This window comes from Pseudomonas sp. Je.1.5.c (genome assembly GCF_051129895.1).
In the GTDB taxonomy this organism is placed as follows: domain Bacteria; phylum Pseudomonadota; class Gammaproteobacteria; order Pseudomonadales; family Pseudomonadaceae; genus Aquipseudomonas; species Aquipseudomonas urmiensis.
Window position 1 is genome coordinate 1 of record NZ_JBCPSP010000031.1, and the last position, 57671, is coordinate 57671.

Genomic DNA, 57671 nt, shown 5'->3' on the forward strand with positions numbered 1-57671 from the left:
CGCCGGGTTGAGTCGTTGGCGTGGGAGCGGGCTTGCCCCGCGATGAAGTCAACGGTGGTTTATGGCAGGGCGTAAGAAATCACGTAGTCGCCACGGTCGGTCGACTGACGGGCGCCGCCGGCAGTGATCACCACGTACTGCTTGCCAGTTTTCGGCGAAACATAGGTCATCGGGCCGCCCTGGCTGCCGACTGGCAGACGGGCTTTCCAGACTTCTTCACCATTGGCGCTGTTGTAGGCGCGCAGGTAGAAGTCCTGGGTGCCGGCGATGAACACCAGGCCGCCTTGGGTGGACAGGGTGCCGCCCAGGGTTGGCAGGCCGATCTTGATCGGCAGGTGCATGCGGATGCCGAGCGGGCCGGTGTCTTCCACGGTGCCGACCGGAACCTGCCAGGCTACCTGGCGGGTCTTCATGTCGATGGCGGTCAGGGTGCCGAAGGGCGGGGCCTGGCACGGAATACCGGCAACCGACAGGAAGCGGTTCTTGTTCACCGCATACGGCGTGCCTTTCAGAGGTACAGCGCCCATGCCGGTGTTCAGTGCTTCACCACCGCCGGCAGCCGCACCTTTGTTCTGCGACGGAATCATCTGAATCCACAGGCCCAGGCGCATGTCGTTGACGAAGATGAAGCCATGCACCGGGTCGGTGGAAATGCTGCCCCAGTTCATGCCACCGAGCGAGCCTGGGAAGCTCAGCGAGAGGTCAGTGCCGGGCGCTGTGTACAGGCCGTCGTAGCGCATCTTCTTGAAGTCGATACGGCACAGCAGCTGGTCATACGGGGTAGCGCCCCACATGTCCGACTCGGTCAGGGTCTGCGCGCCGATCTGCGGCATGCCGACCGATTTTGGCTGGGTAGGCGAATACGGCTCGTTAGGGATGTTGCTCGGCTTGACCGGTACTTCGTCGACCTGGGTCAGCGGTTGGCCGGTGGCGCGGTCGAGCACGTAGATCTGCCCGGCCTTGGTACCGATGACGACCGCAGGGACGGTCTTGCCGTCGTCCTTGGTGAAGTCGATCAGGCTTGGCTGCATGGGCAGGTCGAAGTCCCACAGATCGTTGTGCACGGTCTGGTAGACCCACTTCTGGTTACCGGTGGTGGCGTCCAGGGCCAGCACCGAGGCGCCGTAGGTGTGGTCCAGCTTGCTGCGCTCGACACCATAGATGTCGGTGGACGAGGAGCCCATCGGCAGGAACACGGTGTTCATCGCCGGATCGTAGGACATCGGCGCCCAGCTGTTGGGCGTGCTGCGTACATAGCTGCTGCCGTCGGCTGGCGCGTTGCGATCTTCAGGGTTGCCCGGGTCGAAGGCCCAGCGCATTTGCCCGGTGATCACGTCGAAGCCACGGATCACGCCGCCTGGCATGTCGGTTTGGACGTTGTCGGCGACGCGCCCGCCAACCACCACGGTGGTGCCGGCCATCAGCGGCGCGGAGGACAGCTGGTAGTACGAATCCGGAACATCGCCCAGGCCGGCCATCAGGTTGACCTGGCCATTGTTGCCAAAGCCCTGGCAGAACTCGCCGGTGTCGGCATCGACGGCGATCAAGCGGCCGTCGATGGTATTGGTCAGCAGTCGACGCTGGCAGTTGGCGCCAGGCGCCACGCTGGCCACGGTGATAGGCGAGCTGTTCGGTTGGGTCGGCTGCGCCAGCGGCGCGCTAGCGTCGAAGTAGGCCATGCCACGGCAACGCTGCCAGACCTTGGACTGGGCATTGATGGCGTTCTTCCACAGCTCTTTACCGGTGTCGGCATCGAGGGCGATCAGGTTGTTGTGCGGGGTGCAGATGAACACCTTGTTGCCAACCTGCAGCGGCGTCAGCTGGTCCTCGGCGCCGTTACCGTCGCTGATGGCCACGTCACCGGTGTGATAGGTCCAGGCCACTTGCAGCTTGTCGACGTTGTCGCGGTTGATCTGATCGAGCGCAGCGAAGCGGCTGCCACCTTCGGTGTTGCCGTAGTGAGCCCAATCTTTCTGGGCTTTTTCCGGCTCGACCGGGGTCATGCCCGGGCCGTTGCCGGTAGGTGCCACGCTTGGGTGGGCGACGAACATGTTGCCCGCAGCGATCACCAGGCCAACGGCCATGACCGCTGCCAGACCATAAGCGCCACGACCGGCGCTGCGACCATTGGCGCGCGCCAGCATCGGGTAGACCAGGGCGACCACCATGCCGATGGCGGCGAACATGAACAGGCGCGAGAACAGCGGCCAGAACACCAGGCCGGTATCGGCCACGGCCCAGATGGCAGTGCCTACCAGGAACGCAGCGAACAGCCAGGCGCCAGCGGTTTTGCGCCGGGCGATGAGGATACCGGCGATGGCCATGGCCAGGCCGCCGATCAGGAAGTACCAGGAACCGCCCAGGCCGGCCAGCTTGACGCCGCCAGCAGCCAGGAGCAAGCCGAGCAGGGCGATGACAACGCCCAAGCCGACCATGATGAATGTCGAGGCGCCAGAGGCGCGCGGTGTTTCGTTCATGCCAGGGATCTCGCAGGTGGAATGTGCGCAGTTTAAGCCCTTAGCAAGCTAATTAACAAGTTAGTACATTTCGATGTGAGGCTGATTGTCGCAGGCGTTTGCAAGCTAAGATGCACCGAAAAGCATAGAACAGGAGGTGAATTTGTCACTAAACGGCGTGTTTTTTCACTTGTGAAAATTTCGCAATTGCGACGTTGGTCGTAGGGTGCACTCGCAACAGCAAATCGTACTCAACGTGCGGGCTTGCCCCGCGATGGCGTCTAAATCCACCCAGTTGATCAAGCGCAATAGAACACCGCCAGCCACACGGTAATCACTCCAGCCTCGGTCCACTCCACGCGATGCCGGCAATGAGCGGGGATATCCAGATAATCCCCAACCCGCAACACCCGCACCTGGGCCTCATGCTCCAGGCGCAATCCGGCGCTGCCACTGAGCACGACCAGCCACTCCCCCTCAGCCTGGTCGTACCAGAATCCCGCAGGGCTGGCCTGGCCACTGGAAACGATGCGTTCGATGCGCAGGCCCGGACGGGTCAACAGCTCGTCGAACTGCTCGGCAGCATGCACGTCAGGCAGGGGCAGGGCAGCAAACAGATTGTCTGGCATGGGTGGCTCGCGCTAAGTTGATTCCCAACCCTGATTGTAGGAAGGTTCCAGGATTTGGCGGACAGAAACAGCCGATGGACAAGTTGCTGGCGATCAAGACGTTCATGGCCACGGTCGAGGCCCGCGGGTTTTCCGCCGCCGCGCGCAAGCTGGGCGTTGCCACCTCCTCGGTAACGCGCCTGGTCGATGCGTTGGAGAGCGAGCTGGGGGCCACCTTGCTCAACCGCTCGACCCGTCAGGTCAGCTTGACCGAGGCCGGGGTCGGTTACTACCAGCGCTCGCGGGAGATCGTTCAAGCCTTGGCCGAGGCCGATGCCAGTGTCGCCGATCGCGGCGAGGAGCCGGTCGGCGTACTGCGCCTGTGTTTACCGGTGGAGTTCGGTCGACGGGTGATTGCTCCGCACCTGGGACGATTCTTGGCCGCGCACCCGGGGTTGGAGTTGGACATCGACTTGAGTGACCGCTTCGATGATCTGCTCGATGGTCGCTACGACGTGTCGATCCGCTTGGGCGAAGCTGCGCCGAACGACGAATTGGTCTGCAAGCGCCTGGGATGCTTTGAGCGCTGGTTGGTCGCCAGCCCCGCCTATCTTTGCGCTAGTGCACCCTTGGTGCATCCGCAGCAGTTACTCGAGCAGGCCTGCCTGCGTTTTCGCTATGGTCAGTCCGGCCGGCCGTGGCGGCTGCGCCAGGGCGAACAAGCGCTGGAGCTGGACGTCAGCGGACCTTTGCGCAGCGCCAATGCCGACCTGCTGCGTGAAGCTGCGCTGGCCGGCAGCGGGATTGCCCTGCTGGCCGATTGGCTGGTGCGCGAAGATGTCCAGGCCGGGCGCTTGCAGCGGCTGTTCGCCGACTGGCAGATCAGCCCGGGGACTGCCAGCAGCGCCATCAACGCGCTGTACCTGCCCAACCATCGCGGCTCGCGGCGGGTACAGGTTTTCGTCGATTTTTGCCAGGCACTGCTCAGCCGTTGAAACCCCAGCGTTGCGCCTGACGCAAAAGCGCGTTGCGCAGGCGCTGGATTCTCCCGCTCCTCGCGCCTGGGTAAGGTGCGCGGCATATCCCGTCATTTGCCGAGGCACCTGCAATGAACCCTTCCATCGCTGTTAGCCAGTCGTCTGCCGCGGGCCTGAGCCGGGCCCTGGTGACCCTGCTGGCGTTCTGCTGCGGCGCGATTGTCGCCAACATCTACTATGCCCAACCCATCGTCGGCTTGATCGCGCCAGACTTGGGCCTGTCTGGCGAGCGGGCCAGCCTGATCGTCTCGCTGACCCAACTCGGCTACGCCTTGGGCCTTTTGTTACTGGTGCCGCTGGCCGACCTGGTGGAAAACCGCCGCTTGATGATCGCCACAGCGGTACTGGCCTGCATCAGCCTGCTGTTGGCCGGTAGCAGCGGCCATGGCCAAGGGGTGTTGTTCCTTGGCTATGCCTTGCTGATCGGCTTCAGCTCGGTGGCGGTGCAGATGCTTATCCCGCTGGCCGCGCACCTGGCACCTGAGCAGCAGCGCGGGCGGGTGGTGGGCAACATCATGGGCGGCTTGCTGCTGGGCATTCTGCTGGCGCGACCGCTGTCGAGCCTGGTGGCCGATCACTTTGGCTGGCGTGCGGTGTTCATCGGCGCGGCAGGGGTGATGTTGGCGATCATCCTGTTGCTAGCCCTGACCCTGCCGCGGCGGCTGCCGGATCACCAGGCCAGCTATGCCGGGCTGATGGCTTCGCTGGTCAGCCTGCTGCGTCGCTATCCGCTGTTGCGCCAACGCTCGCTGTACCAGGCGTTGATGTTCGCTGCGTTCAGCTTGTACTGGACCGCTGTGCCGATGGCGCTGGCGGGCCCGCATGGCTTGAGCCAAAGCCAGATCGCGTTGTTTGCCCTGGTCGGGGCGGTGGGGGCGATTGCCGCGCCCATCGCGGGCCGCCTGGCCGATGCCGGGCATGCTCGGCGCGCTTCACTGTTGGCCTTGTTGCTGGCGCCACTGGCGTTGTTGCTGGGCTTGAGTGCACCGGGCTTGAGCGTGATTGGCTTGGGCTTGACCGGGGTGCTGCTGGATTTTGCCGTGCAGATGAACATGGTGATCGGCCAGCGTGAAGTGTATGCACTGGATCCGGCTAGCCGGGGGCGGCTCAATGCGCTGTATATGACCAGTATCTTCCTCGGCGGGGCGCTGGGGTCGGCCGTGGCCAGCCCGTTGTACACGCAGTTTGGCTGGCATGGCGTGGTGTTGGTAGGCGCCGGGTTGCCGCTGCTGGCGCTGGTGGTTTTCCTGTTGATTTCGCGGCGTGCTTCTTAGGAGGGGCGCTTCAGGCCCCTTCGCGGGCAAGCCCACACGGAACGCGCGAGGATCAAGGGCAGCCTGCGATGAGCCCGGCTTTGGCAAAGCCTGGCTCATCGGCCGAGTGGCAAGGCGATCCCGATCAACGCAAACAGGCTGCCACAGCAGCGGTTAAACCCCGTTCCGCCCTTGGCCAGCCAAGGCCGAACCCGAAACGCCAGGCGCGCCAGCAGGTATTCGACAACAAATTCGACACTGGCAAAAGTCGCCGCCATGACCACGAACTGCACCAGCAAACCACGTTGCGGATCGATGAACTGGGGCAAGAAAGCCCCATAGAACAGCAGCACCTTGGGGTTGGCCATGGCTGAAAGAAAACCCTGGCGCATCATCCCCGCATTGCTCAAGCGCGTAGCCCCCTCGGTCAACTCCAGGCGCATCGCCGGGCTGCGCCACAGCTGGATGCCGAGCCACACCAGATAAGCCCCACCCACCCACTTGAGCACCTGCAGCACCGAGCCCGAGGTTTGCAGCAGCGCGCTCAGGCCGAACATGGTCAGGGCGATCAGCGCGCTGAAGCCGACCACCCCGCCGACGATGGTCAACAGTGTGCGCCGTGCGCCATACAACGCGCCGTGGGTCAGCGCCAGCAGGCTGTTCGGACCAGGGGTCAGTGACAGGCCAATGCTGGCGAGCAGGTAGATAAGCCAGGTATCCAGTGCCATGGGGGTATGCCTTGCAGTGTCAGAGGGCGCCAGTCTAGGCCAAATACGGCTAAACCCAGGGTATGATCTGGACATCTGAGGGTTATTTCTGGACTGCTGCATGACGCCTGATATCCGCTTGCTGATCCTGCCGCTGCCGGAATTCGCCTTGCTGGCGTTTGGCGCGTTCCTCGACAAGCTCCGCTTCAGCGCCGATGACGAGGATTACAGCCAGCAGCGCTATTGCAGTTGGACGCTGCTGGGCCTGAGCAATGAACCGGTGCCCTCCAGCAGCGGGGCGGTGGTGCAAGTGGAAGTCACGCCGCAGGCGCTGGACTTTGCCGGCTACGACTATCTGGTGCTGTTCGGCGGGCGCAATGCCGCGGCCACTGCTGCCTTGGCACCTGACTACCGGGCGCTGCTCAAACGCGCCGCCAGGGCAGGGGTGAAGCTGGTGTGTGTCGACAACGCCGCGTTTCTGCTGGCTGCCTGCGGCCTGTTGGAAGGGCACAAGGTGGTGGTGCACTGGCGCCACGAAGCCGAGTTTCGGGCGTCCTTTCCGCATTTACAGCTACTGACCGGGCAGTTGTATTGCTTCGATGGGGCGCGCATTTCCTGCGCCGGCGGCAGTGCCGCGATCGACCTGGCGGTGGAGCTGTTGTCGCGCAACTGCGGCCGAGCGCGGGCGCTCAAGGGGCTGGCCGATATGCTGGTCGATGAAACCCGTGACAGTCGCCATGCCTTGCGTTCGTTGGAAGTTGGGGCAGGGCAGGTGCAGCGTGCGGCGGCATTGATGCGTCACCACCTGAGCGCGTCGATGACCGTCGAGCAACTGGCGGCGCAGTTGGGTATCAGCCGGCGCCAGCTGGATCGACAGTTTCTCGCCAGCCATGGCATGAGCGCCAAGGCCTGGTGGCTGGAGATGCGCCTGCAGCAAGTACGCTGGCGCTTGCTCAACTCAAGCCACGGCCTGGCGCAGATTGCCGATGAGGTGGGCTTGGGCGATGCGGGGTATCTGGGCAAGTGCGTGCGGCGGCGCTTTGGGTGTACCGCAATGGCTTTGCGTAAGGGCGTTTGACGCTATCGCGGGGCAAGCCCGCTCCCACGCGAGGTATTCAGGGGCCTGATCCGTGCCCCGCGATAGCGTTACTGCGGCGCGCCGAACAACCCAGTCCAGTAGATGCCCGCATCGCTCTTGGGGTCGACCGCGTAAGCGGCGCCCAACTCGGTGAAATCAGGGTTCATCAGCGTCGCGCAATGCCCAGGGCTGGCCAGCCAGCCATCGACCACCTTGCGCGGGGTGTCACGCCCGGCGGCAATGTTCTCGCCAATCTGCCGGTACAGGTAGCCGGCCAGCTCGGCGCGATCGCCTGGGGTGCGGCCATCGCGGTCGATATGGTCGAAGAAGTTCTGGTTGGCCATGGCTCGGGTATGGTTGGCGGCAACGCCCGCCAAGGTCGTGTTCCAGGCTAGAGCCGGCGCTGCGGCGAACGGCTGGCCAGCGCATTGGCGCGGCAGCTTGCGCGCGGCGTTGATCTCTTGCAGCAGTTTCTGCCCCTCGGCCTGCCAATCACCCAGCCGCCCACTGAGCAAGGGGCGGGCGAGCACGATACGCCAGTCGCGGCCTTCCTGGCTGACGCCGATGTCGACGAACTGCGGATCGAGTACCACCTGGCAGAAGCTTTCGGAGATGGCGTGCATCGCCGCTTTCGCATCGCGCGGGCCGGACAGGCTGATGGCCTGGACGTTGACCATCGGGTAGGCCGCGCGGGTCATCGCCTGTTGCAAGTCGCGGGTGCCCTCTGGCGACAGCGCCAGGCGAGTATCGCTACTGAGCGGTGGCAGCTCCAGCGAGCCTGCATCGCCGCAGCGCTGGGCCTGGCTGCGGTAAGCGTTGATCGACTCGATCAGTTGCCCTTCTTCGCCAGTGAAGGCCTGGGCGCTGGTGGCGGCGAGCAGGCCCATCGACAGCATGGCAATGCAGGCAACGGATGGCAGGACGCGCATGTATATCTCCCTATCTGGCAGCGCCTTGGTTTGCGCTGCTCATCCTACACAAGCACGGGGCTTTTGGCCCTCTGCCGTGCAGTTCGAATAAACGGCCGGCTATGACATAGAAGCGGCAAAAGAGGCAGTAGACCGCTGGTCGCGTCGAAAGTGCGATGATTTGGTAATAATTCGTAACCTCGTCTAGAAACAATACTCAGTTGTTCTCCATTTCTCATCTGCCAGGAAGGCGTCCCTCTACCGCTTGCGGAGCTTTCCATGGCGCGACCTTGCCCTGTTCGTCCGACCTTGCTGGCCCTGTGCTGTTCCCTCGCCGTCAACGCCCAGGCGGCCGACGGCCCTATCGAACTCGATGCCACCGCGGTCAACGCCGAGGCAGCCAAGCCATCACCCAGCCAATTGCCCGAGGCATTTGCCGGCGGCCAAGTGGCGCGCGGTGGGCAGATGGGCATCCTGGGCAACCAGGACATGATGGACGTGCCCTTTACCATGACCAGCTACACCGCGCAGCTGATCGAGGATCAACAGGCCGAAGACATCGGCGACGTGCTGCTCAACGATCCCTCGGTGCGCCAGTCGTTCGGCTTCGGCAACCAATCGCAGGTCTTCGTCATTCGCGGCCTGCCGCTCAATGGCGATGACGTCGCCTTCAACGGGCTGTACGGCGTGCTGCCGCGGCAGATGATCTCGCCTGATGCCGTCGAGCGCGTCGAGGTGTTCAAAGGCCCCAACGCCTTTCTCAATGGCGCCAGCCCCACCGGCACCGGCTTGGGCGGCAACGTCAACCTGCAACCCAAGCGCGCCGGCGACACGCCAACGCGTCGCTACACCCAGGACATCAGCAGCGATGGGCGCCTGGGCGAGCACTTGGACCTCGGTCAGCGATTTGGCGCGGACAACCGCTTGGGCGTGCGCCTGAACCTGTCTCAGCGCGAGGGTGAAACCGCGGTGGATGATCAGGACCAGCGCAGCAAGCTGTTCATGATCGGCCTGGATTACCGTGGCGACAACTTCAAGCTCTCGACCGACTTCGGCTATCAGAAACAGCGGGTCAACCACATGCGCAACTCGGTGCGCCTGGGCGGCGGCCTGACGGATATTCCACGCGCCCCCGACGCCGATCACAACTACGGCCAGGAGTGGGCCTGGACCGAAACCGAGGACACCTTCGGCATGGTCCGCGGCGACTATGATTTCAACGACAACTGGAGCGGCTACCTGGCCGGTGGTGCCAAGCACACCCACGAGAATGGCTTCTACGGTACGCCGATCCTTACCGACAGCAGCGGCGCGGCGACTATCGGTGGCTCCAAGATCCCCCATAACGAGGACAACACGACCCTCATGGGCGGCATCAACGGCCGCTTCCAGACCGGGCCGCTGAGCCATCAGCTGAATATCGGCGCGGCAAGTATCTGGACCCAACAGGAGAACGCCTTCGTCTTCTATAACTCGCAAGACACCAACATCTACCACACCGACCCGCTACCCAAACCGACCACGCCGACCTTCGTCGGCGGCAAGCTGGACGACCCGGGCGTGACCGGCAAAACCCGCAACCGCAGTATTGCCATCTCCGATACCGTGGGCCTGTTCGACGACACCCTGCTGCTGACCGCAGGGGTGCGCCGCCAGCAACTGCGGGTCGAGGGCTATGCCTATGACGGCGAGGGCGCGGATGCTGGGCGCAATGCCTTCTACGATGAAGCGGTCACCACGCCCGTGTATGGCATCGTCTACAAGCTCAATCCGTCGATCTCGCTGTACGCCAACCGCATCGAAGGCCTGGCCCAGGGCGCAACGGCTTCAGGGCAGGTGATCAATGCCGGCGAGGTATTTGCGCCCGCCGAGACCAAGCAGGTCGAAGCCGGGGTCAAGTTCGACTATCAGCGCTTTGGCGCCAACCTCGCGGTTTATCGCATCGAGCGGCCCACTGATGGCTTTGTCCAGGGCAACGTGTTCGTCCAGGATGGTGAGCAGATCAACAAGGGCGTGGAGCTGAGTGTGTTCGGCGAACCGATTGCCGGCTTGCGGCTGATGGCCGGCGGCACGCGCATGGACACCGAGTTGAAAAACACCTTGGATGGCAGCAATGACGGCAACCACGCTGTCGGGGTGCCGACCTTCCAGCTCAACGCCAGCGTCGACTGGGATGTGCCGGGGCTTGAGGGGTTGGCGCTGAATGCGCGCATGCTGCGCACCGGCGGGCAGTATGCCGACCCTGGCAACACGCTCAGCCTGCCGACCTGGAACCGCTTCGATGTCGGCGCGCGCTATCGCTTTAGCGTGCAGCGCAAGGACATCACCTTGCGGGTCAATGTGGAGAACCTCACCGACAAGAATTACTGGGCCTCGGCCAATGGTGGTTACCTGACCCAGGGCGATCCGCGGTTGGTGAAGTTCTCAGGCTCGATCGATTTTTAAGTGGCGTCGATTGGCGATGAGGCGGCAACTGTTGGCAGGCCAACAGCAGCCCTACACTTTGCCCGCCCTCATTCACTGAAAACGTCGCCAACCCCAATAAAATCAGGCCCTTGAACCCGGCACAACTCCTGCAATAGCCCATTGACCATCCTTGGGCCTTGCGCAGGAGCGACCTTGAATCATCCAATCCTTCCCCTGATCCCGCTATGTGCCGCCTTGGCCCTGGTCGGCTGCGAGCGCGCCGAGCAGCGTACGGTCCACAGCGACCAGCCGGTGCATGGCGGCACCTTGGTCTACGCAACCGACCGCGAGCCGACCTGCCTCGACCCGCACGTTGCCGGCGACATGCCCCAGGTGTTCGTCGCCCAGCAGTACCTCGACTCGTTGGTGTCGATGGACAGCGACGGGCGTATCGGCCCGTGGCTGGCGACTCGCTGGGAGGTGTCCGCCGACGGCTTGCGCTACACCTTCCACCTGCGCCGCGACGTGCGCTTCACCGACGGCACGCCATTCAACGCCGAGGCGGTCAAGGCCAACCTCGACCATATGGCCGATCCCAAGACCCAATCGAGCACGGCCGGCGGCTATATCCGCCAGTACCGTGGCACCGATGTGATCGACGACTACACCGCCGTGGTGCGCCTGGCCACGCCCTATGCGGCGCTCCTCGAAGTCTTGGCCCAGGGCTTTCTGGGTATCCAGTCACCCACCGCGCTCAAGCGCAGCCGTGACCAGAACTGCGAAAGCCCCGTGGGCAGCGGCCCGTTCAAGGTGGCCCGTTGGGACCGGCAGAACCAGGTCGAGCTGGTCCGTAACCCGGACTACAACTGGGCGCCGCCTACCGCCAAGCATCAAGGCCCAGCGTATCTGGAGCGGATCGTCTGGAAGTTCATCCAGGAGCCTTCGGTGCGTTTTGCCTCGCTGCAGGCGGGCGAGGTGGATGTGATCGAAACCCTGCCGCCGGAATCCCACGAAGCCGCGCGGCGCAACCCAGACGTTGAGTTGATCGTCGCCCAGCGCCCTGGCAACCCCACCAACGGCACCTTCAACATGCGCCGTGCGCCGTTCGACGATATCCGGGTGCGCGAGGCGTTCGTGCGCAGCGCTGATGTCGAGGGCGCGCTCAAGAGTGTCTACTTTGGCGAGTTTCCGCGTGCTGCCGGGCCACTGAGCGTGGCCACGCCGTTCTACAGCGGCGATTTCGAAGACAGCCAGAATTACCAGCCGGCCCGTGCGGCGAAGTTGCTCGATGAAGCTGGCTGGACCGGGCGCGACGCCGACGGCTACCGCACCAAGGATGGCAAGCGCCTGAGCGCCACCGTGCTGATCGGCGCGCGCACACCGCCCTCGGAGCTGACCTTGTGGGAGCAGGTCCAGGCCACCACCCGCCAGGTCGGCCTGGAGCTGGTGCTGGACCAGATGAGCGACGCCCAGGTCACCGCGCGGCAGGCGGCCTGGGACTACGACATCCGCACCGGCTACTGGAATACCAATACCCCCGATGTGCTGCGGATCATCTTCAGCTCGGCGTTCGTCCAGCCTGCGGGTGTCGGCGGCTACCACCAGAACTCCTCGGGCTATGCCGACCCCGGCTTCGATGCCTTGCTCGAAAGCGCCCTGGCCACCCAGGACCCCGAGCAGCGCCGGGCCCTCTATCACCGGGCGCAACAGCAGGCGGCCGCGCAGTACCTGCAACTGAACACCTACCCGCAAAGCACGCGCCTGGGCATCTACAAGACCGCCCACGGCGTGCGCCTGGAGCCGTCGTTGGCGGTGACTTATCTGTATGACGCATGGGTGAGCAAATGAGCAGCGCAACTTCCCTGGCAGTGACCGACCCACGCCGCGAACGCCTGGCCGCCCTGGGCCGACGCGCCGTCATCCGCCTGGCCGGTGGCGTGCTGGTGCTGTGGGCCGTGGCCAGCTTGACCTTCTTCGCCCTGCGGTTGATGCCGGGCGATCCGGTGTTGGCGATCCTCGGCGGTCCCAGCGCCAACCCAAGCCCGGAGACGATCGAAGCCACGCGCAAGGAATACGGCTTGGACCAGCCGCTGGCGGTGCAGTACGTGTTCTACCTCGGCCGCCTGCTACAGGGCGACCTGGGCGTGTCCTACTCGCAACACCAGCCGGTGACCCAGGTGTTGGCCGAGCAGGGCGGGGCAACCCTTGAGCTGACCGTGGCGGCGCTGCTGCTGGCCTGGTTGCTGGTGTTGCTGCTGACGGTGGTGACCGCCGGGCGCGGCAGGCTGGTCGGTGGCCTGGCGTCGATGGCCGAAACCCTGAGCGCGGCATTACCGCACTTCTGGCTCGGCGTGGTGCTGCTGGCGGTGTTCGCCTTTGGCCTGCGCTGGTTCCCGCCGGCGGGCAGCGACAGCTTGGCGAGCCTGGTGCTGCCGGCGTTTTCCCTGGCCATCCCGCTGGCCGGCTTCATTGCCCAGGTAACCCGCGAATCGCTCGAACTGACCCTGGACCAGCCGTTCATCCTCACCGCCCGCAGCCGCGGCTTGAGCGACCTGGCCGTGCGCTTTCGGCATGCCCTGCGCCATGCGCTGCTGCCGGGGGTGTCGTTGTCCGGCTGGGCGATTGGCGCGCTGATCAGCGGCGCGGTGGTGTGCGAGGTGATCTTCTCGCGCAAAGGCGTCGGCCGTCAGCTGTATCAAGCGGTGCAAGTGCAGGACCTGCCACTGGTGATCGGCATCAGCCTGGTGGTGGCTGCCGGCTACGTGCTGGCCAACATTCTGGTCGACTTGCTCTACCAGTGGATCGATCCCCGTCAACAGGAGGCCAAGCCATGAGCGAACTGATCCTTGAGCGGGCGCAGGCCCCGCTGCGCCGGCAACGGCGGCTGCACCTGCCGCCGCTGGGTGCGAGCCTGGCCCTGGTGTTTCTCGCCGGGTTGCTGCTGGCGGCCCTGGCGCCGCAGCTGTTCACCCATATCGACCCACTGGCCATCGTGCCCCGCGAAGCGTTCCAGCCGCCGAGCTGGGCGCACTGGCTGGGCACCGATCAGTCCGGTCGCGATATCTTCGCCCGGGTCATCCACGGTGCCCGCCAGAGCCTGCTGATCGGTGTGGCGGCCACGGCCTTGTCGATGGCCATCGCCATCAGCCTGGGGCTGCTTGGGGGGCTGGGCGGGGCCAAGCTCGACCGTGGGGTCGGTTGGTTGCTGGAAGTGCTGTTCGCCTTTCCCAGCCTGGTGCTGGCGCTGCTGTTCGTGGCGGTGTTCGGCAGCGGCATCGGCCCGCTGATCGTCGCCACCGGCCTGGGCGGCGCCCCGGGCTATGCGCGGATGGTCCGCGGCCAGGTGCTGGCGGTGCGCAATGCCGGCTACATCGAAGCGGCGCGGGCGCTCGGCCATCCGACCTCGCGGATCATTGCGCGCCAGCTCCTGCCCAACGCCATGCGGCCGCTGATCGTGACCCTGACCATGGGCGTCGGCCAGGCCATCGTCTGGGCTTCGGCCTTGAGTTTTCTCGGCCTTGGCGCCCGGCCACCGGCACCGGAGTGGGGCACCATGCTGTCGATGGGCCGCGACTTCATCGCCAACGCCTGGTGGCTGACCTTCTTCCCAGGGCTGTTCATCGTGCTGACCACCTTGGCCACCACGGTGACCGGCCGCTATATCCAACAACGCCTGGAGGGCCGCCTGCCATGACTGACAAGACCCTGATCGTCGAGGGCCTGACGGTGTCCTTCGCCGGCAACAGCGTGGTCCGCGACGTGAGCTTCACCCTGGCCCCGGGGCGCTGCGTGGCGCTGGTCGGTGAATCGGGCTCGGGCAAGAGCGTCAGCGCGCGTAGCCTGGTCGGGCTGACCGGGCCCAACAGTGAAGTGACCGCGCGCCAGCTGAGTTTTGCCGGCCATGACCTGCTCGATTTGAGCGAACGCCAATGGCGCCAGGTGCGCGGCAAGGACATCGGTTTCGTGCTGCAGGATGCGTTGGTTTCGCTCGACCCCTTGCGCCCGGTCGGCAAGGAGATCCTCGAAGTGCTGCAGACCCATCGCTACGGCGACCGCCAGCAGCGCAATGCGCGGGTGCTGGAGCTGCTGGAGCGGGTCGGCGTGCCGGACGTTGCCCTGCGCGCCCGTCAGCGCCCGGGGCAGCTGTCTGGCGGCCTGCGCCAACGCGCGCTAATCGCCAGCGCGCTGGCCCTTGACCCTGCGCTGGTGATCGCCGATGAGCCGACCACGGCCCTGGACGCCACGGTGCAGGCGCAAATCCTTGAAGTGTTCCAGCAGATCAAGGCGCGTGGCGCATCGCTGTTGATCATCAGCCATGACCTGGCGGTGGTCGCCCAGCTGGCCGACGAGGTGCTGGTGCTGCGCCACGGCGAGGTGGTGGAGCAGGGGCCGATGCAGCAGGTCTTGCGCCAGCCCCGGCATGCCTACACCCAGGCCTTGCTCGCGGCAGTGCCGGCCGAGCACCCGCGCGGTACGCGGCTGTCGCCACAGCCAGCGGGCGTAACCCGCCCCGCCGTTGCCCGCGGGCATGGCGATGTATTGTTGCAAGGGCGCGGCCTGGGCAAGCGCTATGCCGGCCCCGATGGCCTGGTGCGGCAAGTGGTGCAGGGGGTTGATTTCACCCTGCGCGCCGGGCGCACCTTGGGCATCGTCGGTGAATCCGGCTCTGGCAAGACCACCGTCGCGCGTATCGCCCTGGGCCTGCTGAGCCCCGACGAAGGCCAGGTGCTGTACCGCGGCCAGCCCTGGAACTTGCCGGACGAGGCGGTCAGCGAAGCTAGCCGACGGCCGCTGCGGCGCCAGATCAGCGTGATCTACCAAGACCCGCTCGGCTCGTTCGACCCACGCTGGAGCGTGGCGCAGATCCTCGACGATGCCCTGCAAGTGGCGGGTATCGATACTGCCGCGCGGCCGGCGCGCATCGCTTTGCTGCTTAATCAAGTGCGCCTGCCGGCAGAGCTTGCCCAGCGCCGGCCATTGCAACTGTCGGGCGGCCAGCGCCAGCGGGTGGCGATCGCCCGGGCGATTGCCAGCGAACCCCGCCTGATCATCTGCGACGAGCCGGTCTCGGCGCTGGATGTCTCGGTGCAGGCCCAGGTGCTCGACTTGCTGGCTGACCTGCAGGACGAGTTGGGCCTGGCCTACCTGTTCATCTCCCATGACCTGGGGGTGATCCGCCATGTCAGCGACGACGTGCTGGTGATGCGCCATGGCCAGGTGGTCGAGCAGGCGCCCGTCGAGCAGCTGTTCGAGCGCCCTGAACATGAATACACCCGCCGCCTGCTCGGCTCGGTACCGCGCCTGCCGGGCGCCGGCGCCGAACTGGTAGTGCCGCCGCTGGACCTGGAACACGAAGCCTTCGACCTGTTCGATGAATCACGACTGTGGAAAATTGCCATCTAAGGACTGCCCCATGACCACCTTTCAACGTTTCCCTGCCCAGGCGCCCGTTGCCACTGTCGCCGCACTCAAAGCGCGTATCGCAGTCTTGCTGCCGGAGATCGCCGCTGGCGCTGCCCTGCGCGAACGTGAGCGCAGCCTGCCGCATGCGGCCATCGCCCAGCTCGCCGCCGCTGGGCTGTACACCGTGCGCATTCCCCAGCAATACGGCGGCCCGGGCGGCAGTGTCAGCGATGTGATTGAGCTGTTGCTGCAGGTGGCCTCGGTCGACTCCAACGTTGCCCAAGCCCTGCGCCCTGGCTTTGCCTTCGTCGAGGGGCTGTTGGCCGCAACCGCCGAAGGCGCCGAACAGGAGCGTGAGCGTTGGTTCGCCCGCTACCTTGAGGGCGCGGTGATTGGCAACGCCGGTTGGGAACTGGGCGGCGCCAATGGCGCCATCGCCGCACGCCTGGTGCGCGAGGGCGACCATTTCCGCGCCAACGGCAGCAAGTTCTACAGCACCGGGGCGCTGTTCGCCGACTACGTCAGCGCGGTGGCCTTGGATGAGGACGAACAACCGGTGTCGTTCATCCTGCCGCGTGACCGTGAAGGCCTGGAGCTGGTCGACGATTTCGACGCCATGGGCCAACGCCTGACCGCCAGCGGCACCACCCATTTGCACAACGTGCGGGTCGAGGCCAGTGATATCCGCACGCGCACGGTGCAAGACGGCCAGCGCACCATCGTCACGCCGTTCTTGCAGCTGTTTCTCGGCACCGTGCTGGCCGGGATCGCCCGCAATGCCTTGAACGATGCCAGTCAGTTTGCCCGCGAGCACGCCCGGCCGATCAAGCACAGCAGCGCCAGCCGCTCGGTCGATGACCCTTACGTCGAGCTGTCGGTAGGCGATATCGCGGCGCGCGCCTTTGGCGCCGAGGCGCTGGTGCTCAAGGCAGCAGCGAGCATCGACCGGGCCTGGACCGCACAGCTTGACGAAGCCGCAGTGGAGCAGGCCGCCCTGGACGTGGCGCAAGCCCAATACCTGGTGGCGGAGTTGGCCCTCAAAGCCGCCGAAACGCTGTTCGACGTCGGCGGCGCCTCGACCACTGGCCGCCAGCACAACTTCGATCGACACTGGCGCAATGCCCGCACCGTGGCCAACCACAACCCGCGTCACTGGAAGGCGGCGGTGGTGGGCGCCTGGCAACTCAAAGGCACCCGGCCACCTGTCTCGGGGCTGTTTTGACGGCACAGCCGGCCGCCCTGGTCGGCCATCTGCAAAGCCCCAAGGTGCCGGTGATCATCGGCGCCGCACTGTTCATGGAATTGCTCGACAGCACCGCGGTGATGACCGCGCTGCCGAGCATGGCGGCGGATTTTGGCGAGCCGGGCCTGCGCATGAACCTGGTGGTGTCGCTGTACATGCTGGCCTTGGCCCTGTGCGTGCCGCTCAGCGGCTGGGCCGCCGAGCGCTTTCGCCCGCGTCAGGTGATGTTGCTGGCAATGGGGCTGTTCACCGCTGCATCACTGGCGTGCGCCTTGGCCGAGTCGCTCTGGCAGCTGTGCCTGGGACGCATGTTGCAGGGCGCGGCGGGGGCGCTGATGACGCCGGTGGGGCAGGTGATCATTCTGCGCTGGTCGAGCCGCGAGCAATTGCTCCAGGCCATGTCCTGGCTGGCCTTGCCTGCCTTGGTGGGGCCACTGCTAGGGCCGTTGCTGGGCGGTTTGTTGGTGACGGCGCTGTCGTGGCACTGGATTTTCTTGATCAACTTGCCGATCTGCCTGCTGGGATGCCTGCTGATCCTCAAGCACGTTCCTGACTTTCCCCCGCGCGCGGTGCCACCGCTGGATGGGCGCGGCTTGCTGCTCAGTGGCGGCGCACTGGCCATGCTGGTATTGGGCCTGGAGTCGCTCGGGCTGGGCCAACTGCCACGGATGTGGGCCTTGGCCTTGATCGGCGGCGGCGTGGCTTGCGCCTTGGGTTACCTGCTGCATGCGCGGCGCCATCCCAATCCGCTGGTTGACCTGTCGTTGCTGCGCCTGCGCAGCTTTGGCGTGACCCAGGCCGGCGGCGGGCTGTTTCGCCTCGGTTCGGCGGCGCAACCCTTCCTGCTGGTGCTGTTGTTGCAAAACTGCCTGGGCATGAGCCCGATGGCTGCGGGCTGGCTGGTGGTCAGCGGCGGCGTCGGCGCCTTGTTGATGAAGCTGCTGGCAGTGCCGCTGGTGCGCCGTTACGGCTATCGCCAGGTGCTCAGCTGCAATGCCGTGCTCAGTGGCGCTGGGATTGCCCTGTGCGCCTGGTTCGACCGGGATACGGCGATCTGGTTGATGGCGCTGGTGTTGTTCGTCGCCGGGTTGGTGCGCTCGTTGCAGTTTTCCACCCTGGGGGCGGCAAGCTATCAGGACGTGCCGGGGGAGCGCTCGGCTGCTGCCACCTCGCTTTCGTCGATGTCGGGGCAGTTGACCATGGCCATGTCGGTGAGCCTGGCGGGGTTGATGCTGGGGGTGTTGGCGGGGGTGGACGGAAGGGCGGAGACGTCGGTGGCGGATGTCACCACGGTCATGCTGGTGTGTGCGGGGTTGTGCGGGGTATCGGGGATGGTGTTTCGGCGTTTGGCCAATTGAGGTAAGCGGCCTCTAGGGCCTCATCGCGGGGCAAGCCCGCGCCTACACAATCGGCGAACAACGCGGATCGTGTGGGAGCGGGCTTGCCCCGCGATGAGGTGCTAAAGGGCATCGTGATCAGGCTACATCGACCAGGACGATCTCGCTGTCCTCGATCGCCGTGACGGTCAACAGCGCTTCCTGCTCGATCGCCAGGCCATCCCGGGCATTGACCCGTACCCCATTGACCTCGACCGCGCCCTTGGCCGGCACCAGGTAGCCACGGCGGCCCTGGTCGAAGCGGTACTCTGCGCTTTCCCCAGCTTGCAAGGTAGCCGCCACCAGGCGCGCATCGGTGCGGATGCGCAGTTGCTGCTCATCGCCCTCGCGACCGCTGGCCAGGGTCACGAAGCCTTCGCCGCGCTGGCCTTTAGGGAATGGCCGGGTACCCCAGGACGGCGCATCGCCGACCCGCTGTGGAATGATCCAGATCTGGAAGATCCGCGTATCGACCTGCTCCAGGTTGTACTCGCTGTGCACGATGCCGCTACCGGCACTCATCACCTGGACGTCACCGGCCTCGGTACGGCCTTTGTTACCCAGGCTGTCTTCATGGGTGATGGCGCCTTCACGCACATAGGTGATGATTTCCATGTCGCGGTGCGGATGTGGCGGGAAGCCACTGCCGGCGGCGATCAGGTCGTCGTTCCACACCCGCAGGTTGCCCCAGTGCATCCGGGCCGGATCGTAGTATTCGGCGAACGAGAAGTGATGGTGGGCGTCGAGCCAGCCGTGGTTGGCATGGCCGAGGGTATCGAAGGGTCGCAGTTGCAGCATGATCGTGCTCCTTGAGTCGGTGGAATGGGGCCATGATGCGCGATTGAATGATCGAAAATAAGCGTAAATATCGGCTAAATATGATCGTAATTATAGATATGTAAAAGTGCGGTGCTTTATGCGTTTCATCGCCTAATTCACTGATCTTCAAGCATTCGCTGGTGATTTTTGGCGGATACGGCGAACATGCACAGCTGATTGGATTTTCAACGGAGTGACCGTGCCACACGAGCAGCCCCCTGTCCCAGCGGACCTGTCTCCGCCTGCCCAACTGCCTTGGTTTCGGCGTCTGGCGGCACGCCTGTTGGGCCGTGGCCTGAGTCGTCTGCAAGCGCAGCACCGCGACTCCTGGTTCCTCGGCCACGCCACTGGCCAGCGCAGCGGCCATACCGATGGCCTGCGCGAGGGTTACGAGCGTGGCCGGGCCGAGGGCTATGAGGCCGGGCGCCAGGTTCTGGTGATCCGCGATACTCGCCCGGAGAACCCTGGGGTGCCCGGCCAGGACGACAAACTGTTCGATGACTGGCGCCTGCCGCTGAGCGCCGAGCTGAAAAAGCGCTTCAAGGCTGATGTGGCCCAGCGCCTCCCGGCCGAGGCCCAGCCTAGCGCTGCGCAGTGGAAGCTGATTTTCAGCGATACGCCGTCAACCTGTGTGGTGGCCGGGGCGGGCGCGGGCAAGTCGACCTCGCTGGTACTGCGCATCCTGTTGCTGCGCCATTACCTGGGCTATGAGCTCGACGCCATGACCGTGGTGACCTTCACGCGTGAGTCGCGCAAAGACTTCATCAAGCGCTTGCAACAGGTGTTCGCGCTTTGGCAGCTCGACTTGCCAGCGGTCAGCGCTCGCGAGCTGGTGCGTACCTTCCATTCGCGGATCCTGCCGCTGGTTCGCAGCCTGCCTGGCTTTGGCCAACTACGCGCCTTCGAAACCCTGGGCAACGAGATGCCCGCTGGCAGTGAGGACGCCGCCGACAGCAACCCGTTCGACCTGCGCTTGAACGATGCCCAGCGCCAGCAGCTCAACCTGTGTTATCGCGACCTGTTGCGCGACAGCCCGCGTTTCGCCGAGCTGATAGGCGCCTTGCGCCGCGAGGCCTTGCAGCTCAAGCCGCTGGACCCGGACCACCCCGACGTGCAAAAGCGCGTGCAGGTGACCCAATTGGCCGCTCAGCGCGACGAAGAGCTGTGCGACGTGATCGAGGATCTGTGGTTCGCTGCCGGTGCCTGGCCGATCAAGGGCATCGAGCCATGCCGCGAAACCGTGCAGATTCGAGGCTACAGCTTCCATGTGCATGGGCGTTTGCAAGGCCAGGATGGGTGGGTGGTGCTGGGCTTCGACCCTAATGAAAGTGCTCAGTATCAGCGCCCGGGGGCCAAGCTTGCGGTGCGCGCAGAGTGGGCGGTAAAACGCACCTTGTTTCAAGCTTTCTGCGATAAGTCACTGATATGGCTTGATAATTATGCATCGGCTAAGCGCCTGGCAGTCTCCTTGGCGGGCGACGCTGTAGCCGGGCCTGGCTTTGAATACAAGGTCAAGGGCGAGCTGGCGCCGGCGCCCTTGCTGGATGCTTTCGTAGCGGCTGCGAGCTTCATCGAAAACCTCGGCCTGGAAGTGGGCGGCGCGGTTACCGCCATGAGCTTCCCGCCCGGTGACAGCGATGGGCAATTCTTCGAGGCCTTGGCGCTGTACTGGCGAGCCCTGGAAGCGCACCTGCTGGCCCAGTCGCCTCCGGTCATGACCTACAACCGGATGTTTGCCCTGTTTGGCGAGAACAACCCAGAGAACCTGCAACTGCTGCCCGATCCATTGCTGCGCCCGCTGGCGCATTTGATGATCGATGAGTTCCAGGACGTCTCGCCGCAGATCGTCAGCTGGCTGCGCGCCAGCCTCGCCGAGATTCGCCGGCGCGGCCCGGCGATGCATGTGGGGCGTAGCGCCCAGCATTCATCGTTGCTGTGCGTGGGCGATGACTGGCAGTCGATCTATGGCTGGCGCGGCAGCTCGCCGAAGTTTTTCATGGCGTTCACCAAGACCTTCCCGTCACCGGCCAATACCCGGGTGATGCTGGTGGAGAACTACCGCAGCCAGCAGCAGGTTATCGATGCCGCTGAGCATCTGGTCAAAGGCGCGCAGGCGATTGCCGGCAAGAAGGCCCGAGCCAGCGGCGTGGCGGCAGCGCTGCCGTTGTCACCGGTGCGGATTTTCGATCGTGATGAGGCGGCCCTTGGACAGACCGTGATCGAGCACTACGAGCGCGGCGAATCGGTGATGATATTGTTTCGAAAAAGTAGCGATAAGTTACTGATTTCAGAGCATATTCAGGCTGTAGTTAAGGCTGATTCTAGCTTGCCAGCCGAGCAGCGCCGCCTGCGCCAACTGACCTACCACAGCGCCAAGGGCTTGCAGGCCGATGCGGTGTTCATGCTCGGCGACTGCCAGTACCTGACCAGCTCGCCGTACAAGAACCAGGTCTATCGTCTGGCCGATCTTGGCCGCGCTGGCGACGCCCAGCCGTTCGATACCGCGCAGAAAGAAGAAGTGCAGCGCCTGGCCTACGTGGCGGTGACCCGCGCAGTCAGGCACTGCTATTGGCATGTGGAGGCGGCTTCTGGCGAGACCGCCAAGTTGCCGCGTGCCTCCAGCCAGGTTGATGGCCGGCAGGTGTTCTTCGAAGACCTGCGCGGCCAGTAGTGGGATGTCAGATTAGCTGTTGGGCCCTCGGTTGTTACGATCCAGGGCGGCGGTCAGGCGCAGCTGGAGTGCGTGCTCAGCGCGCTCCTTCGCTTGCTTGAACGACGCCCAGGCATCGATCAGCGCTTGCTCCTCAAGCTCAGCCTGACGCAACTGGCCGTCCTCAATCGGGCTGTGCCCTACCGCGGCGGTCAGCGCCAGGGTTACCTCAGGGGTGAGCGGCCCGTCTGTCAGCTCATACACGCCAGAAAGGTAGTTGGAGCCGTGCAGCCAGGCTTCGGTTAGGGCGCTTAGCTGGTCGCCGTATTCACGCTGAAGAAACAGTTGCCAGGTCGGGTGGCGGACCATCCACTCATGTCGGTTGGCGGGCACACTATCGAGCTCGTAAACCCGTTGCTCGACGTTGTATTCGATGGTGCTGGTGATCATTGCCGTCTGCCGATAGAGCATGCCCTGGCTTGGCTCAGGGAAGTCCAGCAAGGCTTCGGGCGCCAGGGCCTGGCGTAAGGCCAACCGAATCTCGATGTCGTCAACCAGCGAGTTGCGCAGGTCTTCGTCGCTGATAGCGTCTTCTGGGGCGAGTTCTGGCAGTTCTGGCAGGTTGTCCACGAGGGCCGCCCGGCGTAGCGCTCTGCGCACGGCGATATTGTCGGCTATAGCGTTGACCTGAGCGCGGCGGAACAGCCTGCGGTAGAAGTTGAAGCTGTATTGCGGCGCAAGATCGGCATACTCGGTTTCGTCGAAGGCCAAAACTTCCAGTTCCAGCGCACTGAACGCATCGGTCCCAGCGTCGCCGCAGGTTGCCGGGTACTCGCGCGCAACCTCTACGATGCGTTGGCGCAACTGGTCATCTTCGGTCACACGCCCCAGCAGCGCCCACACCCGACGATAAAGGCCTTGCGGGTGATGCAGGGCTTCGGCGGAAAGTGTCAGGCGATCCAGAACATCGACCACCGGCTCATTCTCAAGGCTGATCATGAACGCTTCAGCGCGCGCTCGTTGTTGCGCCGAACCCGCCTCCAGCCAGCCACCCTCGCTTTCTGATTCGGACACTGAGTGTTCGATAACGCTGATGCTGGATTCACGCAGCCGCAGGGCTTGACCTTCCTGCAACCTGTTGTAATTGAAGTGCCAACGCAGACCGGCGCGCTCATCGCGTAGGCCCTGCGCATACGGTGTGGCAAGCACAGTCTCAAGGTCAGGTACCAAGGGGATGGCGTTGTCACTCAGGTCAAGATGGCGCAGTTGATAGTTACGTTGACTCATCAAGGTGGTCAGCCCTTCGGGCCAGCTGGTCAACTGGGTTCTGCTCAGATTCAGATGTTCCAGGCGCGCCAGGTAACGTACATCAGGGGCGATTCGCAGCGGATTGCCGGCGAGTTCCAGACGGCGCAGGTGCACCATGTCCTGGAAGTAGGGGGCTGTGCTGGCATCGAGCTCGATGGCATTGCGGTTTAGGTCCAGCAATTCCACGGGCAGCTGAGTCAGCGCTCGCAACTGTTCCGCGCTCAACCGCAAGTCATTGTGACGCAGGCTCAGGCTGCGTAACTGCCGCAGTTGCGTCAGCGTTGGCAGCGCATTTGCCGGTAATGTCGCCATCTGATTATTGCGCAGGTCCAGCTCACGCAGGCGCGTGCTGCGGCGCAACGCCTGAAACAGGGTTGTACTGTCTAGTTCAGGGTTCTGGATGACGCGCAAGCGCTCAAGATTGGGGAAGCTCTGCAGAAACGCTTCGGCCATATGACGCACCCCCGCATCACGCACGGTGATGGCAGTAATGTGCTCCATGCGCGCCGGCAGTGGGGGCAAGGTCTCCAGCTCAATGGATGTCACCTCCAACGTGGCGCCGGTTTCCCGCCGCCAAGCGCTGCGCACAGCATCACTGAACACCTCGCGACTTGCCCGTCGCACATCCCCGACTGCCTGCGACCAGGCACTCAGGCTGCTATCAAGGTTGCGCCATTCTTCCTCTAGGACGTTGAGTTGCGTGGCCAGATCGCCGCGCTGGGTGAGCCGCTGGAGCATTGTTTGGCGCTGGCGGGAGTCTAGTGCGGGGTACAAATCGCGTAGACGCCGTGCGCTAGTGCCTTGTCTGCCGCTCAGGGGATAGCCCACGCGTCCATCGCTTAGGCGCAAGGGCGAACGAAAGCCCGGTCTGATCGCTTGCTGGCCAAGCAGTCGGGCAGCCAGCGGGCGGTCATTAGCCAGTAGCGCAAACAGCTGCGCTGGCGTGGCATTGGCCAGATCCGGTCGCTCAACCAAGAGCGCTTCCTCCAACAGGCGTGTGTCGGCGTTTGCCAGCGTTGGACGGTGCAGGCCGATCAAGGCTCGGTCCAGGCGCACCCGTGATTGCAGCCGCCGCGCTTCCTCGCCAATGCGCAAGGGCACACGACGACCAGCCAGCTGCTTGCGCTCAAGTGGGGTGGCGTGCTCGACGATTTCCTCAAGGGCAGGGTCTGGCAGGCTGGTGAACTGGCGACCCAGTGTCTGCGCGGCTTCACTGAGCGCTGGGCGATGCCCCAGATACAGGCTCTGGAACATGGCTGTGTGCTGGCCACTGAGGTGATCAGCGAGCTTTTTCTGAAGGTTTTGCGCGCGTAGTTCCTGGGAAGTATTCGGTAACAGGGCGCTGGCAGTTTGTTCGTCCATTTGACTCAACACTGCCGTGGCCAGTTCGCCTTTTTCCAAGTTCGTTCGATTCAGCTGAATTTCTACACTGCCTTGGCCATACAGGGTAGAGCTTCCCCATAACTCAGGACCATTAAAGACGCGGATCGCGTGGTCCTGCGGCCAGTTTGGCAGTTCCAGCAGCGCCGGGACCGCGTAATTCTTGTAGGCGGCGAGCGAGCGGCCGTCACCCACGCGGACAATGATGTCGTCTACTTCGTGGTCAAGCCTGAGCCGGGTGAGCGCGTCTACAAGCAGCGCCGGTGCGGGTTTTGCGCGCATATGGGTGTAACGCAAGACATCCTCGTCAAGGCCCGTGCTTCGCATTGCGCTGAGTAGTTGCTGATCAGACAAGTCTGCGCTGGGTGGGCCAAGGCGACGCAGCAGGCGCGTAGTGTCCCAGTCCATGGGCTGCTCATGCTCTACGCGCCAGGCGCCTTGCTGGTTGTGGTTCAGCTGCGGGCTGTAGGCGTGTGCGTCCTCGGGATGCTTCAGCCGCCAGCTGTTATCGGCAGCTTTGACCTGCTCATAGAGTTCACCGTCCAAGCGGATGTAGTACTTGCCATCAAGCAGATATTGGCCTTGCTCGTTGGGCTCAAGCGAAGCGGGCAGCTCGACACGGCTGCGGTAGCCAGTGAGGTTGGCCGACCACAGTCGCTCCTCGCCCTCGATCCATACCCTTTTCATGATATCGACGAATCCGGAAGCCTTGATCACTGCAGCCCCGCCAGCAAGGGTACCGACGACTGCAAGATTGACCATGATCGATTCCAGCTGCGCCAAAGCCTCGGCTGTTTCGCCTGCTTCCCAGGCGTGGAGGCCGTGGAAGACGCTTTGCAGGATCTGGCTGGCGCCGACTGCCAACATCACAGTATTCAGCCCCGGGACGAACATGGCGGCGACGTTCAGTACGTTCAGGCCGACCTCATACCAATGTTTCAGGCGTTCCAGTTGCGCTTGGGCGTCCACTGCTGCGGTCGGCACAGCGATGCATGCCGCATCGCCTTTGAGCCGCAGTACATGCAGTTTGTGCAGCGTGGTCCATGGCTGAATGGGTAAGCGCGTGATACTCAGGACAATTTTTGGGGCGCTACGCGGATGCAGGACCTCGCTGCCATTGAGTTCGCGGCGTTCGAACAGCGCGTGTTGCAGTTTTTTGGCCAGCGCAGGCTGGAGTGGCCCGGGGGCAAGGGCATTGATCTGGCGGCGAAACGTAGTTCTGAGCAGCTGTGCTTTGAAACGAGCCATAGCTTCGCGCAGTGACGGGTACTCGCGCAGCGGTTCCTGATCATCGCCTGGGATATAGAGGATCAGCGGGTTGATCTGGTCGGGTTGGTCTGGGCCGATCAGCAGGACTTCGTGCAGGCCGATATCAAACAAACTTAGTCGCCAGCAGTGCAGGGCGGATTGGTTGTAACGCGGCGTCGGCAGATTGTTGCTCAGCTGATGCAGGGCATCCAGGCCGTGGGCCGATAGCAGCCCTTGCAACGAGGCGATCCGAGCCCTGACTCGCAGTTCATCTCGGTTCGCCTCTGACATCAGTGCCTCAAGCGTCTCACCGGCAACGCCGCCATGGATGGCGTCCAGATGCGCTTGATAATGTGCACCCAGGTCCAGCGTTCGGCAATGCTGGATGAACCGCTCCACTGTCAGTGTGGGCAGTGTTCGAGTGTCTGTGGCGCTGTATTGCAGGGTGCTGTAGGGGCCTGCCTGGGAAATACCGGTGAAATTGTGCAGCGCCGCCTCGAGCAAACTGCGCAGCTGTGGTGAGCCCTTAGGGCGGGTGGCGCTGACGTTGGTCTCTCGCTCGGTTGCCACTGGGTATTCAACGTCGATGGGAGATACCCAGCTGTCGCCGATGTCTTCAAAGGGCTGAAAGCTGTACTGGGCTTGATCGACTGGAATGTCGAGGGCCAACCGTTGCTCAAGCAAGGGGGCGCAGAATTCGCTAATGCCTTTGAGCGGTGCCAGTGCCTGTTGCAGAGCTTTGCGGCTTTCATTGCGCTTGGCTATAGCCCTGCGTACGCCATCCTGCCAATCAGGACGAGCGCCGGCAAACCACGGATAGGGCACGCCGTGCTCGTCGATGTAGTCGTTGCGCAGGCTCTGGATCATCTTGCGGGTGTGGCTTGGGTGTAATTGTTTGCTCCACGCGGGCAGCGTGCGCACGATTTGCGCGTGGTGGTAGGCGGGGGTGCTGGTCATGCGGGTGCTCCTGAAAAGTGGAGCCCCATCAAGCCGTAATCGCTGCCACGCCTTGCGGTACATAGCTAGCGCTCGGGGTCGGTGTCGCGCATGTCGCCGTCGGTGACGGGCCAGCAGCTGGCGGCGCACTAGGCGATGGTAGGCTGCCGGCCTGGCGCGTGGGCGTCGGGCGCAGTCATGGAGAGTGCCCATGAGGCCCAAGGATCACCTGCTAGACCTCGACGGCATCGAGATCGCCGTGCGTACCTGGGGACCGGAGGATGGTATCCCGGTGTTGGCCCTGCACGGTTGGCTGGATAATGCCGCCTCATTCGAACGCCTGGCGCCGTTGCTCGATGGCTGCTTCGTAGTGGCACCCGACCTGGTCGGTCATGGCCGCTCCGATCACCGCCGTCACGACAGTGGCTACTACCTGTGGGAGCATGCCGAAGACATGCTGGCGGTGGTCGACAGCCTCGGCCTAAGCCAGTTTCATCTGATCGCCCACGGCATGGGCAGTGGCATCGCCACCCTGCTTGCGGCAATGACCAGTGGCATTGCCAGCATGATCCTGCTCGATGGCATGGGCGCACCGTTTACCGTGGCCGAGGATGATCGCGTGCAGCATCTGGCCAAGGCCTATCGACTCAAGCGCTTGGTGCGGCGCAGTCGCTTGCAGGGCTTCAGCGAGCCGGATGGCAGCCAGTTCGACAGCCTTGACGCGGCATTGCAGCAGCGCCGTAGTCGCCTCGATGGCAATTTGTCGGAGGACGCTGCGCGGCTACTGGCGCTGCGTGACCTGTTGCAGGTCGGCGATGGTTACTGCTGGCGCCATGATCCGCGCCTGGTATTGCCCGAACCCATGCCGCTGACCGAAGGTGAAGCCTGCGCACTGCTGGCGCAGGTCAGCTGCCCGCTGTACCTGATGCTGGGTCGTCAGGGCGCGTTTGCCGGTGACGGTTTCGCCCGCCGTGAGGCGGCTCTGCCGCGCCAGGCCAAGGTCTCCTGGCATCCGGGTGGGCATCATCTACACCTGGAGGCGCCTGAGCGCGCCCTGGTCGACCAGATCTTGCGAGTACTGGCCCGGCATGAGCAGGGGGCGGTGCAGCGGCTGGTCAACGAGTAACACGGGTCTGTTGCCGCAGGCTGTGATGGGCTATGTTGGTGCACTTGTTTCCACGTCGCCACAGGGAGATGCGGCATGCGGCCTTTCACCATCGAACAGATAGACCATCTAGTCCTGCGGGTTAGCGATCTTGAGCGCAGCATCGGCTTTTATCGTGACCTGCTCGGCTGTCAGGTCAGTCGGATTCGCGAAGACCTGGGTATGGTCCACCTGGCCGCCGGTAGCGCGATGATCGACCTGGTGCGCATCGACGGCCCGTTGGGGCTGCCGGGAGGTCGCGCTGCCGCAGATCAGGGGCGCAACCTGCATCACTTCTGCCTGCGCATCGAGCCGTTCGATGAGCAAGCGCTGAGCGACTACCTCAAAGCCGCTGGGGTAATTGTCGAACCGGCCGAGAAGCGCTACGGCGCCCAGGGGGAGGGGCTGTCGCTGTACTGCTTCGATCCCGACGGCAACCAGGTCGAGCTCAAAGGGCCGGTGCAGGACAAGCCATGATGCAGCTGCAGGTCAGGCAGCACTGGATCGCAACTGCGCAGGGGCGGTTGTTCGCCCAGGACTGGACGCCTCAGGGCGAGCAGGGCGTGCCGATCATCTTGTTGCATGATTCGCTCGGCTGCGTGGCGCTATGGCGCGAGTTTCCCGAGCGCTTGGCGCGCGCTACCGGGCATCGAGTGATCGCCTATGACCGGCTCGGCTTTGGCCGCTCCGATGGCCACCCTGGCCAGCTGCGCCTAGGCTTTGTCGAAGCGCAAGCCGAGCAGGAATTTACCGCGCTGCGCAGCCAGCTGGGCATCGATGCGTTCATCGTCTTTGGCCACAGCGTCGGTGGCGGCATGGCGATCAGTTGCGCGGCACGCTTTGCCGAGCACTGCCAGGGGCTGATTACCGAATCGGCCCAGGCCTTTGTCGAGGCCCGCACCCTTGCCGGGATTCGCGAGGCCGATCGCCAGTTCGCCGAGTCTGGACAGATCGAACGGCTGAGCAAGTACCACGGTGACAAGGCCCACTGGGTGTTACGCGCGTGGGTAGACAACTGGTTGTCCGACGCTTTCGCCGGCTGGAATCTGGATGCAGTGCTGGCCCAGGTGCGCTGCCCACTGCTCAGTTTGCACGGCGATCTGGACGAGTTCGGCTCCGACGCCCATCCGCGCCGCTTCATCGCCATGGCCGGCGGACCGAGTGTGATGCAGATGCTGCCCGGCTGTGGGCATGTGCCTCATCGCGAACATGAAGACGTGGTGTTGAGCGCCGTCAGGCAGTTTCTGGCCTGAGCATGCCGTGATTCATCCGCCGCCTGCGCTGTAGCTGGTGAAGGGCGCGGCCTGGCGGGTGGATATCCGCGCAAAGCCGATTATGCTTGAGCTTACCTTGCTGCGATCCGAGGCGGTTCGTCTCGTCGTGCTTCGCGCAACCGTGAGCCAAACAAGCCCAAGGGCCAGGGTGCGGTGTTGATCTTTGAGGTACTCAGGCCTTCAAGAACAAGACGGAGGCAACCCATGGCGGTTATCGACAGCACATCGACGGGCAGCGCGCCCCAACGCGGCATCACCCGGGAGGAGCGCAAGGTCATCTTCGCCTCATCCCTAGGCACAGTGTTCGAATGGTACGATTTCTACCTGTACGGCTCACTGGCCGCGATCATTGCCAAGCACTTCTTCGCCGGCGTCAACGAAACCACCTCATTCATCTTCGCCTTGCTGGCCTTTGCCGCAGGCTTTGCCGTGCGCCCGTTCGGCGCCATCGTGTTCGGTCGGCTGGGGGATATGATCGGGCGCAAGCACACCTTCCTGATCACCATCGTCATCATGGGCCTGTCCACCGCGATCGTCGGCGTGTTGCCCAGCTACGCGAGCATTGGCGTGGCGGCGCCGGTCATCCTGATAACCTTGCGTCTGCTGCAAGGGCTGGCGCTGGGCGGTGAGTACGGTGGCGCGGCGACTTATGTGGCCGAGCATGCGCCCAAGGGCAAGCGCGGTTTCTTCACCTCGTGGATCCAGACCACCGCCACGCTGGGCCTGTTCCTGTCGCTGCTGGTGATTCTCGCGTGCCGCACCGTGCTTGGCACCGAGGCCTTCGAAGCGTGGGGCTGGCGCATCCCGTTCCTGCTGTCGATCCTGCTGCTGGCGGTCTCGGTGTATATCCGCTTGCAGCTCAACGAATCGCCGGTGTTTCTCAAGATGAAGGCCGAGGGCAAGTCATCCAAGGCACCGCTGACTGAATCCTTCGCCCGCTGGGACAACCTCAAGGTGGTGATCATGTCGCTGCTTGGCGGCACCGCCGGCCAAGCGGTGGTGTGGTACACCGGCCAATTCTACGCGCTGTTCTTCCTCTTGCAGACGCTCAAGATCGACCCGCAGGCGGCCAACTTGCTGATTGCCGGTTCACTGCTGATCGGTACGCCGTTCTTCGTCATCTTTGGCAGCCTGTCGGATCGGATCGGGCGCAAGAAGATCATCATGGCCGGCTGTATCATCGCTGCGCTGACCTACTTCCCGATCTTCAAAGCCCTGACCGAATACGGCAACCCGGACGTGTTCGTAGCCCAGGAGCAGAACCCTGTGGTGGTGGTCGCCGACCCTGACCAGTGCTCGTTCCAGTTCGACCCGGTCGGCAAGGCCAAATTCACCAGCTCCTGCGACATCGCCAAGAGCCTGCTGGCCAAGCGCGCGATTCCCTATGAGAACCAACGTGCCGAGCCTGGCAGCGTGGCCCAGATCCGCATCGGCGAGCGGGTGATCCCAAGCTTCGATGGCCGGACGATGGCGGCGGCAGACTTCAAGGCGCAGAACGATGCCTTCACCGCCACCCTCGGTGGCGCGCTGAAAGAGGCGGGGTATCCGGAGAAGGCCGACCCGGCCAAGATCCATTACCCGATGGTGCTGTTGCTGCTGACCATCCTGGTGATCTACGTGACCATGGTCTACGGGCCGATCGCCGCCTGGCTGGTGGAGCTGTTCCCGACGCGTATCCGCTACACCTCGATGTCGCTGCCATACCACATCGGTAATGGCTGGTTTGGTGGCTTCCTGCCAACGGTGGCATTTGCCATGGTCGCAGCCACCGGCGACATCTATTACGGGCTGTGGTACCCGATCGTGATTGCAGTGATGACGGCGATTCTGGGGATCTTGTTCCTGCCGGAAACCAAGGATCGCGATATCACTTGATAGCTCTCTGGGCGCTATCGACGGTACTGCCTGGTATTACTTGGCGATGCCGTCGGTAGGGCCAGTCGCTCAAGCGAAATCCCCGCGCAGGGTAAAGGCATAGCTGGTATCGACCCCGGAGGCGTCGCCGCGGCTCCAGGACTTTTTCAGCAGGAACTCGAAGGTCGGCTCGTAGAGCCCGTCGCGCTTGACCGCACCAGCGAGCACCTCAACGTTGTACCAGCCGTTTTCCAGCTCGATGATCGGCCGATTCGGCATCTGGTAGCGCGCCAGCAGGTCGCCCAAGGTCTTGTTGGTGAAGTGCTGGAGGATTCTCCAGGTGAACAGCATCACTGCACGGTTTTCTACCCGCAGTACATAGCCGCCGCGCCGATGTTGCAAGCGGCTGCCCGCTTCGAGCAGGGCCGGGTTGTCTTCATCGACACTGAAAATGATCGTGTAGGGCAGGTTCTCGATGCCGGCCAGGGGCAGGACCACCCCTTCAAGGACTGCCTGATCGCCGCTGTCGTTGTGGGTGAACTCGTAGGCCAGGTCATCAGGCAAGTCGTTTTCCTGCTTGAAGCGCGCTAGCAGCTGGATGTCACCGAGCAGGAAGTAATCGACCAGGTCGTTGAGCACTTCGTTGAACTCATAGCGCATGGTGTTTTCCTTGTTCTGGATGCGCTGGGGGTCTTGAGACTGTAGCGGAAGGCTGGGTAGGTGTCAGTACCGGCATCCGCGCTGGGAAATTGCCGGTACTGCGGGGGGGGGGGGATGGCTGATTAATGGCGCTGGGCGATCTGGATCAGGTTGCCACAGGTATCGTCGAACACCGCGACGATGACCGGGCCCAGGTCGGTGGGTGGCTGGGTGAACTCGACCCCGGCCTTGCACAAGCGGGTGTACTCGGCGTGGATATCGCGTACGCCAAACGAGGTGGCGGGGATACCGTCTTGCTTGATGGCGGTCTTGTACGCCTTGGCGGCGGGATGGGCGTCGGGTTCGAGCAACAGCTCGACGCCGTTGGGGTCATTGGGGGAGGTAAGGGTGAGCCAGCGGTGGCGGCCCATGGGGATGTCGTGCTTGGGCTCGAAGCCCAGTACGTAGTGGTAGAACGCCAATGCCTTGGCTTGATCGTCGACAAGAATGCTGGTGACCACAATCTTCATGGGGCACTTCCCTCTGTGACGGGTTTTGTTTTTCTTCAAGTAAAGCTGGTATGGCTGAGTTAACCAGGCTTCGTCGCTGCGCTCTCGCAGAAGCCGAAGCCGAAGCCGAAGCCAAGCATTGAGTTCTGCTTTTGTGTTGTTTGTTCTGGCCTCTTCGCGGGCAAGCCCGCTCCCACAGGTACCGCGCGGTTCTTCCAGCTGGCGGTGTGCCTGCGAAGAGGCCGGTATATCCACAACACCTGGCCCTATCGTCAGATAAAGCCAGCCCAGGCGCCGCCACTAACTTCGCGACTTCAGGAGGCCGAGCAGAGGTGTCTGGAGGGCCAGGTGCGCAGCACCCTTCGGCGTAGCCGAAGGCGCGAGATGTAGATTTGCGTAGCAAATCGTAGGCCGCGCGGGCCCGGAAGGCACCGGCGCGAGGGGACCCGAAGCGCAGCGTAGGGCCGGATGGTGGAGCGCAGACTTTTTTGGTTACTTTTTGGGGCGTTTGCCAAAAAGTGACCCGCCGTAAGGGCGGAAAGGTGACTCAGCGTCGCCTTCGCCATTGGATATGCCCAAATTTCTAAAAACCCAAACCCAAACCCAAACCCAAACCCAAACCCAAACCCCCAATTCGGGGAAACCTACTGGGGAATCCTCCCCAATCCGTTGCACTTCAAACCCCAACCACCTGAAAAACAACAATAATTTTTATGGCATACACCTTGCTCCACCTCCTCGCAGAGTCCCTGTGTCCCCCGGAGGTGCAGCATGATGACCCCGCTCAAAGGCTCAGTCCTGACATCACTCGTGCTAGTCCTGTTCGGCTGGCAAGCGACCAGCGAAGCGGCGGTGCAATGCCAGCGCAACCTGGTCGCCAACGTAGTGGCCCTGGACCAGCCCCTGATGTTCAACCGCCTCGGCGCACAGAACGCCAACGGCATGATGTTCGCCCTGCGCCAGGATGTGGTCGACGAAAACCATATCCCGCTGACCAAGGGCGGCGCGGCCGTGCCTGGCAAGGTCACCCTGCGTCCAGACAAACGCCCACGTCCGATCGTATTGCGCGTCGCCGCTGGTGACTGCCTGACGGTCAACCTGACCAACTTGCTGGCCTACCAGGCCAACCCCAATAAGCACGGCATCGACCACGACGACAACGAAGTCGAGGGCGAGGAAGAGAACGAGAACGAAGCCGGTGAATTGGAAAACGAGGGCGGTGAGCATTTCATCGCCGACGAGCAAGTCACCGACCGTCACGTGGGCTTCCAAGTCAATGGCATGCAGGCAGTCAACGGTATCAGCGATATTGCCGCCAACACCGGGCGCAATGGCAATTTCCTGGTCGCCCCCGGTGGCACCCGCAGCTATACCCTGTACGCCGAGCGCGAAGGCGCCTTCGCCGCCACCAGCCAGGGCGCTACGTTTGGCGGCCAGGGTGGTGCTGGCAACGTCGCCAATGGCCTGTTCGGCCAAGTGGTGGTAGTGCCTAAAGGCGGCCGTACCTACCGCAACACCCTGACCGAAGAGGAGATGCGCCTGGCCAGCACTGGCCGTGCACCCACCGGTCAACCGGTGCTCGACTACGAAGCACGTTACCCGCAAGTGGAACCCTGGATCAGCGAGGGCAAGGCTGGCAAACCGATCATCGCCATGATCGACGGCAGCGAGATCCTCAGCAGCGAGACCGACGCCATCGTCATGGGCCCCAACCCTGACGGCAGCTTCCCGCGCTCGACCTATCCACTGGAAAGCATCAACAAACGTAACCCGGCACTGCCTAACCGGCTGGAAGCGTTCCGCGACTTCGGCTCGCAGTTCGCCGACGAAGTGGCCGGCACCCAGGCATTCCCAGGCTATTGGGCCGACCCGATCATGGGCCATGTGCTGGAACCTACGCGTGACTCGTTCATGATCAACTATGGCTCCGGCGGCATGGGCGCTGAGGTGGTGGCCAACCGCCTGGGCGTTGGCCCGATGCATGACTGCCTGTCCTGCGCCTACGAGGAGTTCTTCCTCAGTGCCCACACCGTGGGCGATATCGGCACCTTGGTCGATGTCCCGGCCAACGTTGGCCTGGAGCACATTCGCCCAGGTGAAACACCGCCGGCCAATGCCGTTGGGGTCAAGGCCAGCATGGCCCTGTACCCGTCGGAGCCGGCCAACGTGCACCACAGCTATATCGGTGACTTCACCAAGTTCCGCAACACCCACAACGGCCACGAACAGCACATCTTCCACCTGCATGGCCATCAGTGGCTGTTCAACCCCAACGACGATAACTCCGACTACATCGATGCCCAGGGCATTGGCCCAGGCATCGGCTACACCTACGAAATCGCCAACGGCGGTTCGGGCAACCGCAACCGGGTAGCGGGCGATGCTATCTACCACTGCCACTTCTACCCGCACTTTGCCCAAGGCATGTGGGCCATGTGGCGGGTACACGATGTGTTCGAAGAGGGCACCCGCCTGGAAGTCAGCGGCGAGGCGCAGGACGGCTACCACAGCACGCCGTTTGCCCTGCGCAGTGGCAAGCCAGCAGCGGGCGCCCGGGCTTTGCCGGATGGCGAGATCATTGCTGGTACGCCGATTCCGGCCATCGTGCCGCTGCCTGGTAAAGCGATGGCGCCGATGCCCGGCAAGGTGGTAGTGGTGCCCAAGCTGGCTGAACAGCTGGTCGCCGAACATGAAGAGGAGGAAGAGGACGAGGAAGAGGAAGAGGGCGACGACGACCATGGCCATCATGGCAATGATGACGGCGCCCCGCGGGCCATCGGCTCGCTGGCCCTGGTCGATCGTAGCGAAAGCAACCGCAACGCCGACGGCAGCCTGAAAAACCCTGGCTATCCGTTCTGGATCGGCGGCATGGAAAGCAGCGTCGGCCAACGTCCACCGACGCCACCACTGGACATGCTCGACCCTGTCCTGGCGCAACAGCTCAAGAACAGCGGTAACGCCCTGTGGGCCAACCTTGATGCGGGTCAGGTCGATGGCTGGGATGGGGGCCTGGGCCGGCACGCGCTGGATGGCATTTCCGCTGGCGGCGAAGCGGTGTCGACCACCACCAAGCTGGACTTCTCCAAGGTGGTGCACAAAGCCAAGCCGATCTACATGCCCGAGGAGGGCACCGACGTCGAGCAGGCCGCCATGCAGTTCCACGCCAAGGCCGAGCACGCCAGCTACGCGTTGATCCCAGGCAGCCAGCCGGTGGCGCGCAACTTCCGCACCAACGGCGCCTTGCCCACTGCTGGGGCACCGTTCTATGAACCGTGCATGGATGACCGGGGCAAGCGCCTGACGCAAGCTTCCGGCGCGGGTGAGTTCTTCAGCGGCGAGAGCCTGACTGGCTTGAACTTCCGCGGTGCCTCCACCTTCACCGCCGACCGTCCGCGGATCTACAAAGGCGCCAACATCCAGTTCGACGCGGTATACAACAAGGTCGGCTACCACTTCCCGCAGGCGCGCATCCTGGCCCTGTGGGAAGACGCCTGGCCGGTGATTACCAAGCAGCGCCCACCAGAGCCACTGGTGATGCGCATGAACACCTTCGACTGCACCATGTACACCCACACCAACCTGATCCCGTCGTTCTATGAGATGGACGACTACCAGGTGCGCACCCCAACCGACGTGATCGGCCAGCACATCCACCTGCCCAAGTGGGACCTGACCGCCGCCGACGGCTCGGCCAACGGCTGGAACTACGAAGACGGCATTCTCTCGCCCGGCAGTGTGGTCGAGCGCATCCAGGCCATCCGCAGCTTCAATGGTTGCAGCGAAGGCGATGCCCGTGATGGCAGCGCCGCTTGCCCGAAAGCCAAGCAGCACCCGTACTTCGGCCGCTTCGGCAGGGCAGACTGGCTCGGTGCGCGCACCGCCATGCAGCGTTGGTTCGCCGACCCGTTGATTAACGTGCATAACGTCGATCGTGGCCTGGGCACCATCTTCACCCACGACCACCTTGGCCCATCGACCCATCAGCAACTGGGCCTGTATGCCACTGTCCTGGCCGAACCTGCCGGCTCGACCTGGTACCACGCCGAGACCGGCGAGAAGCTCTACAACCCGGCGATTCGCCAGGACGGTGGGCCGACCTCGTGGCAAGCGGTGATCCAGACCGGCGATCACGACGGCGACGGGCGTAACGACAGCTATCGCGAGTTCTTCCTGGAGTACAGCGACTTCCAACATGCCTATGAAGCCGGCGTGTATGTTGGCGCCGGCCCTGATGGCGTGCCCAATGGCCAGGCGTACCCGGCCACCAGCGACAGCTTCCGCTACGCCATCAACCCACCGGTGCGCCAAGCAGCCTCCAACCTGCTCGAGTCGGTGGTCGAGTCGCGCGGCGGCCTGAGCCCAGGTTGCCCAAGCCGGCCGTGCCCGCAAGCGATCTCGGTGGATGACCCTGGCATGTTCGTCGTCAACTACCGCAACGAGCCGCTGGCCCTGCGCGTATTCGACCCGAACAAGGTCGGCCCGGATGGCAAGCGCGGCATGCAGGCCGATGGCCTGGCGGGAGACCTGAGCTATGCCTTGCAGACCCGTACCGACCGCGCCATCCCGGCGATGAACCTGGCGCCCTCGGCGATCACCTCGGCGCTCGGCCCAACCGGCGGCACCACGCTGTTCCCGCCGCACATCAACAAGGGCAGCGAGCCAGGCGACCCGTTCACCCCGCTGCTGCGTACCTACTCGGGCGACAACGTGCGCCTGCGCATGCACGCCGGCGGTCATGAAGAGGAGCACAACGTCACCTTGCACGGGGTCAAATGGCTGCAAAACGGTTCGGGCTTCGGCAACAGCTCCAACTCGGGCTGGAAGGCTTCGCAGATGATCGGTATCTCCGAGCAGCTCGGCTTCATGGCGCCGGTGTCGATGATCTCCAGCTCCGCAGCCACCAACGGTGACTACCTGTACTCGCTGGATGCGGCCCTGGAGGGCTACTGGAACGGCATCTGGGGCATCATGCGCAACTACACCGCGCAGCGCGCCGACCTGTTCCCGTTGCCGAATAACCCGCAGCCGGTAGCCATGCGCAACACCGTGGCGTTCGACGGCATCTGCCCGAGGACTACCGCCAACACCAATGGCGTGGGCAGCAAACCGACGGTCAAACGCAACTATGAGATCGTCGCAGCGCTGGCCAACGACATCCTCGACAACCGTCATGGCGTGAGCATCGCCGACCCGGCGGGTATCGGCCAGCATGTCGGCGGTCCACTCAAGGCCAATGGCGGCACCCTGGTGTTCAACAGCCGCAAGACCAGCATCCCGCAAGTGACGGTAACCGACGAGGAGGACGGTGCCACCTTCACCATCGGCGGTCACAGTGCACCGCTGCATGACCCGACTGCGGTGCTGTATGTGCGCAAGGCCGACCTGGACACCAGCACCGGCAAGCTCAAGGCCGGGGTGCCGGTAGAGCCGCTGGTGCTGCGCGCCAACGCGGGCGACTGCATCAGCATCACCCTGGAAAACCGCCTGCCGCTGATGATGCCGGACCTGCCCAGCACCGCAGTGATGCAGAACGTGGTCAAGCGTGATCGCAACGGTAGCGAAGGCTCCACCGCCTTCAACAACAACCTGATGCGACCTTCCAGCCACGTTGGCCTGCATGCCCAGCTGCTGAGCTACGACATCACCAAGTCCGATGGTGCCAACGTGGGCCTCAACCCGATCCAGACCGTACCCCCGCGCGCGGGTAACAGCGGCGCCTACCCGAGCAAGGTGTATCAGTACTACGCCGGGCACCTGGAGCGCGAAGGCAAGCCTGTGCTGCAACTGGGCCGTACGGTGGACAACATCAACACCACCGCGATCGAGTTCGGCGGCCTCAACCTGACCCCTTCGGATGTGATCAAGCAGCCGCAGAAGGGTCTGGTCGGTGGCATGAGCATCCTGCCGCAGAGTGCGACCTGGACTGAGGACAACGCCAGCCGCGCCCAGGCCACGGTCAAGGTCAGTGGCCAGCCCGACTACCGCGACTTCGTCACTGTCTGGCAGCGTTCGCTGAACATGCGCTGGGCCGATGGTCGGCCGGTTGAGGGCATCGCCACCGAAGGCAACGGCGTGCCGGGTGACCCGAAAGACAACGGCAACATGGCCATGAACTACAAGACCGAGCCGCTGTGGCTGCGCTTCGGCCTGGCGCCGGACGCACCGTTCGGGCATGCCGATGGCTTTGGCTTCGCCGATGTGCCTAACGCGCATATGGCCTACAGCAATGCCCTAGTCGGTGGCGATCCACAAACCCCAGTGCTCTGGGCCAAGCCTGGGCAACCGGCACGCAGCCACGTGCTGATGCCCAGCGGGGGTAGCCGCGGTATCACCTACCAACTGGACGGGCACCTGTGGCCACTGCACGCCTACCAGGCCGAGAAGAACGACCTCGACGGCTACCCCATGAGCCTGCCGGGCATTGGCTCGGTGCGCTTTGGCTACAACCCGATGTCGATCTACATCGGCGCCCAGGAAAGCGTGCTGCCGGCCGCGCACTTCAGCTTCATGCTGCCAAGCGCCGGCGGTGCCAACGCCATCCCTGGTGACTACCTGTTCCGCGACTACGCCGCCTACGGCAATGCCTCGGGGCTGTGGGGGATCCTGCGGGTGACCAACGAAGCGCCGCCGGCAACCGCCCCGGCGCAATGACAGAAGGGGAGCGCGAGCATGAACAAAAAGACTCGCCCTGCTTACTTGGGGGTACTGCTGGGAGTGGCGCTGATCGGCATGGGGGTGGCCTACGAGAAGCTCTGGTGCGACCCGCGCGAGCTGTTGCAGGCGGCTGCCGACCCGCAGGCCCTGCACCGGCTCAGCCGCGACGGGATGACCGTGGAGTTCGAAGCCAAGGCCATGGACGGTGGCCAGCTGCGTGAAGGCAGCTTTGCCAACGTGCGCTTCAAGGTCAGCGACCAGAGCAGTGGCCAACCGTTGTCGGGGATGTCACCGGGGGCCTGGCTGGACCCGGCCCAGTCGGCCCCGGCAGGTGACCGCGACAGCAGCTGCAAGGCGCGCGTGGCGCTGTTTCTCAAGAGCAGCATCGGTGCCCGGCCATTGCTGGACCTGAACAGCTACTTTCTGTTGGTGCTGAACAAGGACCCCAGCCTGACGGTGATCGACCCCACCGTGTCGGTGGGCGGGGTCACCAGCACCTTGGCGCGTATCGACCTGCCAGGCCGGCCGATGGATTGGGCGGCCACGGGCGACGACAAGCAGGTGTTCGTGTCCATGCCCGAGCGTGGCCAGGTGGCGGTGATCGACACCGAAACCTTCCGCCGCGTGGCGACTCTGGAGGCCGGCGCCCAGCCGTTGCGGGTTGCCCTGCAGCCCGACCAGCGGCTGCTCTGGGTAGGCAACAACAGTGATGATCCGGCCAAGGGCGGGGTAACCGTGATCGATGTGCACAGCCGTAGCATGCTCAAGTCGTTCGCCACCGGCTCCGGGCACCATGAGATCGCCTTCAGCAGTGATTCGCGCTATGCCTTCGTCACCAATCGCGATGGCGGCACGCTGAGCATCATCGATGCTGCCGAGATGCGCCTGGTGAAAACCCTCGACGTTGGTCCGCACCCGTTGTCGGTGGCCTATTCGCCGCTGTCCCAGGCGGTCTATGTGGCCGATGGCGAGGAGGGGACGGTACGCGTCATCGACGCACGCAGTCATCAGCTGCGCCACACGGTCAAGGCAGAGCAGGGGCTGGGGCCGATGCGCTTTAGCAACGATGGCCGCTACGGTATCGTGCTCAACACCCTGGAAAGCCAGGCCTTGGTGATCGATGCCAGTACCGACACGCTGATCCACCGCATTGCGGTGGCGGCCGAACCGTACCAGCTGACCTTCACCAAGGGCTACGCCTACGTGCGTGGGCTGTCGTCGCCGAAGGTCAGCATGATCAACCTGGGCAGCCTGGGCGAGGGCCGCCAGCCCATCGTCCAAGGCTTCGAGGCCGGCCCCGCCGCGCCGCGCCAGGCCGGTGACTTGCCCTTGGCCCAAGGCCTGTCGGTGGCCCGCGACAACAACTCGGTGTTCGTGGTCAACCCGGTGGACAACACCACCTACTTCTACGCCGAGGGGATGAACGCGCCGATGTCCGGTTACAACAACCGCGGTCATCAGGCGCGGGCGGCGATCGTCATCGACCGCAGCCTGCGCGAGCTGGCCCCAGGTGTGTATGGCTCGACCGTGAAGATGCCGGCGGCGGGCAAGTTCGACGTGGCCTTTCTGCTCAACCAGCCGCAAATCATCCACTGCTTCAGCACCGACATCGCCGTGGCGCCTGAGGCGGCCAAGCGCAACGGCGCTCACGCCGAGTTCATCGGCAATGATCAGCCGGCCTTGCAAAACAGCCCCTTCGTTGCCCGCGTGCGCATCCTCGGTGACGACGGCCAGCCTCGCCTGGGCCTGAGCGACTTGAGCCTGCGCTACTTCCTGGCGCCGTCGTCGCTGCCGCGCAGCTTGCCCCTGACCGAGGTGGGTGAGGGGGTCTACCAAGCCTCGCTGGAGTTGGCCGAAGCCGGTGCCTGGTACCTGCACGTGCAGTCGCCATCACTGGGCCGCACGTTTGCCGAAGAGAACTACACCAGCCTGCGTGTCCTGCCGGCCGCAGCGTCTACCGCTTCCCAAGGGGAACCCAGGAGTGTGCGATGAACTGCCCAAGCAAACTGCTCGCCCTGAGCCTGCTGCTCGCCAGTAACCTGACCTGGGCGCATGCCGGTCATGATCACAGTGGGCATGCCCCGCAACCGCCAGCGGCGCGCCAGGAAAAGGCCAGCGTCAGCTTTGCCGATGTCGCCCTGCAGGACCAGGACGGCATGCCGGTACGCCTGGAAAAGGACCTGGTTGGCGATCACCTGGTGGTCATGGGCTTTATCTACACCAGCTGCACCACGGTGTGCCCGGTGGTGTCGTCGATCATGTCCAAGGTCCAGGCGCAGATGGGCGGGCGGGTTGGTGAGGAGATCCAGCTGGTGTCGATCAGCGTCGACCCGCAGCGCGACGATGCCAAGCGCCTGGCCAGCTACGCCAAGGCGTTTCAGCAGGGGCCGGGCTGGAGTTGGCTGACCGGCTCACCCTATGCCATCACGCAAACCTTGAAGGGCCTGGGCAGCTTCAGCGCCGACCTGACCCAGCACCCACCGATGATCATCGTCGGTGATGGTCGCAGCGGCCACTGGACCCGCTACTACGGCTTCACCGATCCGGCCGTGCTGGTCGCCGAGCTCAACCGCCTCAGCGCCCGCCGTGTGCACGCCAAGAGCACTGCGATCGCCGCAACCCCAGACCCTGCCGCCCAGGAGGCACAACCATGAGCAGTCTTACCAGCCGCCGAAGCGGCATGCGCGGTCTCGACTGGCTGACCCTGATCGGCTGCCTGTGGATCCTCAGCAGCGTTGCCTTGGCCCACGAGGGCCATGCGCCGACGGCCCCCGCGCCGCAACCGGCACCGCCGACGATCAGCAGCGGTGGCGGCACCCGCGATGCCCAAGCCTGGTTCACCGATACCGTGCTCAAGGACCAGAACGGCCGCGAGCTGCGCTTCTACAGCGATGTGCTCAAGGACAAGGTGGTGATGCTCAATGTGATCTTCACCCACTGCAACGACGCCTGCCCGCTGATTACCCGCAAGTTGCGTGAAGTACGCGAGGCCATGGGCAGCGAACTGGCCAGCCAGGTGACCTTCATCTCGGTCAGCAGTGATCCGCTCAACGATACCCCGGCAGTGCTCAAGGCGTTTGCCGAAAAACAAGGCGTGGATGGCCCTAACTGGCTGTTCCTGACCGGTGACAAGGCCAATGTCGACTTGGTGCTGGGGCGCCTTGGGCAGTTCTTGCCCAGCCCAGAGCAGCACTCAACGCAATTGATCGCTGGCGATGTGGCGAGCAAACGCTGGAGCAAGATCCGCCCCGACGCGCCACCTGCGGCCATCGCCCAGCGCATGCAGTTGCTCACTCAACCACTGGCCGGCCGGTGAGCACCGTGGGCCGGCTGCTGGCACTGTGGCTGGGGCTGTCGCTGTGCACCACAGCCCTGGCCCTGGACTTGACCGCTCAGGAACAGGCCGGCAAGCGCCTGTACCGTGAGGGCCTTGCCAGTGGCGACGCCCAGGTGGTCGCCCGGGTCGGTGTCAGTGACATGAGCGTGCCGGCCAGCGTGCTGCCCTGTGCCAGTTGTCATGGTAACGATGGCAAGGGCCGCGCCGAAGGCGGTGTGCGTCCGCCAAGCCTGGATTGGCAGCGCCTGAGCGTCGGCGCCGGTGAGCGCCAGGCCAATGGCCGCAGTTACCCGGCCTACGACGCGTCAGGCCTGGCCCGGGCGGTGCAGCAGGGCATCGATCCGGCTGGCAACCGGCTCGATCCGGCGATGCCGCGCTTTGTCTTGAGCCAGGCCGATCAACGCAATCTCACCGCTTATCTCAAGCGCCTGGGCGAGGAGCTTGATCCGGGCGTGGAGGACAGCGTATTGCGCCTGGGCACCTTGTTGCCTGGCTCCGGGCCCTTGGCCGAGGCGGGCAGGGTGGTGCGGGCCGTGCTTAACGACGGGCTGGAGCAGCTCAACCAGCAAGGCGGGATCAATGGCCGGCGTTTGCAACTGGTGGTGCTGGATCCGGGTGCAGACCTGGGCAGCGCCAGCCGCGCCTTGGACCGCTTGCTGGACCAGGAGGGTGTATTCGCAGTGGTTTCGCCGCTGGCGCCGATGCTCGATGAGCGTCTGGCCGCAGCCCTTGAACGGCGTGGCGTGCCGTTGATCGGCAGTACTCCACGCAGCGGCCCCAGCCCGCAGATCTTCGACCCGATGCCGGGGCTGCTGGAACAGTTGCTGAGCCTGGCTGTGCATGCTCGCGACGGCTTGGGCTTGCCTGCCGATGGACTGCGAGTGGTCTACGCCGATGCCGAACAGGCCACGTTGGCCGAACAGTTGCGCCAGCGGCTGCAGCAGGCCGGTTGGAGTGTGCCCGCCGTGCAGGCGTTCACCGGGCAGGCCCCGGACGCCCAGGGGGTGGTGTTCCTCGGCCACGCGCACGCCTTTGGCCAACTGACCCAGGCGCTCAACGCCGCTGGACGAGCGCCGCTGTTGTTCGCTGCCGCCAGCCAGGTCGCCGGGAGCTTGCCCAACCTTGCGCCGCAGTGGTCGCAGCGGGTGTTCCTGGCCTATCCATTCGTCCCCGGCGATTGGACCGAGCAGGGTCGCGCCCGGCTGGCAGGCCTGCATCAGCGCCAGGGCCTGGATGCGCGCCAGGCCTCACTGCAGGTCAACACCCTGTGCGCCTTGCGCCTGCTCAGCGAGGCGCTCAAGCAGATTGGCCGCGATGCCAGCCGCGAACAACTGGTGCGCGCCCTGGAAGGCCTGCATGACATCGACACCGGCCTGACCCCGGCCTTGAGCTTCGGCCCGGGCCGGCGCCAGGGCATGGCCGGGGCTCATGTGGTGGCGGTGGCCCTGCCTGGGCCGCGCTTTGCCGAAGCTGCGCCGTACCGGCCGCTGCCGGATACCCCTTGAACGGAGGTTGCCATGCGTATCGTCTTGCTGTGCCTGTTATTGGGGATCACCCCGATCAGCTGGGCCGACCTTGCCGCCGCGCGGGTCAATGGCGTCGAGATCAGCGTCATGCGCCTGGAGCGCTATTTCAGCGAGTACCTGCAGGCCCAGGGGCGGGCGCTGAGCAGTATCCGCAACCCCAACCTGTACAAGCGCCTGCGCGACCAGGCCCTGGATGAGCTGATCGACAAGGAGCTGCTCTGGCAGGAGGCGCAGCGGCGCGGCATCGTCGTCAGCGATGAACAGGTTTCGGCGCACATCGGCCAACTGGAACAGGCCTTCGGCAGCCCTGTGGTGTTCGAGCGGCGGCTGGGCGAGGCGGGCTTTAATCGGGCAGAGTTTGCCGACTACACTCGTCACGAAATGGCTGCCCAGCGCGTCTACGCGCAGCTGAGCGCGGTAGCGGCGCCGTCCGAGGCTGACGTCCACGCTTTCTACCAGGCCAATCGAGAAAGACTGCAAGGAGCGCAGAACCAAAGTGATAACACTTCTGTCATACCAGAACAGGGCCTGCAGATGGCCAGGCTCGCGCTCGCCGAACAGCTCAGCGCCCAGGCGCGGCAAACGGTACGCCAACGTTTGCGTGAATCGGCCCACGTCGAGCGCGCAGACTGATACGCTCTGGCATAGATTTCCCCAAGTGTGGGGACATATCTCTGGGCAAAGTGCCATCAAGCTCCCCGGTTGTGGGGAACTGGGTGCTCGGGTGTTTTCTTGGGTATCTGGATGGCTTAGCAAAATCAAAGACTTACAGTGGTTCAACATGACCTTTCATGCCTGGCACGAAGCCTGCTCAAGCCTCTACAAGGCCGCACTTCGCAGACCGGGAAACCGGGTAGTTCTTGGGAGTCGACCTTGGTGAACAGAGTATTGGTAGTCGATGACGAGCAGACCCTCGCGCTGAACTTGCAGGCGTATCTGCAAGCGCAAGGCCTGGAAGTTGATGTTGCCCACGACGGTTTCAGCGGTATTGAGCAGGCTGAGAAGCTCAAACCCGATGTGATCGTGCTGGATTACCGCTTGCCCGACATGGAGGGGTTTCAGGTTCTGGAGACCGTGCGCAGGAACAGGCAGTGCCATTTCGTGCTGATCACCGCCCACCCGACCGCCGAGGTCCGTGAGCGGGCCGCCGAACTTGGCGTCACCCATGTCCTGTTCAAGCCGTTCCCCTTGGTGGAACTGGCCCGCGCAGTCTCCGACCTGACCGGGGTAGAGCGCCAGCGCAGGGCAAGCGACAACCCGGCCGAAGGTTTCGTCGAACGACGCCAGAACAGGAACGATACGTTCCCCATGCAGTTGTTCGATGGAAGCTGGGTACTGGCCGACCGCCGCCGTCATGGCGCACGACCTCCTGGACCTGACGACGACCAACTGCTCACCGGGGAATAGCGGCGCCCGCGGCCACCCCGGTCCCCACCGAGCCAACCTGCGACGCGCCCCTGAGCGGAGTCGCAGGCCATGTCCGATGTACTTGAGCAGAGCCCACCCGAGCATCCAGATCCGGCGCTGCAGATCGTCAGCTTCCCCCGTGAACTGCTCGCCCAGGCCCGCCTGGCAGCCGGTGAAGAACGCCTGCTGAACTGCCTGCAACGGCTGTGCAACGATGCCCCGGCCACCTTCACCCAGCGCCTGGCCCACACCCTGCATTACCCGCTTCTGGACAGCCCCAGCCTGTTCGCCTGCACCCCGGTGTTCGAGCGGGTCAGCCTGGCCCAGTGCCTGAAGCACGAGTTCGTACTGGTCCAACAGGCAGGCGAACTGATCGGCGTGTTCGCCGACCCCTTCGATCATGCCCGCCTGGCCTGGATCGACGATAACCTGCAAGGCGCCGCGTTGTACCTGGCTCACGCCGCCGACCTGGCAGCGTTCCTGGCCCGCCACGAAGAAAGCTTCCACGCCGTCGACGCCATGGACCAGGACGGCGAACCCGGCAGCGAGGCCGACCCGCTGCAACGGCTGTCGCTGACCAGCATCAGCGAAGACCAGAGCCGGGTGGTCAAGCTGGTCAACTCGACCCTCTACGATGCCCTCAAGCAACATGCCAGCGACATCCACCTGGGCATGACCGGCCAGGGCCTGACCATCAAGTACCGCATCGACGGCGTGCTCAACGGCGCCGGTAAAGCCAGCGGCAGCGCCTTTGCCGAGCAGGTGATCTCGCGCATCAAGGTCATGGCCGAACTGGACATCGGTGAAAAACGCGTACCCCAGGACGGCCGCTTCAAGGTGGCGGTGGGCGAGCGGCAGATCGACTTCCGCGTCTCGATCATGCCCAGCATCTTCGGTGAGGACGCGGTGCTGCGGGTGCTCGACAAACAAGACCTGTCGGACAAGGTCAGTGGTGTGCAGCTGCAAGCCCTGGGCTTTCAGGAGCAGACCCTGCGTGCGCTGCGCCGACTGGCCAGCGAGCCCTACGGGATGATCCTGGTCACCGGCCCCACCGGCAGCGGCAAGACCACCACCCTCTACGCGATGATCAGCGAGATCAACCATGGTGTAGACAAGATCATCACCATCGAAGACCCGGTCGAGTACCAGTTGCCGGGGGTGTTGCAGATTCCAGTCAACGAGAAAAAAGGCCTGACCTTCGCCCGCGGCCTGCGCTCGATCCTGCGCCATGACCCGGACAAGATCCTGGTCGGCGAGATCCGCGACCCCGACACCGCCCAGATCGCCGTGCAGTCGGCGCTCACCGGGCACCTGGTGTTCACCACCATCCACGCCAACAACGTGTTCGATGTGATCGGCCGCTTCAGCCAGATGCAGGTCGACCCCTACAGCTTCGTCTCCGCGCTCAACGCTGTGCTCGCCCAGCGTCTGATTCGCCTGGCCTGCCCGCACTGCGCAGTGGCTTGCGAGCCGGACGATGAGCTGCTGGCGGTCTCCGGGCTTAGCCGCGAGGCGGTCAGCGGGTGGCACTTCGTTCGCGCCCAAGGCTGCGGCCAGTGCCGCGGCAGTGGCTATCGCGGCCGCAACGCGATTGCCGAGTTGCTGCACCTGGATGACGACCTGCGCCAGATGATCGTCGAGCGCCGCCCGTTGGCGCAGATCAAGGCATTGGCTTGCCAACGCGGCCTGCGCCTGCTGCGCGCATCCGCCCTGGACCTGGTCCGCGAGGGCCGTACCACGCTTGAGGAGATCAACCGTGTCACATTTATCGCCTGATCGCTATTGCGCCGTACTCGGCGCTGAGGGTGTCGGCCTGGGTCGCTGGCACGCCAACCAACATCAATGGCTGGGCAGCCGCGGCTTTACCTGCGATGCCACGCAACCGGCCTGGGCACCTGCCTTGCAAGCGCTGGACGCGCTGCTCAGCGAGCACGCGCTGCCCGGCGCGCAGCTGCGGGTACTGCTGTCGGCGCGCTACAGCCGCTTCTGCCTGGTGCCCTGGAGCGATGCCATCGGCCACCCCCGCGAACTCGATGCCTACGCCCGGGCGTGCTTCGAGAACCTCTACGGGCAGTCGCTGGATGACTGGCGCATCGTCCTCTCGCCCGAAGCTGCCGGCGCTGCGCGGATCGCCACGGCGCTGCCGCAAGCACTGATGCAAGGGCTGCAAGCCTTGGCCAAGGAGCGCCGGCTGGGCCTGCGCTCGGTTCAACCCTACCTGATGGCCGCCTACAACCATTGCAGCGCCCAGCTGGAGCAGGGCGACTTCCTGTTCGTCCTCGCCGAGCCCCGGCGCAGTGTGCTGTTGCTGGCTGCTGGCGGCGCCTGGCAGCAAGTCCTGGCCCAGGGTTGCGCCGACACTGACCAGGCCCTGCAAGCGCTGATCGAACGCACCTGCGAGCTGTACGGCGAGCATCTGCCACGCATCTACCTGCATGCCCCAGGGCGCAGCGATGTACCCCAGCTGGCCGCCGTGCAGCTGTGCCAGAGCGCAGGCGACAGCGACCCGCTGTGCGCCATGTGGCGGGCGGTGGCCTGAAATGCGCCGCCTCGATCTGGAATTCCAACCCCGGCGCAGCAGCGCGTTGGCCTGGTCGCTGCTGGCCTTGGGCAGCGCAGTGCTGGCGCTGCTGTTGCTGGTGCAGCAGCAGTTGCAGAGCGAGCAAGTCGACCTGGAGGCGCGGGTGCACAACCTTGAGCTCAAGCTTGGCCGCCGACCCGCTACCGCCGCGCCGCTGAGCAGCGCCGCCAGCCGCGAACAGGCCGAGCAACTGGCGCAGATGCGCAACGTCTCGCAGCAGCTGCAACGGCCGTGGGAGCAACTGTTCGCGATGCTCGAAGCGATGCCGCAGGAAGACGTCGCGCTCCTGACCATCACCCCGGACGCGCGCAAGGGCCAGGTGCGCATCGCCGCCGAAGCGCGCGACCTGGAAGCGATGCTGCAGTACCACCAGCGCCTGGAACGCAGCGCCGAGCTGCGCGATGTGTCGCTGCTCAACCACGAAGTGGTCGCCGGCCAGCCTGAGCACCCGGTGCGCTTCAACCTTACCGCCACCTGGGAGATCGGCCATGCGCGTCCCTAGCCTGATCCTGCATGAACAGGCGCGCCGCCTCGGTCGCGCTGGCCTCGGCGCGCTGCTGGTCAGTGGCGTTGCCCTGGTGTTCGGCGTGGCCAGCGTACTGCCGCAGTGGCAAGCGGTGCGCGAACTGCGCGCCAACGAAGCCGACGCCAGCGTGCAGGTCCAGCGTTTGCAGCGCGGCGAGCTGAAAATTGCCGTCAAGCCTGAACAGCAGGCGCTGGACACCCTGCGCCAGCAACTGCCAGGCCAACCGCAGGCCAGCGAGCTGATCGAGCGCCTGTACCGCCTGGCCAGTGCCGAGCGCATCAGCCTGGCGCGCGGTGAATACGCCCTGGGCGTCGACCCCAAGACGCAGCTGGCGCGCTACCAGATCGTCCTGCCGGTGCGCGGCAGCTACCCACAGATTCGCGGCTTCCTCCAGGCCCTGCTCGGGCAACTGCCGACCCTGGTGCTCGAAGACCTGGAGCTGCAGCGCAAGCGCATCGGTGACAGCGAACTCAATGGTCGCCTGCGCATGACCCTTTACCTGTCGAGGTCGTCATGAACAGCAAGCGCACGGCGATATGGATTGGCTTTCTTGGCCTGAGCGCGGCATTGGCCTGGGCGCCTGGGCGCTGGTTTGGCCAGACCCAAGACAGCGTTGAAACCCTGGCCGGGCAAGCCCGCGCCCCCGTTGCCGAGCGGGCAACGGACCGGCGCGTGACGGCGAGCGTGCCCGGCGATAAGGCCGCGGGCAAGCCATCACGCGATCTGTTCCCGGTACAGCGCTGGAGCGCAGCGCAAACCCTGGCCACGGTCACCGAGCAACCGGCGCAGCACACCCCGGTCGCTGCCGCCGCCCCCATGGCGCCCATGCTGCCGTTCCAGTTCATCGGTCGCATCGGCGATCGCGACGACTTGCAGATCTTTCTGCAGAGCGGCGAAAAGCTCTACGTCGTGCGCCAAGGCGACGTGATTGACGACACCTACCGCCTCGATCACGTCTCGGCCACCGAGCTGAGCCTGGTCTACCTGCCACTGCACCAGCCACAGACCCTGTCTGTCGGGAGCGCACCATGAAGCCTTCGAAGTTGTGCAAGCCTGCTCCATTCCTGCTCCTGGCGCTGTGCGTGGCGATGGCCGGGTGCGGCTCCAGCGCGGTGCGCAAAGACAGCGATGCGCTGTTCAAGGAGGGCCAGTACGAGGCCGGCATCGCTCGCCTGGAAGATGCCCTGCGCGAAGACCCGCGCGACACCGAGCTGAACATCGCCCTGGCCCATGGCCGCCAGGCGGCGGTCGAGGCCTTGCTGACCCAGGCCGACAGTGACCGCAGCCGCCATGATTTTGCCGGCGCCCGCATGGGCTACGGCCGGGTGCTGACCTTCGAGCCGAACAACCGCCGCGCCCAGGAAGGCATTCGCCAGATCGAGCTGATGCGCACCCTCGAAGACCGCATCGCCCTGGGCCAGGCCTCGCTGCGCCAGGGCGACCTGTTCGGCGCCGAGCGTATCGTGCGTGACGTGCTGCGCCTGGATCCGCAAAACCAGAAGGGCATCATGCTGCGCAGCGACATCGAGAACGTCCAGGCGCGCACTGCGCAGCCGTTCCCGCAACTGCGCAGCAAGCTGGAACGGCCGGTGACCCTGGAGTTTCGTGACGCTAACCTGAAGACCATCTTCGAGGTCCTGGCCCAGGTCGCCGGGATCAACTTCATCTTCGACAAAGACCTGCGTCCGGAAATGAAAGCCACTATCTTCGTGCGCGATGTGCGCATCGAGGACGCCGTGGCCCTGCTGCTGGAGCAGAACCAGCTGCACCAGAAGATCGTCAACGACAACACCCTGCTGATCTACCCCGACTCGCCGCAAAAGACCAAGGACTACCAGGAACTGGTCATGCGCACCTTCTACCTGACCAGCATCGATGCCAACACCGCGATGAACATGGTCAAGACCATGCTCAAGACGCGCGACGTGTTCGTTGACGAGCGCCTCAATACCCTGACCATGCGCGACACGCCCGACGCCGTGCGCATGGCCGAGAAACTGCTGCAATCGCAGGATCAGTCCAACCCTGAAGTGGTGCTGGAAGTCGAAGTGATGGAAGTGGCCCGCTCGCGGATCCTCGACTTGGGCCTGCAATGGCCGAACACCTTCGGACTGCTCACCAGTGAAGGCAAATCGGTCAGCGTGCTCGACCAGCTGCGCGGGATCAACTCCAGCCGCATCAGCATCGCCCCGGCGCCGCAAGCCAAGATCAACGCCCAGGACAAAGACATCAACACCCTGGCCAGCCCTGTGATTCGGGTCAGTAACCGTGAGCAGGCGCGCATTCACATTGGCCAGCGGGTGCCGATCATCAGCGCCACGTCGGTGCCCTCGACCCAAGGCCCAGTGATCACCGAGAGCATCACCTACCTGGACGTCGGCTTGAAGCTCGAAGTGCAGCCCACCGTGCACCTGAACAACGAAGTGGCAATCAAAGTGGCGCTGGAAGTGAGCAATGCCACGCCGCTTGAGGCCACCCGCCAAGGCACCATTCCGGTCCAGGTCGACACCCGCAACGCGCAGACCAGCCTGCGCCTGCACGACGGCGAAACCCAGGTACTGGCCGGCCTGGTGCGTAACGACCACAACGCCAGCGGCAACAAGATCCCCGGGCTTGGCGATATCCCCGGCCTGGGCCGGCTGTTTGGCAGCAACAAGGACGACATGACCAAGTCCGAGCTGGTCTTGGCGATCACCCCACGGATCGTGCGTAACCTGCCGTACCAGAGCCCCTCGGACATGGAGTTCGCCACCGGCACCGAGTCGAGCCTGCAAGTGCGGCAATTGGCCCAGCCGCTACCGGCCAGCGCCTTGCCTAGCGATGCACCGGGCGATGCGCCCGCCGAGGCGCCCTTGGTCAATGGCCAGATGGCCGTGGTCCCGGCCAACCGGGCTGTCCAGCCATGAAACGCCAAGCCCGCGGCTTCAGCCTGATCGAGGTGGTGCTGACCCTGGCCCTGCTCGGCATGCTCGCCGCCATGGCCGCACCACTGACCGAGACCGTGGTACGGCGCGGCAAGGAGCAGCAGCTGCGCGAAGCGCTGTACCAGATTCGCGATGCCATCGATGCCTACAAGCGTGCGTTCGACGCCGGTTACATCGAAAAGCGCCTCAATGCCAGCGGCTATCCGCCCAACCTGCAAGTGCTGGTCGATGGCGTGCGCGATGTGCGCAGCGCCAAGGGCGCCAAGTTCTATTTCCTGCGGCGCATCCCACATGACCCGCTGTTGGCGGTCAAGGACGACGACCAGGGTGGCTGGGGCCTGCGCGCCTACGACAGCAGCGCCGACAACCCACGCGATGGCGAAGACGTCTTCGACGTGTATTCCAAGGCCCGCGGCAAGGGCCTCAACAGCATCCCCTACGGGCAATGGTGACGGCCATGAAACGCAGCCAAGGCTTCACCCTGATCGAGTTGCTGGTAGTGATGGCGATCATCGCCACCCTGATGACCATCGCCATGCCGCGCTACTTCAACAGCCTGGATGCCTCGCGCGAGGCCACCTTGCGCCAGAGCCTGGCGGTGTTGCGCGAATCGCTCGACCACTACTACGGCGACACCGGCCGCTACCCCGAATCGCTCGAGCAACTGGTCGAGCAGCGCTACCTGCGCAACACCCCAGTCGATCCGATCACCGAGCGCAGCGATGCCTGGCAGTTGGTGCCACCACCAGAGGGCGTGCCCGGCGGCGTGGCGGACATCAAGAGCGGTGCAACCGGGAGGGCGCGTGATGGCAGCCTCTATGCAGAGTGGTAAGGCCTGCGCCGGCTTCACCTACCTGGGCGTGCTGCTGCTGATCGCCATCAGCAGCATGGCCCTGGCCGCTACCGGCAACCTGTGGTCGACCAGCGCCCTGCGTGAGCGTGAGCGGCAATTGCTCTGGGTTGGCGGCCAGTACGCCCAGGCCCTGCGCAGCTACTACCGCGCATCCCCGGGCCTGGCCCAGTACCCGCAAGATCTCAACGACTTGCTCGAAGACAACCGCTTCCCCACGGCCAAGCGGCATATCCGCAGGTTGTATCCCGACCCGATTGCCGTCGGCGAGGAATGGGGCCTGCTGCGCTCGATCGACGGGCGCATCACCGGTGTGCACAGCCGCGCCGATGCCGCCCCGCTCAAACGCAGCGGCTTCGATGCCCAATGGTCGGCCTTCGAGGGCCTTGAACACTACAGCGATTGGCAGTTCGTTGCCGAGCAGGCCTTTGCCGAAGGTGGCAACGGCGAGCGTCGGCCCAGCGCCCAGGGAGATGCGCCATGAACCGCAGAACGTTCGTCCTGGCCTTGTGCCTGCTGCTCAACCACGGCGCGGCCAATGCCGGCCCCGAGGACGAGATGATGGGCTTTATCGTCGACAACACCATCTCGCACATCGGCCACGACTTCTACAACGCCTTCACCGAGCGCCTGCGCGCCACCAGCCGCCTGGACTTCAACCTGGTGGTGCGCGAACGCCCGGACGCCCGCTGGGGCAGCCTGGTGACCGTGGAGTTTGAAAGCGACGTGCTGTACCGGCGCTTCCTACCCCCGAACACCACCCAACTTACCGATGAGGCCGTCGCGGCCGCCGACCTGGTCAAGCAGCAGATCATCCAACGCAAGTTGCAACGCCTGCTGCAGGACACCACCGATCTGGAGAGGGACGAGCTATGAGCAAGCACATTCCACAGCAGCTTCTACGTGGCCTCGCCGCCAGCCTGCTGGCAGGTGTCCTGGCCAGCCAGGCGCAGGCCACCGAGCTGGTCTACACCCCGGTCAACCCAGCGTTCGGTGGCAACCCGTTGAATGGCACCTGGCTGCTCAACAACGCCCAGGCGCAGAACGACTATGACGACCCGGACCTCAAGGATCGCACCTCGTTCGCCGGCACCTCGGCCCTGGAGCGGTTCACCAACCAACTGGAGTCGCGGATGCTCTCGCAGTTGCTCGACAACATCAGCAACGGCAACACCGGCAGTATGTCCACCGACACCTTCCTCATCGACGTCATCGACGATTCCGGGGCCTTGAGCATCAAGGTCACCGATCGGGCGACCGGTGAAGTTTCGATCATTGAGGTCAGCGGCCTGAACCCCTGAGAGGGACGGGACTAGCATTTAGGGGAGAACGACCATGAAACGTCTGCTGAGCACACTGCTGATCCTCGCCACCTTGCAAGGCTGCGGCCTGCGCGAACCGATGCCCGCCGAACAAGACACCGATTCGCCCACCCTGACCCCGCGCGCCTCGACCTACTACGACCTGATCAACATGCCCCGGCCCAAGGGCCGGCTGATGGCGGTGGTCTATGGCTTTCGCGACCAGACCGGGCAATACAAACCGACCCCGGCCAGCTCTTTCTCGACCAGCGTCACCCAGGGCGCGGCCAGCATGCTGATGGACGCCCTGAGCGCCAGTGGCTGGTTCGTGGTGCTGGAACGCGAAGGCCTGCAAAACCTGTTGACCGAGCGCAAGATCATCCGCGCCTCGCAGAAAAAGCCAGACGTTGCGCCCAACATCCAGAGCGAACTGCCACCGCTGCAGGCCGCCAACCTGATGCTCGAAGGCGGCATCATCGCCTACGACACCAACGTGCGCAGCGGCGGCGAGGGGGCGCGTTACCTGGGCATCGACATCTCCCGTGAGTACCGGGTCGACCAGGTCACGGTCAACCTGCGCGCGGTCGACGTGCGCACCGGCCAGGTACTGGCCAACGTCATGACCAGCAAGACCATCTACTCGGTCGGCCGCAGCGCCGGGGTGTTCAAGTTCATCGAGTTCAAGAAGCTGCTCGAAGCCGAGGTCGGTTACACCACCAACGAGCCGGCCCAACTGTGTGTGCTCTCGGCGATCGAGGCGGCGGTGGGGCATTTGCTGGCCCAGGGTATCGAGCGGCGCCTGTGGCAGGTCGAAGGCAGTGGTGATAAAGCGACGGTGGACAAGTACCTGAGCCAGTACCAGCAACAGTGAGGTGGCCTTGCCGGCCTCATCGCGGGGCAAGCCCGCTCCCACGCCAGTCGGTGTTCGGCTTTGCTCACGTGGGAGCGGGCAAGCCCGGTCCCACGCATGTGGGTTTTGGGCTTTTCTCAGGTGGGAGGGGGCTTGCCCCGCGATGAGGCCCGAACTGATACAGCAAAGGAACAAGTCATCACCTGCAGACTCCATAGAAAGCAGCCAGACTGTGCAAATGACTTTTTTGGAAGTACCCGCCATGTTCACCAGCCTGCTGATCTTCCTGCTGACCCTCACCGCCATGGAAGCGGTGGCCTACCTCGCCCACAAGTACATCATGCATGGCTTCGGTTGGGCCTGGCATCGCTCGCACCATGAGCCACGCCAAGGCTGGTTCGAAAAGAACGATCTGTACGCGCTGGTGTTCGCCAGCCTGGCCATCGTGCTGATCGCCCTGGGCAACCTCGGCTGGTATCCGCTGCAATGGATCGGCGCTGGCATGACGGCCTATGGCGCCTTGTACTTCATCGCCCACGATGGCCTGGTGCATCACCGCTGGCCGCTGCGCCTGGTGCCACGCCGGGGCTACCTCAAGCGCTTGTACCAGGCGCACCTGATGCACCATGCGGTGCAGGGCAGGCAAGGTTGCGTATCGTTTGGTTTTCTCTACGCGCCGCCTATCGACCGTCTGCGGGCACAGTTGCGGGCGCGTCATGGCGGGCCGCTGCGGGCGTCGAGTGAGGCCGCGCCCACAGCCCAGGGTCGCGTACTGGGTAACGACGCAGGCGGCAACTGAGGGCGCGCCACAGGCCGCCAGCGACAGCGCACAGTTTCTCCCATTTCGAAGTCGACAGCCGGCCATCCCAGGCATCGGCGCCTGCCTTGCGCACCTTTAGCCCGATCTGCCGATACACCAGCGCCGCTGTCGCCACCGCCCACGCCGAGCGCCAGGGCAGCGCCGGTAACCCGGCTTGGGCACTGAGGTAGTAAGGCTCGGCGTGATCGACCAGGCGTTGCGCCAGTTGCGCCAACCTGCGGCGATAGCGCTTATCGGTCAGCCTGTCACGGGGGATGGCGAGCTCCTCCAGCCATTGCTCAGGCAGGTAGCAGCGCCCGACCTGGGCATCGGCGACAATGTCGCGGGCGATGTTGGTCAACTGCATGGCCAGGCCCAGGTCGCAGGCGCGGTCGAGCACTGCCGGGTCACGCACGCCCATCACCCGCGCCATCATCAGGCCCACCACGCCGGCCACGTGGTAGCAGTAGCCCAGCGTCTCATCCAGGCTGCGGTAATGCTCGCCGGCAACGTCCTGGGCGAAGCCGGCCAGCAGGTCGAATGCCTCCTGGCGCGCAATGCCATGTTGCCTGGCAACTTCGCGCAAGGCGGCGAACGCCGGCTGCTCAACCGGTGCACCACGACAGGCGGCATCGGTCTGCACTTGCAGCTCCAGCAGGCATTGCAGGGCCAGTGCTGGAGCTTGCACGCTAGCCTCGTGGCCGGCCTGTTGGCCGTCGATGACATCGTCGCAGTGCCGACACCAGGCGTATAGCAGCATCGCACTGCGGCGGGTGTTGGCGTCGAACAGGCGCGCGGCGGCGGCGAAACTCTTTGAGCCGACGGCGATACTGCGTTCGGCGTGGGCCAGCAAGGGGTCGTGGCTCATCGGTGCAGATCCTCCAGCATCAGCCCAGCGGTGGCCTTGGCCGAGGCAATCACCCCGGGCACGCCGGCGCCAGGGTGGGTGCCGGCACCCACCAGATACAAGTTGCTCAACTGCGCATCGCGGTTATGCGGGCGGAACCAGGCGCTCTGGGTCAGGATCGGCTCCAGGGAAAACGCCGAGCCCACGTGCGCATTGAGCTGGTCACGAAAATCCAGCGGGCTGAAGGTGCGGCAGGTCACCAGTGACTCGCGCAGCCCCGGCATGTAGTAGCGCTGCAGATACGCCAGGATCCGATCACGGTAGCGCGGGCCCTCCATCTCCCAGTCGACCGGCGCGTTGCCCAGGTGTGGCACCGGTGCCAGCACGTAATGACTGGAGCAACCCGGCGGCGCCAGGCTGGGGTCGGTGGCGCAGGGGCTATGCAAGTAGAGCGAAAAGTCCTCGGCCAGCCCCGGTCCGCTGAAAATTTCATCGATCAGCGCCTGATAGCGCGGCCCGAAGCACACGGTGTGATGGCACAGCTGTGGCTGCGGACGGTTCAGGCCAAAGTGCACGACAAACAGCGAGTTGCTAAAGCGTTTGCCCTTGAGCCGTCGGCCCTCCTGCTGACCACGCGGATGCGCGCCGAGCAGTTCGGCGTAGGTGTGCACCACATCGGCATTGGAGGCCACGGCATCAGCCTGCCAGTACCGGCCATCGTGGCTGCGGGCACCGCTCAGGCGGCCAGCCTGGACGTCGAAAGCGGCGACGTCGGCATTCAACTCCAAGGTTCCGCCCAGGTCTTGGAACAGTTTCACCAGCCCCTGCACCAGGGCGCCGGTGCCACCGCGTGCAAACCATACCCCCCACTGCCGCTCCAGGGCATGGATCAGGCTGTAGATCGAAGAGGTAGCGAACGGGTTGCCGCCCACCAGCAGGGCATGGAATGACAAGGCTTGACGCAGCCTGTCGTTACCCACGAAGCGTGCCACCATGGCATAGACGCTGCGCCAAGCCTGCAACCGCGCCAGCTGTGGGCCGGCCTGAAGCATGTCGCGAAATGACAGGAACGGCACCGCCCCGAGCTTGATATAGCCCTCATCGAGCACCGCCTTGGAGTAGGCCAGAAAGCGCCGGTAGCCAGCCACGTCAGCGGCATCCAAGGCATGGATCTGGCGCTCCAGTTCATCCTGGTCGTTGCCATAGTCAAAGCAGGTGCCATCCTCCCAGCACAGCCGATAGAACGGGCTGACTGGCAGTAGCTCGACATAATCGGCCATCGGCTTGCCGGCCAGGGTGAACAGCGCCTGGATCGCCGTGGGGTCGGTGATCACCGTGGGCCCGGCATCGAAAGTGAAACCCTGGTCGCGGTAGACGTAGGCGCGGCCACCGGGTTGGTCACGCTTTTCCAGCAGCGTCGTATTAACCCCGGCGGCTTGCAGGCGAATGGCCAGGGCCAGGCCGCCCAGGCCTGCGCCGATAACCAGTGCTGTTTTCGCTTGGCTCATTGTGGCTCCTCGTAGTGCCGGGGGGAGTGGCGCAGTGCCGCGCGCAGGGCTTGCCCGACAGGCACCGGCGGCTTGCCCGAGAGCAGCCGCAGGCGGTCGCGCCAGGTGCTTTGTCCAGCATAGAAACGGGCGATCAGCGCCTCTGGAAGCTGATAGAAACGCTGCAGCACCTGCCAGCGCCGTTCTGGCCGACCGGCCAGGAACAGCATGCGATTGAGCAGGCGGTAGAAGCCTTGGTCATGCCAGCGATCACTCAGGTAGTGCTTGAGGTTGTGCGACAGCTGGGCGGCATCATCGAGCGGTTGGGTCGCTAACCAGTCGGCCA

The 57671-nt window shown here is 64.4% G+C and carries 46 protein-coding genes (1 of these 46 running past the window's edge); 35 read left to right on the forward strand and 11 right to left on the reverse strand.

The genetic code is table 11. From position 1 onward, the window contains the following. Positions 1-59: 59 nt before the first annotated feature. Positions 60-2477 carry a glucose/quinate/shikimate family membrane-bound PQQ-dependent dehydrogenase gene (locus AAZU54_RS19775; RefSeq protein ID WP_186553295.1) on the reverse strand — a complete coding sequence of 806 codons (2418 nt, stop codon included), beginning with the start codon at positions 2475-2477 and terminating at the stop codon, positions 60-62. 278 nt (positions 2478-2755) lie between these two features. Continuing rightward, positions 2756-3085, reverse strand: coding sequence for a cupin domain-containing protein (locus tag AAZU54_RS19780; protein ID WP_392467543.1), 330 nt, complete (start codon positions 3083-3085; stop codon positions 2756-2758). 74 nt (positions 3086-3159) lie between these two features. Here AAZU54_RS19780 and AAZU54_RS19785 point away from each other — a divergent pair, with 74 nt between their 5' ends. Continuing rightward, positions 3160-4059 (forward strand): LysR family transcriptional regulator, encoded by a 900-nt coding sequence (locus tag AAZU54_RS19785; protein ID WP_186553293.1) that lies wholly within the window; start codon positions 3160-3162, stop codon positions 4057-4059. Positions 4060-4172: 113 nt separating this feature from the next. Next, a complete protein-coding gene (locus AAZU54_RS19790; protein ID WP_405129903.1) occupies positions 4173-5375 on the forward strand; it encodes an MFS transporter in 1203 nt (400 codons plus the stop codon). A gap of 95 nt (positions 5376-5470) precedes the next feature. On the opposite strand, the gene AAZU54_RS19795 is transcribed toward AAZU54_RS19790, so the two are convergent. Continuing rightward, on the reverse strand, positions 5471-6082 hold the full coding sequence (locus tag AAZU54_RS19795) for a LysE family translocator (RefSeq protein ID WP_186553291.1): 612 nt from the start codon (positions 6080-6082) through the stop codon (positions 5471-5473). 100 nt (positions 6083-6182) lie between these two features. Between AAZU54_RS19795 and AAZU54_RS19800 the strand changes: the two genes are divergently transcribed. Next, positions 6183-7139, forward strand: a complete 957-nt coding sequence (locus AAZU54_RS19800) for a GlxA family transcriptional regulator (protein ID WP_186553290.1) — start codon at positions 6183-6185, stop codon at positions 7137-7139. A 68-nt stretch (positions 7140-7207) separates the two neighbouring features. Here AAZU54_RS19800 and AAZU54_RS19805 read toward each other — a convergent pair whose 3' ends face one another. Further along, positions 7208-8068: a CAP domain-containing protein gene (locus AAZU54_RS19805; RefSeq protein WP_186553289.1), complete on the reverse strand. Its 861-nt coding sequence runs from the start codon at positions 8066-8068 to the stop codon at positions 7208-7210. A 258-nt stretch (positions 8069-8326) separates the two neighbouring features. On the opposite strand from AAZU54_RS19805, the gene AAZU54_RS19810 reads away from it, so the two are divergent. The 7 genes from AAZU54_RS19810 (at position 8327) to AAZU54_RS19840 (ending at position 18457) form a co-directional block, all read left to right on the forward strand. Then, positions 8327-10492 carry a TonB-dependent receptor gene (locus AAZU54_RS19810; RefSeq protein ID WP_405129902.1) on the forward strand — a complete coding sequence of 722 codons (2166 nt, stop codon included), beginning with the start codon at positions 8327-8329 and terminating at the stop codon, positions 10490-10492. Positions 10493-10708: 216 nt separating this feature from the next. Then, positions 10709-12301, forward strand: coding sequence for an ABC transporter substrate-binding protein (locus AAZU54_RS19815; protein ID WP_434727567.1), 1593 nt, complete (start codon positions 10709-10711; stop codon positions 12299-12301). Then, positions 12298-13287: an ABC transporter permease gene (locus AAZU54_RS19820; RefSeq protein WP_225915596.1), complete on the forward strand. Its 990-nt coding sequence runs from the start codon at positions 12298-12300 to the stop codon at positions 13285-13287. Before AAZU54_RS19815 ends, AAZU54_RS19820 begins: the two co-directional genes overlap by 4 nt. Further along, positions 13284-14147, forward strand: a complete 864-nt coding sequence (locus tag AAZU54_RS19825) for an ABC transporter permease (protein ID WP_434727551.1) — start codon at positions 13284-13286, stop codon at positions 14145-14147. Before AAZU54_RS19820 ends, AAZU54_RS19825 begins: the two co-directional genes overlap by 4 nt. Next, positions 14144-15856 carry a dipeptide ABC transporter ATP-binding protein gene (locus AAZU54_RS19830; protein ID WP_434727552.1) on the forward strand — a complete coding sequence of 571 codons (1713 nt, stop codon included), beginning with the start codon at positions 14144-14146 and terminating at the stop codon, positions 15854-15856. The genes AAZU54_RS19825 and AAZU54_RS19830 overlap by 4 nt, the downstream gene beginning before the upstream one ends. 10 nt (positions 15857-15866) lie before the next feature. Beyond that, on the forward strand, positions 15867-17078 hold the full coding sequence (locus AAZU54_RS19835; RefSeq protein ID WP_186553283.1) for an acyl-CoA dehydrogenase family protein: 1212 nt from the start codon (positions 15867-15869) through the stop codon (positions 17076-17078). Further along, complete coding sequence (locus tag AAZU54_RS19840) at positions 17075-18457, forward strand: MFS transporter (protein WP_186553282.1); 1383 nt, start codon at positions 17075-17077, stop codon at positions 18455-18457. Before AAZU54_RS19835 ends, AAZU54_RS19840 begins: the two co-directional genes overlap by 4 nt. 117 nt (positions 18458-18574) lie before the next feature. Here the strand turns inward: AAZU54_RS19840 and AAZU54_RS19845 are convergent, their stop codons facing one another. Then, entirely contained in the window at positions 18575-19273 is a 699-nt protein-coding gene (locus AAZU54_RS19845; protein ID WP_186553281.1) for a pirin family protein, read from the reverse strand. 220 nt (positions 19274-19493) lie between these two features. Here AAZU54_RS19845 and AAZU54_RS19850 point away from each other — a divergent pair, with 220 nt between their 5' ends. After that, on the forward strand, positions 19494-21965 hold the full coding sequence (locus tag AAZU54_RS19850; protein ID WP_434727553.1) for a UvrD-helicase domain-containing protein: 2472 nt from the start codon (positions 19494-19496) through the stop codon (positions 21963-21965). 12 nt (positions 21966-21977) lie between these two features. Here AAZU54_RS19850 and AAZU54_RS19855 read toward each other — a convergent pair whose 3' ends face one another. Next, positions 21978-26837, reverse strand: a complete 4860-nt coding sequence (locus AAZU54_RS19855; RefSeq protein ID WP_434727554.1) for a dermonecrotic toxin domain-containing protein — start codon at positions 26835-26837, stop codon at positions 21978-21980. Positions 26838-27027: 190 nt separating this feature from the next. Here AAZU54_RS19855 and AAZU54_RS19860 point away from each other — a divergent pair, with 190 nt between their 5' ends. The 4 genes from AAZU54_RS19860 to AAZU54_RS19875 all read left to right on the forward strand — a co-directional run bounded on the left by AAZU54_RS19860 (position 27028) and on the right by AAZU54_RS19875 (position 31109). Further along, entirely contained in the window at positions 27028-27942 is a 915-nt protein-coding gene (locus AAZU54_RS19860; protein WP_186553278.1) for an alpha/beta fold hydrolase, read from the forward strand. Between the two features lie 75 nt (positions 27943-28017). Continuing rightward, a complete protein-coding gene (locus AAZU54_RS19865) occupies positions 28018-28437 on the forward strand; it encodes a VOC family protein (RefSeq protein WP_186553277.1) in 420 nt (139 codons plus the stop codon). Then, positions 28434-29213: an alpha/beta fold hydrolase gene (locus tag AAZU54_RS19870; protein WP_434727555.1), complete on the forward strand. Its 780-nt coding sequence runs from the start codon at positions 28434-28436 to the stop codon at positions 29211-29213. Before AAZU54_RS19865 ends, AAZU54_RS19870 begins: the two co-directional genes overlap by 4 nt. 225 nt (positions 29214-29438) lie before the next feature. Then, positions 29439-31109 carry an MFS transporter gene (locus tag AAZU54_RS19875; protein WP_434727556.1) on the forward strand — a complete coding sequence of 557 codons (1671 nt, stop codon included), beginning with the start codon at positions 29439-29441 and terminating at the stop codon, positions 31107-31109. Positions 31110-31178: 69 nt separating this feature from the next. Here the strand turns inward: AAZU54_RS19875 and AAZU54_RS19880 are convergent, their stop codons facing one another. Beyond that, positions 31179-31748, reverse strand: a complete 570-nt coding sequence (locus tag AAZU54_RS19880) for a hypothetical protein (RefSeq protein ID WP_186553274.1) — start codon at positions 31746-31748, stop codon at positions 31179-31181. Positions 31749-31870: 122 nt separating this feature from the next. Beyond that, positions 31871-32257: a VOC family protein gene (locus AAZU54_RS19885; protein ID WP_186553273.1), complete on the reverse strand. Its 387-nt coding sequence runs from the start codon at positions 32255-32257 to the stop codon at positions 31871-31873. Between the two features lie 750 nt (positions 32258-33007). Between AAZU54_RS19885 and mnxG the strand changes: the two genes are divergently transcribed. The 20 genes from mnxG (at position 33008) to AAZU54_RS19985 (ending at position 54991) form a co-directional block, all read left to right on the forward strand. Then, positions 33008-38887, forward strand: coding sequence for a manganese-oxidizing multicopper oxidase MnxG (gene mnxG / locus AAZU54_RS19890; RefSeq protein WP_434727557.1), 5880 nt, complete (start codon positions 33008-33010; stop codon positions 38885-38887). Between the two features lie 18 nt (positions 38888-38905). After that, positions 38906-40882, forward strand: coding sequence for a cytochrome D1 domain-containing protein (locus AAZU54_RS19895; RefSeq protein ID WP_434727558.1), 1977 nt, complete (start codon positions 38906-38908; stop codon positions 40880-40882). Then, positions 40879-41544, forward strand: a complete 666-nt coding sequence (locus tag AAZU54_RS19900) for an SCO family protein (RefSeq protein ID WP_312155371.1) — start codon at positions 40879-40881, stop codon at positions 41542-41544. Before AAZU54_RS19895 ends, AAZU54_RS19900 begins: the two co-directional genes overlap by 4 nt. After that, positions 41541-42206, forward strand: coding sequence for an SCO family protein (locus tag AAZU54_RS19905; protein ID WP_368972677.1), 666 nt, complete (start codon positions 41541-41543; stop codon positions 42204-42206). The genes AAZU54_RS19900 and AAZU54_RS19905 overlap by 4 nt, the downstream gene beginning before the upstream one ends. 5 nt (positions 42207-42211) lie before the next feature. After that, complete coding sequence (locus AAZU54_RS19910) at positions 42212-43732, forward strand: cytochrome c/ABC transporter substrate-binding protein (RefSeq protein WP_434727559.1); 1521 nt, start codon at positions 42212-42214, stop codon at positions 43730-43732. 12 nt (positions 43733-43744) lie between these two features. Next, positions 43745-44386 carry a SurA N-terminal domain-containing protein gene (locus tag AAZU54_RS19915; protein WP_186553267.1) on the forward strand — a complete coding sequence of 214 codons (642 nt, stop codon included), beginning with the start codon at positions 43745-43747 and terminating at the stop codon, positions 44384-44386. Positions 44387-44626: 240 nt separating this feature from the next. Continuing rightward, a complete protein-coding gene (locus tag AAZU54_RS19920) occupies positions 44627-45160 on the forward strand; it encodes a response regulator (RefSeq protein WP_312156050.1) in 534 nt (177 codons plus the stop codon). 69 nt (positions 45161-45229) lie between these two features. Beyond that, entirely contained in the window at positions 45230-46936 is a 1707-nt protein-coding gene (locus AAZU54_RS19925; protein WP_405129893.1) for a GspE/PulE family protein, read from the forward strand. Then, complete coding sequence (locus AAZU54_RS19930) at positions 46917-47699, forward strand: hypothetical protein (RefSeq protein WP_404690742.1); 783 nt, start codon at positions 46917-46919, stop codon at positions 47697-47699. Before AAZU54_RS19925 ends, AAZU54_RS19930 begins: the two co-directional genes overlap by 20 nt. A gap of 1 nt (position 47700) precedes the next feature. Next, positions 47701-48243, forward strand: a complete 543-nt coding sequence (locus AAZU54_RS19935; RefSeq protein WP_186553263.1) for a pilus assembly protein — start codon at positions 47701-47703, stop codon at positions 48241-48243. Beyond that, complete coding sequence (pilO, locus tag AAZU54_RS19940; RefSeq protein ID WP_186553262.1) at positions 48230-48784, forward strand: type 4a pilus biogenesis protein PilO; 555 nt, start codon at positions 48230-48232, stop codon at positions 48782-48784. The genes AAZU54_RS19935 and pilO overlap by 14 nt, the downstream gene beginning before the upstream one ends. Further along, the gene (locus tag AAZU54_RS19945) at positions 48781-49299 is read left to right on the forward strand and encodes a hypothetical protein (protein WP_405129890.1); all 519 of its coding nucleotides are present in this window, start codon (positions 48781-48783) and stop codon (positions 49297-49299) included. Before pilO ends, AAZU54_RS19945 begins: the two co-directional genes overlap by 4 nt. After that, positions 49296-51173 carry a secretin N-terminal domain-containing protein gene (locus AAZU54_RS19950; RefSeq protein ID WP_186553260.1) on the forward strand — a complete coding sequence of 626 codons (1878 nt, stop codon included), beginning with the start codon at positions 49296-49298 and terminating at the stop codon, positions 51171-51173. Before AAZU54_RS19945 ends, AAZU54_RS19950 begins: the two co-directional genes overlap by 4 nt. Beyond that, complete coding sequence (locus tag AAZU54_RS19955; RefSeq protein ID WP_264234625.1) at positions 51170-51643, forward strand: type II secretion system protein; 474 nt, start codon at positions 51170-51172, stop codon at positions 51641-51643. Before AAZU54_RS19950 ends, AAZU54_RS19955 begins: the two co-directional genes overlap by 4 nt. A 5-nt stretch (positions 51644-51648) precedes the next feature. Next, positions 51649-52023, forward strand: a complete 375-nt coding sequence (locus tag AAZU54_RS19960) for a type II secretion system protein (RefSeq protein ID WP_186553258.1) — start codon at positions 51649-51651, stop codon at positions 52021-52023. Further along, positions 51998-52525, forward strand: coding sequence for a type II secretion system protein (locus AAZU54_RS19965; protein WP_434727560.1), 528 nt, complete (start codon positions 51998-52000; stop codon positions 52523-52525). Before AAZU54_RS19960 ends, AAZU54_RS19965 begins: the two co-directional genes overlap by 26 nt. Further along, on the forward strand, positions 52522-52917 hold the full coding sequence (gene csgE / locus AAZU54_RS19970) for a curli production assembly/transport protein CsgE (protein ID WP_186553256.1): 396 nt from the start codon (positions 52522-52524) through the stop codon (positions 52915-52917). Before AAZU54_RS19965 ends, csgE begins: the two co-directional genes overlap by 4 nt. Then, positions 52914-53342 (forward strand): curli assembly protein CsgF, encoded by a 429-nt coding sequence (locus AAZU54_RS19975; RefSeq protein WP_186553255.1) that lies wholly within the window; start codon positions 52914-52916, stop codon positions 53340-53342. Before csgE ends, AAZU54_RS19975 begins: the two co-directional genes overlap by 4 nt. A 34-nt stretch (positions 53343-53376) precedes the next feature. Then, the gene (locus AAZU54_RS19980; protein WP_186553254.1) at positions 53377-54213 is read left to right on the forward strand and encodes a CsgG/HfaB family protein; all 837 of its coding nucleotides are present in this window, start codon (positions 53377-53379) and stop codon (positions 54211-54213) included. 217 nt (positions 54214-54430) lie between these two features. Beyond that, a complete protein-coding gene (locus AAZU54_RS19985; protein WP_434727561.1) occupies positions 54431-54991 on the forward strand; it encodes a sterol desaturase family protein in 561 nt (186 codons plus the stop codon). Here AAZU54_RS19985 and AAZU54_RS19990 read toward each other — a convergent pair. The 3 genes in view from AAZU54_RS19990 to crtY are tightly spaced (each overlapping or abutting the next) and all read right to left on the reverse strand, a layout consistent with a single transcriptional unit that may run on beyond the window. After that, positions 54873-55859, reverse strand: coding sequence for a phytoene/squalene synthase family protein (locus AAZU54_RS19990; protein ID WP_434727562.1), 987 nt, complete (start codon positions 55857-55859; stop codon positions 54873-54875). The two genes, AAZU54_RS19985 and AAZU54_RS19990, sit on opposite strands and share 119 nt — an antisense overlap. Further along, complete coding sequence (locus AAZU54_RS19995) at positions 55856-57346, reverse strand: phytoene desaturase (protein ID WP_312155308.1); 1491 nt, start codon at positions 57344-57346, stop codon at positions 55856-55858. Before AAZU54_RS19995 ends, AAZU54_RS19990 begins: the two co-directional genes overlap by 4 nt. Then, positions 57343-57671, reverse strand: the 3' end of a protein-coding gene (gene crtY, locus AAZU54_RS20000) for a lycopene beta-cyclase CrtY (RefSeq protein WP_434727563.1). The gene runs 838 nt beyond the window's last position; only the last 329 of its 1167 coding nucleotides appear in the window; the start codon falls outside the window, past its right edge; its stop codon occupies positions 57343-57345. Before crtY ends, AAZU54_RS19995 begins: the two co-directional genes overlap by 4 nt.

Coding starts and splice junctions, on each gene's coding strand:
- AAZU54_RS19775 (WP_186553295.1), bottom strand. CDS start 2,477: ATGAACGAAACACCGCGCGCCTCTGGCGCCTCGACATTCATCATGGTC.
- AAZU54_RS19780 (WP_392467543.1), bottom strand. CDS start 3,085: ATGCCAGACAATCTGTTTGCTGCCCTGCCCCTGCCTGACGTGCATGCT.
- AAZU54_RS19785 (WP_186553293.1), top strand. CDS start 3,160: ATGGACAAGTTGCTGGCGATCAAGACGTTCATGGCCACGGTCGAGGCC.
- AAZU54_RS19790 (WP_405129903.1), top strand. CDS start 4,173: ATGAACCCTTCCATCGCTGTTAGCCAGTCGTCTGCCGCGGGCCTGAGC.
- AAZU54_RS19795 (WP_186553291.1), bottom strand. CDS start 6,082: ATGGCACTGGATACCTGGCTTATCTACCTGCTCGCCAGCATTGGCCTG.
- AAZU54_RS19800 (WP_186553290.1), top strand. CDS start 6,183: ATGACGCCTGATATCCGCTTGCTGATCCTGCCGCTGCCGGAATTCGCC.
- AAZU54_RS19805 (WP_186553289.1), bottom strand. CDS start 8,068: ATGCGCGTCCTGCCATCCGTTGCCTGCATTGCCATGCTGTCGATGGGC.
- AAZU54_RS19810 (WP_405129902.1), top strand. CDS start 8,327: ATGGCGCGACCTTGCCCTGTTCGTCCGACCTTGCTGGCCCTGTGCTGT.
- AAZU54_RS19820 (WP_225915596.1), top strand. CDS start 12,298: ATGAGCAGCGCAACTTCCCTGGCAGTGACCGACCCACGCCGCGAACGC.
- AAZU54_RS19825 (WP_434727551.1), top strand. CDS start 13,284: ATGAGCGAACTGATCCTTGAGCGGGCGCAGGCCCCGCTGCGCCGGCAA.
- AAZU54_RS19830 (WP_434727552.1), top strand. CDS start 14,144: ATGACTGACAAGACCCTGATCGTCGAGGGCCTGACGGTGTCCTTCGCC.
- AAZU54_RS19835 (WP_186553283.1), top strand. CDS start 15,867: ATGACCACCTTTCAACGTTTCCCTGCCCAGGCGCCCGTTGCCACTGTC.
- AAZU54_RS19845 (WP_186553281.1), bottom strand. CDS start 19,273: ATGCTGCAACTGCGACCCTTCGATACCCTCGGCCATGCCAACCACGGC.
- AAZU54_RS19855 (WP_434727554.1), bottom strand. CDS start 26,837: ATGACCAGCACCCCCGCCTACCACCACGCGCAAATCGTGCGCACGCTG.
- AAZU54_RS19860 (WP_186553278.1), top strand. CDS start 27,028: ATGAGGCCCAAGGATCACCTGCTAGACCTCGACGGCATCGAGATCGCC.
- AAZU54_RS19865 (WP_186553277.1), top strand. CDS start 28,018: ATGCGGCCTTTCACCATCGAACAGATAGACCATCTAGTCCTGCGGGTT.
- AAZU54_RS19870 (WP_434727555.1), top strand. CDS start 28,434: ATGATGCAGCTGCAGGTCAGGCAGCACTGGATCGCAACTGCGCAGGGG.
- AAZU54_RS19875 (WP_434727556.1), top strand. CDS start 29,439: ATGGCGGTTATCGACAGCACATCGACGGGCAGCGCGCCCCAACGCGGC.
- AAZU54_RS19880 (WP_186553274.1), bottom strand. CDS start 31,748: ATGCGCTATGAGTTCAACGAAGTGCTCAACGACCTGGTCGATTACTTC.
- AAZU54_RS19885 (WP_186553273.1), bottom strand. CDS start 32,257: ATGAAGATTGTGGTCACCAGCATTCTTGTCGACGATCAAGCCAAGGCA.
- mnxG (WP_434727557.1), top strand. CDS start 33,008: ATGATGACCCCGCTCAAAGGCTCAGTCCTGACATCACTCGTGCTAGTC.
- AAZU54_RS19895 (WP_434727558.1), top strand. CDS start 38,906: ATGAACAAAAAGACTCGCCCTGCTTACTTGGGGGTACTGCTGGGAGTG.
- AAZU54_RS19900 (WP_312155371.1), top strand. CDS start 40,879: ATGAACTGCCCAAGCAAACTGCTCGCCCTGAGCCTGCTGCTCGCCAGT.
- AAZU54_RS19905 (WP_368972677.1), top strand. CDS start 41,541: ATGAGCAGTCTTACCAGCCGCCGAAGCGGCATGCGCGGTCTCGACTGG.
- AAZU54_RS19915 (WP_186553267.1), top strand. CDS start 43,745: ATGCGTATCGTCTTGCTGTGCCTGTTATTGGGGATCACCCCGATCAGC.
- AAZU54_RS19925 (WP_405129893.1), top strand. CDS start 45,230: ATGTCCGATGTACTTGAGCAGAGCCCACCCGAGCATCCAGATCCGGCG.
- AAZU54_RS19935 (WP_186553263.1), top strand. CDS start 47,701: ATGCGCCGCCTCGATCTGGAATTCCAACCCCGGCGCAGCAGCGCGTTG.
- pilO (WP_186553262.1), top strand. CDS start 48,230: ATGCGCGTCCCTAGCCTGATCCTGCATGAACAGGCGCGCCGCCTCGGT.
- AAZU54_RS19945 (WP_405129890.1), top strand. CDS start 48,781: ATGAACAGCAAGCGCACGGCGATATGGATTGGCTTTCTTGGCCTGAGC.
- AAZU54_RS19950 (WP_186553260.1), top strand. CDS start 49,296: ATGAAGCCTTCGAAGTTGTGCAAGCCTGCTCCATTCCTGCTCCTGGCG.
- AAZU54_RS19955 (WP_264234625.1), top strand. CDS start 51,170: ATGAAACGCCAAGCCCGCGGCTTCAGCCTGATCGAGGTGGTGCTGACC.
- AAZU54_RS19960 (WP_186553258.1), top strand. CDS start 51,649: ATGAAACGCAGCCAAGGCTTCACCCTGATCGAGTTGCTGGTAGTGATG.
- AAZU54_RS19965 (WP_434727560.1), top strand. CDS start 51,998: ATGGCAGCCTCTATGCAGAGTGGTAAGGCCTGCGCCGGCTTCACCTAC.
- csgE (WP_186553256.1), top strand. CDS start 52,522: ATGAACCGCAGAACGTTCGTCCTGGCCTTGTGCCTGCTGCTCAACCAC.
- AAZU54_RS19975 (WP_186553255.1), top strand. CDS start 52,914: ATGAGCAAGCACATTCCACAGCAGCTTCTACGTGGCCTCGCCGCCAGC.
- AAZU54_RS19980 (WP_186553254.1), top strand. CDS start 53,377: ATGAAACGTCTGCTGAGCACACTGCTGATCCTCGCCACCTTGCAAGGC.
- AAZU54_RS19985 (WP_434727561.1), top strand. CDS start 54,431: ATGACTTTTTTGGAAGTACCCGCCATGTTCACCAGCCTGCTGATCTTC.
- AAZU54_RS19990 (WP_434727562.1), bottom strand. CDS start 55,859: ATGAGCCACGACCCCTTGCTGGCCCACGCCGAACGCAGTATCGCCGTC.
- AAZU54_RS19995 (WP_312155308.1), bottom strand. CDS start 57,346: ATGAGCCAAGCGAAAACAGCACTGGTTATCGGCGCAGGCCTGGGCGGC.